The organism is Ruegeria sp. BB7, assembly GCF_056539365.1.
Genome location: NZ_JBQFUV010000001.1, coordinates 225,303 through 282,677 on the forward strand (window position 1 = coordinate 225,303; position 57,375 = coordinate 282,677).

General features: G+C 56.4%; 53 protein-coding genes and 1 tRNA gene (2 of these 54 running past the window's edge). 20 read left to right on the forward strand and 34 right to left on the reverse strand.

The window, feature by feature from the left end:
- Window positions 1–2 carry a 2-nt sliver of a TetR/AcrR family transcriptional regulator gene (locus ACR0D7_RS01165; RefSeq protein ID WP_170381323.1) on the forward strand. Its footprint begins 613 nt before the window's first position, so just 2 of its 615 coding nucleotides fall inside the window; its start codon lies off the left edge, out of view; its stop codon straddles the left edge of the window (only 2 of its three bases are visible, at window positions 1–2).
- A gap of 3 nt (window positions 3–5) precedes the next feature.
- Here ACR0D7_RS01165 and ACR0D7_RS01170 read toward each other — a convergent pair whose 3' ends face one another.
- From ACR0D7_RS01170 to ACR0D7_RS01215, 10 genes are all read right to left on the reverse strand, one after another.
- Window positions 6–1,064 carry an adenylate/guanylate cyclase domain-containing protein gene (locus ACR0D7_RS01170; RefSeq protein WP_480677384.1) on the reverse strand — a complete coding sequence of 353 codons (1,059 nt, stop codon included), beginning with the start codon at window positions 1,062–1,064 and terminating at the stop codon, window positions 6–8.
- Entirely contained in the window at window positions 1,061–1,462 is a 402-nt protein-coding gene (locus ACR0D7_RS01175; RefSeq protein ID WP_480677385.1) for a group I truncated hemoglobin, read from the reverse strand. The genes ACR0D7_RS01170 and ACR0D7_RS01175 overlap by 4 nt, the downstream gene beginning before the upstream one ends.
- Before the next feature lie 230 nt (window positions 1,463–1,692).
- Complete coding sequence (locus tag ACR0D7_RS01180; RefSeq protein WP_480677386.1) at window positions 1,693–2,913, reverse strand: aminopeptidase P family protein; 1,221 nt, start codon at window positions 2,911–2,913, stop codon at window positions 1,693–1,695.
- A gap of 161 nt (window positions 2,914–3,074) precedes the next feature.
- Window positions 3,075–4,286 carry an ABC transporter permease gene (locus ACR0D7_RS01185; RefSeq protein ID WP_480677387.1) on the reverse strand — a complete coding sequence of 404 codons (1,212 nt, stop codon included), beginning with the start codon at window positions 4,284–4,286 and terminating at the stop codon, window positions 3,075–3,077.
- Window positions 4,287–4,291: 5 nt separating this feature from the next.
- Window positions 4,292–5,566, reverse strand: a complete 1,275-nt coding sequence (locus tag ACR0D7_RS01190; protein WP_480677388.1) for an ABC transporter permease — start codon at window positions 5,564–5,566, stop codon at window positions 4,292–4,294.
- A 70-nt stretch (window positions 5,567–5,636) separates the two neighbouring features.
- Window positions 5,637–6,734, reverse strand: coding sequence for an ABC transporter substrate-binding protein (locus tag ACR0D7_RS01195; protein ID WP_480677389.1), 1,098 nt, complete (start codon window positions 6,732–6,734; stop codon window positions 5,637–5,639).
- 111 nt (window positions 6,735–6,845) lie between these two features.
- Window positions 6,846–7,937: an ABC transporter ATP-binding protein gene (locus tag ACR0D7_RS01200; RefSeq protein WP_480677390.1), complete on the reverse strand. Its 1,092-nt coding sequence runs from the start codon at window positions 7,935–7,937 to the stop codon at window positions 6,846–6,848.
- A 147-nt stretch (window positions 7,938–8,084) separates the two neighbouring features.
- Window positions 8,085–8,792 carry a maleate cis-trans isomerase family protein gene (locus ACR0D7_RS01205; protein WP_480677391.1) on the reverse strand — a complete coding sequence of 236 codons (708 nt, stop codon included), beginning with the start codon at window positions 8,790–8,792 and terminating at the stop codon, window positions 8,085–8,087.
- Entirely contained in the window at window positions 8,789–9,934 is a 1,146-nt protein-coding gene (locus ACR0D7_RS01210) for a M24 family metallopeptidase (protein ID WP_480677392.1), read from the reverse strand. Before ACR0D7_RS01210 ends, ACR0D7_RS01205 begins: the two co-directional genes overlap by 4 nt.
- Entirely contained in the window at window positions 9,931–10,974 is a 1,044-nt protein-coding gene (locus ACR0D7_RS01215; protein ID WP_480677393.1) for a pyridoxal-phosphate dependent enzyme, read from the reverse strand. The genes ACR0D7_RS01210 and ACR0D7_RS01215 overlap by 4 nt, the downstream gene beginning before the upstream one ends.
- Before the next feature lie 85 nt (window positions 10,975–11,059).
- Between ACR0D7_RS01215 and ACR0D7_RS01220 the strand changes: the two genes are divergently transcribed.
- Together ACR0D7_RS01220 and argE are read left to right on the forward strand one after the other, a co-directional pair.
- Entirely contained in the window at window positions 11,060–12,244 is a 1,185-nt protein-coding gene (locus ACR0D7_RS01220; protein WP_480677394.1) for a M24 family metallopeptidase, read from the forward strand.
- On the forward strand, window positions 12,241–13,398 hold the full coding sequence (gene argE / locus ACR0D7_RS01225) for an acetylornithine deacetylase (RefSeq protein ID WP_480677395.1): 1,158 nt from the start codon (window positions 12,241–12,243) through the stop codon (window positions 13,396–13,398). The genes ACR0D7_RS01220 and argE overlap by 4 nt, the downstream gene beginning before the upstream one ends.
- Here argE and ACR0D7_RS01230 read toward each other — a convergent pair.
- The 6 genes from ACR0D7_RS01230 to ACR0D7_RS01255 are packed head-to-tail and all read right to left on the reverse strand — an operon-like array spanning window position 13,395 to window position 19,079.
- Complete coding sequence (locus tag ACR0D7_RS01230) at window positions 13,395–14,261, reverse strand: urea carboxylase-associated family protein (RefSeq protein WP_480677396.1); 867 nt, start codon at window positions 14,259–14,261, stop codon at window positions 13,395–13,397. The genes argE and ACR0D7_RS01230 overlap by 4 nt on opposite strands.
- A 28-nt stretch (window positions 14,262–14,289) precedes the next feature.
- Window positions 14,290–15,768, reverse strand: a complete 1,479-nt coding sequence (locus tag ACR0D7_RS01235) for an aldehyde dehydrogenase (protein ID WP_480677397.1) — start codon at window positions 15,766–15,768, stop codon at window positions 14,290–14,292.
- Window positions 15,769–15,776: 8 nt separating this feature from the next.
- On the reverse strand, window positions 15,777–16,811 hold the full coding sequence (locus tag ACR0D7_RS01240) for an LLM class flavin-dependent oxidoreductase (protein WP_480677398.1): 1,035 nt from the start codon (window positions 16,809–16,811) through the stop codon (window positions 15,777–15,779).
- A gap of 12 nt (window positions 16,812–16,823) precedes the next feature.
- Window positions 16,824–17,732, reverse strand: coding sequence for a flavin reductase family protein (locus tag ACR0D7_RS01245; RefSeq protein ID WP_480677399.1), 909 nt, complete (start codon window positions 17,730–17,732; stop codon window positions 16,824–16,826).
- Complete coding sequence (locus tag ACR0D7_RS01250) at window positions 17,729–18,508, reverse strand: alpha/beta fold hydrolase (protein ID WP_480677400.1); 780 nt, start codon at window positions 18,506–18,508, stop codon at window positions 17,729–17,731. Before ACR0D7_RS01250 ends, ACR0D7_RS01245 begins: the two co-directional genes overlap by 4 nt.
- Window positions 18,480–19,079, reverse strand: a complete 600-nt coding sequence (locus ACR0D7_RS01255; RefSeq protein ID WP_480677401.1) for an amino acid synthesis family protein — start codon at window positions 19,077–19,079, stop codon at window positions 18,480–18,482. The genes ACR0D7_RS01250 and ACR0D7_RS01255 overlap by 29 nt, the downstream gene beginning before the upstream one ends.
- Window positions 19,080–19,187: 108 nt before the next feature.
- Here ACR0D7_RS01255 and ACR0D7_RS01260 point away from each other — a divergent pair, with 108 nt between their 5' ends.
- The 5 genes from ACR0D7_RS01260 (at window position 19,188) to ACR0D7_RS01280 (ending at window position 25,175) form a co-directional block, all read left to right on the forward strand.
- Entirely contained in the window at window positions 19,188–20,051 is an 864-nt protein-coding gene (locus tag ACR0D7_RS01260; protein ID WP_480677402.1) for a LysR family transcriptional regulator, read from the forward strand.
- Between the two features lie 78 nt (window positions 20,052–20,129).
- Entirely contained in the window at window positions 20,130–21,380 is a 1,251-nt protein-coding gene (locus tag ACR0D7_RS01265) for a sarcosine oxidase subunit beta family protein (RefSeq protein ID WP_480677403.1), read from the forward strand.
- 12 nt (window positions 21,381–21,392) lie between these two features.
- Window positions 21,393–21,680 (forward strand): sarcosine oxidase subunit delta, encoded by a 288-nt coding sequence (locus ACR0D7_RS01270; protein WP_480677404.1) that lies wholly within the window; start codon window positions 21,393–21,395, stop codon window positions 21,678–21,680.
- The gene (locus ACR0D7_RS01275; protein ID WP_480677405.1) at window positions 21,677–24,622 is read left to right on the forward strand and encodes a sarcosine oxidase subunit alpha family protein; all 2,946 of its coding nucleotides are present in this window, start codon (window positions 21,677–21,679) and stop codon (window positions 24,620–24,622) included. The genes ACR0D7_RS01270 and ACR0D7_RS01275 overlap by 4 nt, the downstream gene beginning before the upstream one ends.
- A complete protein-coding gene (locus ACR0D7_RS01280) occupies window positions 24,615–25,175 on the forward strand; it encodes a sarcosine oxidase subunit gamma (RefSeq protein WP_480677406.1) in 561 nt (186 codons plus the stop codon). The genes ACR0D7_RS01275 and ACR0D7_RS01280 overlap by 8 nt, the downstream gene beginning before the upstream one ends.
- Before the next feature lie 7 nt (window positions 25,176–25,182).
- Here the strand turns inward: ACR0D7_RS01280 and ACR0D7_RS01285 are convergent, their stop codons facing one another.
- Together ACR0D7_RS01285 and ACR0D7_RS01290 are read right to left on the reverse strand one after the other, a co-directional pair.
- Window positions 25,183–26,187, reverse strand: coding sequence for a GlxA family transcriptional regulator (locus tag ACR0D7_RS01285; protein ID WP_480677407.1), 1,005 nt, complete (start codon window positions 26,185–26,187; stop codon window positions 25,183–25,185).
- Window positions 26,188–26,231: 44 nt separating this feature from the next.
- Complete coding sequence (locus ACR0D7_RS01290; protein WP_480677408.1) at window positions 26,232–26,480, reverse strand: hypothetical protein; 249 nt, start codon at window positions 26,478–26,480, stop codon at window positions 26,232–26,234.
- 63 nt (window positions 26,481–26,543) lie between these two features.
- On the opposite strand from ACR0D7_RS01290, the gene ACR0D7_RS01295 reads away from it, so the two are divergent.
- Window positions 26,544–27,455 (forward strand): LysR family transcriptional regulator, encoded by a 912-nt coding sequence (locus ACR0D7_RS01295; RefSeq protein WP_480677409.1) that lies wholly within the window; start codon window positions 26,544–26,546, stop codon window positions 27,453–27,455.
- 18 nt (window positions 27,456–27,473) lie between these two features.
- On the opposite strand, the gene ACR0D7_RS01300 is transcribed toward ACR0D7_RS01295, so the two are convergent.
- Entirely contained in the window at window positions 27,474–28,070 is a 597-nt protein-coding gene (locus tag ACR0D7_RS01300) for a YrbL family protein (protein WP_480677410.1), read from the reverse strand.
- 229 nt (window positions 28,071–28,299) lie between these two features.
- Between ACR0D7_RS01300 and ACR0D7_RS01305 the strand changes: the two genes are divergently transcribed.
- On the forward strand, window positions 28,300–28,569 hold the full coding sequence (locus ACR0D7_RS01305) for an alkyl sulfatase C-terminal domain-containing protein (RefSeq protein ID WP_480677411.1): 270 nt from the start codon (window positions 28,300–28,302) through the stop codon (window positions 28,567–28,569).
- 65 nt (window positions 28,570–28,634) lie between these two features.
- Here ACR0D7_RS01305 and ACR0D7_RS01310 read toward each other — a convergent pair whose 3' ends face one another.
- Window positions 28,635–30,425: an adenylate/guanylate cyclase domain-containing protein gene (locus ACR0D7_RS01310; RefSeq protein ID WP_480677412.1), complete on the reverse strand. Its 1,791-nt coding sequence runs from the start codon at window positions 30,423–30,425 to the stop codon at window positions 28,635–28,637.
- Window positions 30,426–30,698: 273 nt separating this feature from the next.
- On the opposite strand from ACR0D7_RS01310, the gene parA reads away from it, so the two are divergent.
- Window positions 30,699–31,337: a ParA family partition ATPase gene (gene parA, locus ACR0D7_RS01315; RefSeq protein WP_480677413.1), complete on the forward strand. Its 639-nt coding sequence runs from the start codon at window positions 30,699–30,701 to the stop codon at window positions 31,335–31,337.
- Window positions 31,338–31,444: 107 nt separating this feature from the next.
- On the opposite strand, the gene ACR0D7_RS01320 is transcribed toward parA, so the two are convergent.
- The 9 genes from ACR0D7_RS01320 to pyrH form a co-directional block, all read right to left on the reverse strand.
- Window positions 31,445–31,534: transfer RNA gene (locus tag ACR0D7_RS01320), tRNA-Ser, on the reverse strand.
- A 90-nt stretch (window positions 31,535–31,624) separates the two neighbouring features.
- Window positions 31,625–34,060 carry a DUF3772 domain-containing protein gene (locus tag ACR0D7_RS01325; protein ID WP_480677414.1) on the reverse strand — a complete coding sequence of 812 codons (2,436 nt, stop codon included), beginning with the start codon at window positions 34,058–34,060 and terminating at the stop codon, window positions 31,625–31,627.
- Window positions 34,060–35,094 (reverse strand): cysteine synthase A, encoded by a 1,035-nt coding sequence (locus ACR0D7_RS01330; RefSeq protein WP_170381360.1) that lies wholly within the window; start codon window positions 35,092–35,094, stop codon window positions 34,060–34,062. Before ACR0D7_RS01330 ends, ACR0D7_RS01325 begins: the two co-directional genes overlap by 1 nt.
- Before the next feature lie 69 nt (window positions 35,095–35,163).
- Window positions 35,164–36,279, reverse strand: a complete 1,116-nt coding sequence (locus ACR0D7_RS01335) for an NUDIX domain-containing protein (protein WP_480677415.1) — start codon at window positions 36,277–36,279, stop codon at window positions 35,164–35,166.
- A gap of 30 nt (window positions 36,280–36,309) precedes the next feature.
- Window positions 36,310–36,750, reverse strand: a complete 441-nt coding sequence (locus tag ACR0D7_RS01340) for a TrgA family protein (RefSeq protein WP_170381362.1) — start codon at window positions 36,748–36,750, stop codon at window positions 36,310–36,312.
- Window positions 36,751–36,766: 16 nt separating this feature from the next.
- On the reverse strand, window positions 36,767–37,975 hold the full coding sequence (locus ACR0D7_RS01345; protein ID WP_480677416.1) for a class I SAM-dependent methyltransferase: 1,209 nt from the start codon (window positions 37,973–37,975) through the stop codon (window positions 36,767–36,769).
- Between the two features lie 69 nt (window positions 37,976–38,044).
- Window positions 38,045–39,466 carry a cryptochrome/photolyase family protein gene (locus tag ACR0D7_RS01350; protein WP_480677417.1) on the reverse strand — a complete coding sequence of 474 codons (1,422 nt, stop codon included), beginning with the start codon at window positions 39,464–39,466 and terminating at the stop codon, window positions 38,045–38,047.
- Between the two features lie 48 nt (window positions 39,467–39,514).
- Window positions 39,515–40,741, reverse strand: a complete 1,227-nt coding sequence (locus ACR0D7_RS01355; protein WP_480677418.1) for an aminotransferase class V-fold PLP-dependent enzyme — start codon at window positions 40,739–40,741, stop codon at window positions 39,515–39,517.
- 241 nt (window positions 40,742–40,982) lie between these two features.
- Window positions 40,983–41,735, reverse strand: coding sequence for a UMP kinase (pyrH, locus tag ACR0D7_RS01360; RefSeq protein WP_170381366.1), 753 nt, complete (start codon window positions 41,733–41,735; stop codon window positions 40,983–40,985).
- 96 nt (window positions 41,736–41,831) lie between these two features.
- On the opposite strand from pyrH, the gene miaA reads away from it, so the two are divergent.
- From miaA to ACR0D7_RS01385, 5 genes are all read left to right on the forward strand, one after another.
- Window positions 41,832–42,725 carry a tRNA (adenosine(37)-N6)-dimethylallyltransferase MiaA gene (gene miaA / locus ACR0D7_RS01365; protein ID WP_480677419.1) on the forward strand — a complete coding sequence of 298 codons (894 nt, stop codon included), beginning with the start codon at window positions 41,832–41,834 and terminating at the stop codon, window positions 42,723–42,725.
- Window positions 42,726–43,048: 323 nt separating this feature from the next.
- Entirely contained in the window at window positions 43,049–44,719 is a 1,671-nt protein-coding gene (locus ACR0D7_RS01370) for an ABC transporter substrate-binding protein (RefSeq protein ID WP_480677420.1), read from the forward strand.
- Window positions 44,720–44,841: 122 nt separating this feature from the next.
- Window positions 44,842–45,888 carry an ABC transporter permease gene (locus ACR0D7_RS01375; RefSeq protein WP_170569769.1) on the forward strand — a complete coding sequence of 349 codons (1,047 nt, stop codon included), beginning with the start codon at window positions 44,842–44,844 and terminating at the stop codon, window positions 45,886–45,888.
- A 13-nt stretch (window positions 45,889–45,901) separates the two neighbouring features.
- Window positions 45,902–47,365 (forward strand): ABC transporter permease, encoded by a 1,464-nt coding sequence (locus ACR0D7_RS01380; protein ID WP_480677421.1) that lies wholly within the window; start codon window positions 45,902–45,904, stop codon window positions 47,363–47,365.
- 90 nt (window positions 47,366–47,455) lie between these two features.
- Window positions 47,456–49,543, forward strand: coding sequence for a dipeptide ABC transporter ATP-binding protein (locus tag ACR0D7_RS01385; protein ID WP_480677422.1), 2,088 nt, complete (start codon window positions 47,456–47,458; stop codon window positions 49,541–49,543).
- A gap of 72 nt (window positions 49,544–49,615) precedes the next feature.
- On the opposite strand, the gene ACR0D7_RS01390 is transcribed toward ACR0D7_RS01385, so the two are convergent.
- The 3 genes from ACR0D7_RS01390 to ACR0D7_RS01400 form a co-directional block, all read right to left on the reverse strand.
- Window positions 49,616–50,602 (reverse strand): MBL fold metallo-hydrolase, encoded by a 987-nt coding sequence (locus ACR0D7_RS01390; protein WP_480677423.1) that lies wholly within the window; start codon window positions 50,600–50,602, stop codon window positions 49,616–49,618.
- Between the two features lie 129 nt (window positions 50,603–50,731).
- A complete protein-coding gene (locus tag ACR0D7_RS01395) occupies window positions 50,732–51,694 on the reverse strand; it encodes a LuxR C-terminal-related transcriptional regulator (protein WP_480677424.1) in 963 nt (320 codons plus the stop codon).
- 97 nt (window positions 51,695–51,791) lie between these two features.
- Window positions 51,792–52,370 (reverse strand): lytic transglycosylase domain-containing protein, encoded by a 579-nt coding sequence (locus ACR0D7_RS01400; protein WP_480677425.1) that lies wholly within the window; start codon window positions 52,368–52,370, stop codon window positions 51,792–51,794.
- 206 nt (window positions 52,371–52,576) lie between these two features.
- Here ACR0D7_RS01400 and ssb point away from each other — a divergent pair, with 206 nt between their 5' ends.
- Together ssb and ACR0D7_RS01410 are read left to right on the forward strand one after the other, a co-directional pair.
- The gene (ssb, locus tag ACR0D7_RS01405; protein ID WP_170569761.1) at window positions 52,577–53,080 is read left to right on the forward strand and encodes a single-stranded DNA-binding protein; all 504 of its coding nucleotides are present in this window, start codon (window positions 52,577–52,579) and stop codon (window positions 53,078–53,080) included.
- A gap of 18 nt (window positions 53,081–53,098) precedes the next feature.
- Window positions 53,099–54,169, forward strand: a complete 1,071-nt coding sequence (locus tag ACR0D7_RS01410) for a site-2 protease family protein (RefSeq protein ID WP_480677426.1) — start codon at window positions 53,099–53,101, stop codon at window positions 54,167–54,169.
- On the opposite strand, the gene aroB is transcribed toward ACR0D7_RS01410, so the two are convergent.
- A complete protein-coding gene (gene aroB, locus ACR0D7_RS01415) occupies window positions 54,170–55,282 on the reverse strand; it encodes a 3-dehydroquinate synthase (RefSeq protein ID WP_480677427.1) in 1,113 nt (370 codons plus the stop codon). It abuts the gene before it with no gap.
- A complete protein-coding gene (locus ACR0D7_RS01420) occupies window positions 55,282–55,869 on the reverse strand; it encodes a shikimate kinase (protein WP_480677428.1) in 588 nt (195 codons plus the stop codon). Before ACR0D7_RS01420 ends, aroB begins: the two co-directional genes overlap by 1 nt.
- A 79-nt stretch (window positions 55,870–55,948) precedes the next feature.
- Here ACR0D7_RS01420 and ACR0D7_RS01425 point away from each other — a divergent pair, with 79 nt between their 5' ends.
- Window positions 55,949–56,098, forward strand: coding sequence for a hypothetical protein (locus ACR0D7_RS01425; RefSeq protein ID WP_480677429.1), 150 nt, complete (start codon window positions 55,949–55,951; stop codon window positions 56,096–56,098).
- A protein-coding gene (locus tag ACR0D7_RS01430) for a hypothetical protein (RefSeq protein ID WP_480677430.1) crosses the window boundary here: on the forward strand, window positions 56,088–57,375 show its 5' portion. The gene runs 236 nt beyond the window's last position; the window shows 1,288 of its 1,524 coding nt (coding positions 1–1,288); its start codon is at window positions 56,088–56,090; the stop codon falls past the right edge of the window. Before ACR0D7_RS01425 ends, ACR0D7_RS01430 begins: the two co-directional genes overlap by 11 nt.

The window sequence follows — 57,375 nt, forward strand, 5'->3', positions numbered from 1 at the left end:
GATATTCAAAATCTGGACACGGGCTGCGGGGCGCTCAGACCCGATGTAACATTGATAAGCTCCATCTCGCCCATTCCTTTGATTTCCACACGCCCAAGATCAGAAACCTGAAATTCATCGATCAGAGCATATTTCATCTCTTCCGGTGCAACGATTTTCATTGGGTTAGCAAATACTTGCAAGCGTGAAGCGATGTTCACCGCCGGGCCAAACACATCATAAACGTATTTCTGTATTCCAACCACAGATCCAACCGCTGCTCCTGTGCCCAACCCTATCCTAGCCTGCCATTTGTGTGGATGGCTTTCGTTGCGTCGTTCCAGATACCGCAGAAAGCGAACCGCACAATGGGCAACCGCAGTCGCGTGATCCGGTGTTGGGTCAGGCATACCAGACACCGCCAAGTAGGCATCGCCAATGGTCTTGATCCGCTCGCAGCCGAATTGTTCGACAATGCGGTCAAAAGCCGTGAAGATGTCGTTCAATTCACTCAGCGTGACGGTTGGGTCGGTTTTTGCCGCAAAATCGGTGAAACCAACAAAATCCAACATCACCACCGACACTTGATCATAAAGTTGTGGCGTGACCACGCCAAAGCTTTTGAACTCTTCGTAGACGGCCCGCGGCATTAGATTCAGCAATAACCGCTCGACGCGTTCTTTTTCACGCTCCAACTCTCGCGTATTGCGCTCGACCATAGTCGAGTAGCTGTCGATCATACTTTCAAGCTCACGGATGCGGGTGATGTTCTGGCATTCAACAACCAGAACCTGTTCGGTCAATCCGTTCGCCAGCGATACCGCCGTCGCAAATATCAACGTTCTGCGTTTCGGCTTAATCTGTAACTCGACTGAGTATCTAAGCCCCGATTGCTTGACATCGTCTAATTCGCGAGCGTCCAGCGAGGGAAGAATATCCAACAACGTCTGACCTTCTGTCGGAGTACCAAACCACTCGGCAAAAGGCCCGTTGTGGAAAACGAAGGTCAGGTCCGAAGCCCGCACAACCGCCACGCCGACGCCGATCGCACGCAGCAATTGTTCATTTATCGCAAGAATACTCATGCCGCATCTCTCGTAACAATGATTGCCCTCTTTGATTCAATGGCTTGCATGGCAATTTTTATGTGGCCGTCCTCCATCCCGTGCATAGACAAGGCTTCGGCGAACAGTTCCGCCATCTCATCGAAATCAGCATGAGAGATATTCAGATGGCGGTGCACAGCTTCAATTCTTTCATCACTGAAAGACGCTGGCCCACCAACCAGAGAAGAGACAAATTTGGTCTGATGATCGATCAGGCGCGGCATATCGATGTCTTCAAAATGGCCACCGATCTGATCGGAATCCAAAGCCATTTCGTAGAAAGTCATTACGATCCGGCTTATCGTTTTGAATCCACCATATCTTTCGTAAATTGTCTGACCCACACCGCGCACCCAAGCTTTAACTACAAATAACACTGCGAGCTTATATCAAACTGACAGTTTTGTTAACGCTTATAAGTAGTTTAGCAGGACTCGGGCCACAGGAGCCCTTCCAAAGTGAAGTAAACGTACCAAAGAGTTACGTTGTAAGGGCATGGAACTAAGAACAAATGCGCCCGGCGCCAAGTGCCAGTTTGTAGTAGGCACTTCCTAACTGCCTTTCGCAGTCGCGGCAGGAGGGGTGGTCACCCCTCCTGCTGATTAGATCAGGTGCTGATCGTGTTGTGCTCAGGTCCATAGGGGAAGCCTGTAATGTTTTCTGCACCGTCTTCTTTGACTACCAGAATATCATGCTCGCGATAGCCGCCGGCGCCCTTTTGACCTTCCGGAATCCACAGCATCGGCTCGATTGAGACGACCATGCCGGGCTCCAGAACCGTATCAATATCTTCGCGCAGTTCCAGACCAGCCTCGCGCCCGTAATAGTGACTGAGAATGCCAAACGAATGACCATACCCAAACGACCGGTACTGCAGCAGCCCCTCATCCGCGAAGAAGCGGTTGATCTCTTCACAAATGCCAGAGCACGTCGTGCCAGGTTTAATCAGGTTCAAGCCTAACTCGTGTGCGGCGACGTTGGCTTTCCAAATACGAAGGCTTTCGGCGTCTGGCTCACCGAGGAACAAGGTTCGTTCCAGCGCAGTATAATAACCCGAGATCATCGGGAACGTATTCAGCGACAGGATATCGCCCTTTTGCAGCGCGCGCTTGGTGACCGGGTTATGTGCACCGTCGGTGTTTAGGCCAGACTGGAACCAGACCCACGTGTCACGGTATTCGGCGTCTGGGTAGGCGCGCGCGATCTCTGCCTCCATCGCGTCGCGACCGGCCATTGCGATATCGATCTCGGTCGCGCCTTCTCGGATCGCGGCGTGAATGGCCGCGCCACCCACATCGGCGGTCCGTGCACCCCCCTTGATCAGCTCGATCTCTTCCGCAGATTTCACCATGCGCGCGGCCATTGTGTCCGGTGCGATATCCACCAATTCCGGCCCACCCAGCATATCCAGCGCGGTGTCACGCATCGCTAGTGTCATGTGATCACCTTCGATTCCCAGCCGTCCCGCCGAGCCAATAAGGTTGGAAACCGCGCGCCAGTAATTGTTCCGTTTCCAGTCGGTGTAGATGACGTTCTCTTCGACCGAGCGCCGCCAGGGCTGACCTGCATCGATATTGGCTGAAACGGTCGTGCAGGCATCCTGCGTCACAACACACCCATACGGACGGCCAAACGAACAATACAGAAAACCCGAGTAGTAGGCGATGTTGTGCATCGACGTAAGCAACACAGCCGGAATATCCCGCGCTGCCATGGTCGCGCGCAGGCTAGACAGACGCCGGACGTATTCCGCCTTGCTGAACGGCAAAGGCGCTTTGTCACCATTGTGGCAGGTGAAGTACTCGGGGCGGTTATTTAGATCAGTCATATCGGTCTCTCCTCAATGCCGGACAGGCATCGCCCGGCCACAAGCCCCGGCGTTCAGGACAAGCGGCCTCGGGAACCGAGAGCCATGCACCCCAAGCTACGTCACGACGCCATCGTGACTGGGGTGCATAGTGAAATCGCTAAATCAGCTTTCGAGTCGCGTCAAGACGGGCTGAGCCCCCGCAGGCGTTCGGACCGACGCCGCAGCAGTTCGACCGTCGTCAGCAGCGCGATTGAGATCACAACAAGGATTGTCGCAACTGCCAGAATAGTCGGGCTGATCTGTTCCCGCAGGCCAGTGAACATCTGCCATGGCAGCGTCTTCTGGCTGGCCGAGCCAACGAACAGAACCACCACCACCTCGTCAAACGAGGTGATAAAGGCAAACAGCCCGCCCGAGATCACCCCCGGCAGGATAAGCGGCATCTGAATCTTGAAGAAGGTCCGCACTGGCCCTGCCCCCATATTCGCCGCAGCCCGCGTCAGCGACTGGTCGAACCCGACCAGCGTTGCCGTCACCGTGATGATCACAAATGGAATCCCCAGAACCGCGTGGGCAAGGACAACTTTGATATAGCCCACAAAGTTCTTGTCCATGCCCAAGGTTCCTTCAAGGAAGCGCCCGATGTCACTGTAGAAAAAGAACATACCGGTGGCGGAAATGATCAGCGGCACAATCATCGGCGAGATCAGAATGCCCATGATCGCCCGACGGCCTGGCACATGAGACTGGCTAAGCCCGATGGCGGCCAGTGTTCCCAGCGAGACTGAGATAACGGTCGCAATTGGAGCGATGATCAACGAGTTCTTGAAGCTTCGCTGCCATTCATTGTTGGTAAAGAAGTCACGGTAGTGCTTCAGCGAATAGCCTTCGGGGTCGAGACGCAGCATCTCGGGTGTAAAGGTAAAGAAGTCCTGCGCGTTGAACGAAAGCGGCAGAACCACAAGGATGGGCGTGATCAGGAACACGAAGATCGCTCCGCAAATCACTCGGAACAGATAGTGCTCAAACACCTGGCTGCCCGTCAGGTACGGCAAGAGTTTTTGGCGGTAGCGTCCTTCGTATAACCAGAAGATGAAGAACGCAAAGAACCAACCGGACAGTAAGCCCACGATCAGCCCGGTGAACCCGGCAAAGAAAAACCCGACCGCTCCCAAGCCCAGAATGGTGATCCAGCGCGCGACGCCTTCATTATCAAGCACCGTGATATAGACCCACGCCAGCGCCGCCATCAAAGCTGCACCTACCAGGATGCCAAGCAGGACACTGCCCTGACCGGCCCCTACGAACATGCCGAGGAATCCTCCCGCGGCTGCGACAGTGGGCAGAACCATCGACAACGGTTTGCGGGAAATTGGTGTAAGTGCTGCCATGATCTTTATCCCAGTTTCACGTTATCGATGCCCACGATTTTGTCGTAACACCAGTACAGAAGCATAACGACTGCCAATAGGATCGTCCCCAGCGCCGCGGCGAGCCCCCAATTCAGCGAGGACGAGATGTGGTACGCAATCCGGTTCGAGATGAAGACACCCTTTGTTCCGCCTACGATTTCAGGCGTGATGTAGTAACCAATGGCCAGAATGAACACGAGGATCGACCCCGCCCCGATACCGGGGATAGATTGCGGGAAGTAGATCCGCCAGAAGGTTGTCCAGTTGGTCGCCCCCATCGACTTGGCCGCGCGGGTATAGGACTGCGGGATCGTCTGCATCACCGAATACATCGGCAGGATCATGAATGGCAGCAGGATATGCGTCATCGCAACGATCGTACCGATCTGATTGTTGATGATCACAAGCCGGGCATCATCCGCGACCAACCCAAGCCAAACCAGCGTTTCGTTGATAACACCTTGTTGCTGCAACATCACTTTCCAAGCTGATGTTCGCACCAGAAGCGAAGTCCAGAATGGCAACAGCACCAATATCATCAACATGTTCGAAACTCGCATCGGCAATGTCGCCAACAAATAAGATACCGGATAGGCCAGCAGAATACAGGATGCGGTTATAATCAGCGACATAAACAATGTCCGGCCGAACAGCTTTACAAGAATCTGCTTTTCTTCTGGTTGCGCAGCTACACCATCAGGCGTCAGCCTCAGGTCAACTGCGGCCAGGAAATAACCGGGCGTCACGTTGCGGGAGTGGGTCTTGATCACACGCCAGTTTTCGACATCTCCCCACCCTTTATCCGCATCAATAAGTTTTTCCTTGAACGGCGCATCCGCTTCGGGGTCCCATTTCCTGATCTTGCGACCGGTTTTACGGAACAGTGACGAAATACCCGGTTCTTCGTAGTTCAACCGCGATCCCAGCCGAGTGTGCTTCTTTTCGGATACTGCAACGATCATGTCGCGGACAAAGGCGTCGTAAACGGCCTCGTCCGGCAATTCGCCGCTTTTTTCATCCCAGGTCTCCAGCGCCACGACCGTCAGAGGCAGCGTCTTTTCCACGATGCCGTTTTCCACCGAACGGAACAGCATCGACGCAATCGGAATAATGAACGAGAACAGGACGAACAGAAGAAGGGGCGCAATCAGTAACAGAGCGCGCAACTTTTGCCGTCGTAGTGAACGTGCCAGAGATTGCTTGAGCGGCGTTCCATCCGCTGCCAGCATCGGTCCTGCGTTTTGGCTTGCGTCAGTCATCAGTGCCCCTTGGTTTTATCGGGTCAAGGGGCAGCGGACCGCCCCTTGACTGGTTTTGGAACTCAAACGGTTACTGTGACAGCCAAGCCTGGAACTGTGCGTCCAGATCATCGCGGTAGTCAGCCCACCATTCGTAGTTGTTCACAAAGGTGTTCTCTGCGTTGTTCGGATCGGTCGGCATATGGGGCGCCATGTCGATACCCAATTCAGCATGCTGTCCGACCAGCGGAGCCGAGGACTTACGCGCCGGACCGTACGAGATGTACTTGGCCTGATCCGCCAGTCTCTGGGTGTCGGACGAGAACCGGATGTAGTCCAGAGCGCGGGCTTCACGCTCGGGGCTGAGGCCAGCGGGAATTGCCCAGCCGTCCAGATCGAACATCTGCCAATCCCAGGCCATGCCAACAGGCTGGTTCTGCTCGGCAATCATCGAGAACAGACGGCCATTATAGGTCGATCCCATGAAGATCTCGCCATCAGCCAGCAGTTGCACGGGTTCGGCCGCTGCCGACCACCAGATCGTCTGATCCTTGATCGTGTCCAGCTTGGCCAGAGCGCGCGCTACCCCTTCTTCAGTTTCCAGAGTGTCGTACACATCTTCATAGGCCACGCCATCGCAAAGCAGCGCCCATTCCATATTGGCAACGGGGCGCTTGTTCAGTGCGCGCTTACCCGGATACGTCTCAAGGTCGAACACATCACATGCGCCGGTCGGTGGCTCTACGCCTTCCGGAACCATATCAGTGCGATAGCCGAAGGTTGTCGAAAAGACGATAGTGGGAATGTAGCAGGGCGAGACCAGCTGATCACCAAAATCCTCAGACGCCGGTGTACCATCAGGCGCAGGGGCCAGATGCACGTCTGGGTCAATTTCAATGATCAGACCTTCGTCGCACGCACGGATATTGTCAGCCGCTTCAAGGTCAACAACGTCCCATGTGACGTTGCCCGCTTCGTTCATGGCCCGCAACTTGGCAACACCTTCGGGTGAGCTGTCGTCGTTCAGGATGGTGACGCCTGTCTTTTCAGTATAGGGCTCGTGATACGCTTTGAGCTGCGACTTGGAATATGCACCGCCCCAAGAGACGATCGTCATCTCTTCGGCCATTGCACCGCCAGCAATTGCAGCAACTGCACTGGCAAGCAGAGTGGATTTAGTCACTTTCATAGTTAACTCCCTGTTTAACCCGTTATTTTTGCATTTTGAGACCGGATCACGGGCAACCCGATCATCTGAGTGTCCCGCGTGCCCGGGCGGGCCGCACGGGAAATCTATGGCTCAGGCGTCCAGCGCCCGGCAGTCTTGGGCCAGCCAGCCGATTTCGACTTCCTGACCTGGACGCAGTTTGACCGCATCCGGCGCGTTCCGAGTTTTGATGATAAAGTCATCGTTCCCCGCCACAGACAGGCGGAAACGGAACACGTCGCCCATGTAAATGAATTCTTTTACCGTTGCCTTCAGCGTATGCGCATCAGCATGCAACCGGTCTTTGTTGAACTCCACCCGCTCTGGGCGAATAGATACCTTTGTACGTTCACCTGCGTTGTGTACGTTGACCGGCTTGGCGTCGATCTCAGACCCATCGTCCAGCGTCACAACACAGGAATCTCCATCAATTGATTTAACAACGCCTTCCAGTGTGTTGTTTTCACCGATGAATTGAGCAACAAAACTGTTTTCGGGTTCTTCGTACAGAAGATCAGGTGGTGCCAATTGCTGAATACGTCCATCATCGAACACAGCAACCCGATCAGACATTGTCAGGGCTTCGGTTTGGTCGTGGGTTACATAAACCGTGGTAATCCCCAACTCATGCGCCAGACGGGTGATTTCAAACTGCATATGTTCACGCAGTTGCTTGTCCAGCGCGCCCAACGGTTCGTCCATCAAAACAAGTTCGGGTTCAAACACTAGTGCCCGCGCCAGCGCGATCCGCTGTTGCTGGCCACCCGATAGCTGGGCCGGACGGCGGCTACCAAACGCGCCCATCTGCACCATGTCCAACGCACGCTTGACCTTCTCTTCGCGCTGATCTTTGCCCATCTTCCGCACTTCCAGCGGGAATGAGAGGTTCTCAGCCACAGTCATATGCGGAAATAGGGCGTAGTTTTGAAACACCATCCCAATTCCACGTTTATGCGGTGGGATGTTGTTGATCGGACGCCCGTCCAACATTATTTCTCCATGCGTGGCGGTTTCAAAGCCGGCCAGCATCATCAAGCAAGTTGTCTTACCGGAACCTGACGGCCCCAGCATTGTCAGAAACTCACCCTTGGGCAGTGATAGGTTTAAATCTTTTACAACGAGTACTTCGCCATCATAGGACTTTTGGACACGCTGAAACTCGACGAACGCTGCGTCATTTGACATATACCGACTTGGCTCCCTGTGGTCTTTTGTTTGTCCGGTTTATCCGGATCTAAACGACCTATTGGCACCATTTAAGGACACGCGAGGCGCAGCACGCAACCAAAATATGTCGGTTGGATGACAATTTTTGAATCAAGGGCCCGACCTTTAGGTATGGTTCAGCTTCCTCATGTGCCAAGCAAGGCTTTGATTACTTGACAGAACAGGCTTGTTCAGGCGCTTTTTTATTTCGGGGATTGCATCAAAAGTTCTTATATTAGTGCAGCTTATAAAAACAGCTTCAACCAATGGATCAGCACCAAGTTTAAGTGCTGCTTCAACGATTGAGCTTTTAGAAATACGCACAACTTTCGATTCTTCCGCCTCTCCGAACGAGCCGAAAACGTCCATCGACACTCCGTTTTCTGCAAAAGCCCGGCGTAACGGCTCGTTCACTTCCTCGATATACGGCGACAGCAGCGCAAATTTCGACACCCCCAGATGCGCGGCACAAGCGGAGGCCGCACGCAACGGGTTCGTGACCACTGCGGCTTGGCACGTCTTTTGAACCATCCGCTCAACCTGTGTTGAGCCGATAACCGAACTGGCCGAAGTACACCCGTAGCCGACAACCTTGTATGGGCGTATCTTGGGCAACAAATCCGCAGCCGCAGGCAGGGCTTTTTCCATTTCTGTCAGCGTATCCGTCGTAACCTCTGTTCCGCTTGGAATGCGCGAGACATAGATCGGGCATCTCCGGTCGGCAAAATAGGCGTTGAATTCGGGTTCAATGGTTTCGTCTGTCTGCAACACAATCAGGCCCATAGGCGACGCGGCAGGATCATCTTCGTCCAGCGTATAAGGCAGATAACTCATATCTGGGGCAACTCCGTTCCCACGCGAGGGCTGATAAAACGTGCCCCTCCTTTGGTGATGACTATGTTTTCTTCGTGAACAAGTATTTTATCTCCGACCGCGATGCCCGGCTCAAGCGTCAGAACCATTCCTTCTTCCAAAACCGTATGGTCAGTTGGGATCAACGACGGCCATTCAGTCAGCGACATCCCCAACCCATGCCCCAATCGGCCCGCACCTGTGTCTTCGCTGTTACGCGACAGGATCGTGTTCATGACGTGAAACAGGTCTGCCGCCGTCTTTCCCGAGCATGCAGCGTCAAATGCGGCGTCTGATGCTTCGATAAGAGTAGCGTAGGCGTCGCCGACCTCGGCATTGGCGGGCCCGACTGACCAATTGCGATCATAGTCACAAAAATATCCATCCCACACCAGACCAGTGTCCAGCATCAGCACATCACCCGGTTTCAACGCTGTTGCGCGGGCCGGAGAAATGACGTCTGTATAGCCGCCCTGTTCTGCACCTCCTGCAAGATAAGGCACCCAGTCGGCACCTTCCTCAAGGCACAACATCTGAAATCGGCGAAAGATCTCGTCCAGATTCGCACCTTCATTGGCAATCTCAGGGACGCGTTGAAAAGCCCTCCCGGCAATGGTGCAGGCAGTTTCGATCTTGGCGATCTCAGCTGGGGATTTGACCATCCGAAGCGTGCGGAGAATACCGTCGTCACTTCCCAACCGACGGTTTCCAAGGCGCTTTTGAAGCTGCTGAAGGTCAGACAACGGCATGCGGACATGGGTCTCGTGCCCATCAGGCAGACCAATTAACGCGTCTGAAGGACAGATTTCACACAAGGCTTCAGCCAGCAGGCTGACTCCATCGTCAGTCAGATCCGGGGCACTCCATGTACGGATGTCATCGACCCAGGTTTGAGCCATCAGCGCTGATCCGATCGAGGGAATGACTGCGATCGGTTTTCCAGTCGCCGGAACAATCAGAAACCACGGACGCGTCGGGCTTTCCCAAAACCGGGTCAGATATCCGGTAAAATAGCGAACCTCGGGTTCAGTGGTCAGCAATAGGGCGGACAGCCCCGCCTGCCCCATACGGCGTTGCGCACGGCCGAGCCGAGACTTGAACTCAGAGGCGTCGAAACCCCTCATTCCGCGACCTCGGAAAGGAAACACAGAACGCGGGATTCTGGACCGATGCCCAGAGTTTTACGTACTTCCGAATTCATAACCGCCGCGACGCCTGCCCCACCAGACGCAGTTGTGGCAATGCCTGCTGACGCCATCGCGGAAAGGTGCTCGGTCACTTGCGGATCTGTCAGGGTCAGGAAGCTGTCAGCATCTCGTGCTAGCCCATTTAAGGCAATCAGAGACGGCTCTTTGCAATCGAGCCGCCCCATGACGCTGTCGGGGCCATCGGCAAAAACACAGGCTCCAGCCTCTATGCTCGCCTGCAAGGCAGGTGCTGCGTCCGGTTCAACCACGACGATCTGTGGCTCGTCCCCCCAAATTTTGCGCACATAGGCAGCGACAGCACCAGCCAGCCCGCCGACACCGGCCTGCAACATGATATGGGTTGGCTTTTCCGGGCATTGCCGAATGGCCTCAGCGGCCATCTGCAAATACCCCTCCATCAGTGTATACGGCAGCTCATAGTACCCTTCCCACGAGCTGTCCGATAACAAAATCCATCCGTTGTCCTGCGCCGCTTTCTCGGCACCGTTCATGCTGGCTGCATAATCCGTACCGCACCGTACAACCTGCGCATTTTGTGCCCGCAATCTGTCGGCAAAGCTCTCAGGCACAGTTTCAGCAATGTAGACCACCGCGTCTGCACCGAATATCCGCGCACCTGCGGCGACGCTCATCCCATGATTGCCCGCACTGGCAGTTACATAAGTGCGCCCTGACAAAGTCGCACTGTCCGGATTTTCGGAAATATCTGCTGCATGACGTGCAATGACATAGGCTGCCCCCAGCGCCTTGAACGAGCCAAGATTCATTCGGCCACGTTCATCCTTTACCCAAAGCGCGGCGACATCTGCCAAGCCATCGACCGACAGCAATGGTGTCTCAGCCGCAGTCGGGCATTGATTTAACAGATCGGCCACACGGCCTGCATCGGTCGAAGGGTACGGCGCGGCCTCAATCAGCTTTTGGCCACCGCGATGAGGGTTGGATATTATCTTCAAGTGAGCGTCTTTCCTGAGTTACGCATTGACGTGATCGTATTCCTCAAGTTCTGTCAACAAATCTCGGTCACCACAGGAGCCAGCCATGCCTCACACCGACCCGGCCTTCAGCCGATCTGAATACGACAGGCGGCTCGCGAAGACACGCGCCGCCATGGCCGCTGCTGATTTGGACGCACTGTTTATCGAAGATCCCTCCAACATGGCATGGTTGACCGGGTATGAGGGCTGGTCGTTTTACGTTCATCAGGGTGTTTTGGTTCTACATGACCGGGACCCAATCTGGTGGGGCCGAAACCAGGATGCCAACGGTGCAAGGCGCACAGTTTGGATGTCAGATGACCGAATTCACGGTTATGCAGACCACTTCGTGCAATCTACTGTCCGCCATCCCATGCAAGACCTAGCAGCCCTGATCCGCGATTGCGGGTTGGCTTCGCGCCGGATCGGCGTTGAATTGGACAACTATTATTACTCGGCCAAAGCCCACCTGACTTTGTTGGCAGAGCTACCGCAGGCCGATTTGGTTGATGCCAATGCACTGGTGAACTGGCAGCGGGCGGTGAAATCCGATGAGGAAATCGCCCTGATGCGAAGGGCTGCCCGTATCTCAGAGCATATGATGGACGGCGCGTTGGAAAGGATTGAACCTGGCCTGCGAAAAAACGAACTGGTCGCACAGATTTACCATGACGCGATTTCAGGCTTGGGCGATGACTGGGGCGACTATGCAGCTATCGTTCCTCTGCTCCCTTCGGGGACGGATGCAGCCGCGCCGCATCTGACATGGAATGGTGCGCCTTTGAAATCCGGTGAATGCACATTCTTTGAGCTGTCCGGTTGCTACCGCCGCTATCACGCACCGTTCTGCCGGTCGGTCTTTCTGGGTCAGCCGCCCGATTATCTGCGCCGGGCCGAAGCCGCATTGGTCGAAGGGCTAGAAGCCGGACTGGACGCAGCCCGCGCGGGCAATCAGGCGCGCGACATCGCATTGGCGCTGGCTGCGCCGCTGGAGCGCGCCGGGATCGAACGCGGCGCGCGGTGCGGTTATCCGGTGGGTCTCAGCTATCCACCCGATTGGGGAGAGCGCACCATATCCCTGCGACCCGAGGATGAGACCGTTCTGGAACCCGGCATGACCTTTCATTTCATGCCCGGCCTCTGGATGGATGACTGGGGTCTCGAGATTACCGAATCGATCCTGATCACCGAAACCGGACCCGCCGATTGTTTCTGCAATCGGCCCCGCAGTTTATTCGTAAAATCATGACCCTAATCAAAACGACTGAAATCCTTGCGGACCTGATCGCCTTTGAAACAGTCTCTGCCGACAGTAACCTTGAAATCATCTGTTATCTGACCGAACGGCTTGAGGCGCTGGGCGCGCGGTGCATCGAAACGCAGGATGCGACCGGAAAAAAGGCGAATGTATTTGCAACGCTGGGGCCGGACATGCCCGGCGGCATTCTGCTGTCCGGCCACACGGATGTGGTTCCGGTGGCCGATCAGGATTGGACCACAAACCCGTTTCAAATGACTGAACGGGATGGTCGGCTGTATGGTCGCGGCACCTGCGACATGAAGGGGTTCATCGCCGCCGCGCTGGCATTTGCCGAGACACTGTATATCAGCAAGCTGACCCAACCTCTGCATTTTGCCTTTACCTATGACGAGGAAACCGGCTGCTTGGGCGCTCAGAACCTTGTAAACGATCTGTCCGAACGCGGCATCGTGCCGGACATCGCCATCATCGGCGAGCCGACCGAAATGCGGGTGATCGAAGGGCACAAGGGTTGTTTCGAATACACCACCAGTTTCGTGGGACTCGAAGGGCACAGCTCGGCCCCTGACGATGGTGTTAACGCTGCGGAATACGCGGCGCGCTATATCGGCAAGCTGCTGGAATTACGCCATATCCTGAAATCGCGCGCGCCAAAGGGCAGCCCGTTTGAGCCGCCCTGGACCACGGTCAATGTCGGGCGCATCTCGGGCGGCGTCGCCCATAATGTCATCGCCAGCAAGGCCGAAGTTGCGTGGGAAATGCGCCCGGTTCAATCGAGCGATGCTGAGCTGGTCCGAAATACCCTGTCGGATTACGTGCAACATACCTTGTTGCCCGACATGCAGGCGGTTCACCCGGAGGCCAGCATCACGCAGGAAGCGGTGGCCGAGGTCGAGGGCCTTGAACCCATGGACGAAAACGCCGCGCGCGAGCTTGTGGCTGAGTTGACCGGCGCCAATGGCACCGGCGTCGTTGCCTTCGCCACCGAAGCCGGGCTGTTCCAGCAATTGGGCATACATGCAATTGTTTGCGGGCCAGGCTCGATCACGCAGGCGCACAAGGCGGATGAATATGTCGAGATCGAACAGCTCGATCTGTGCTGCCGGATGCTGAACCGTCTAGGCCGCCGCCTGATCGCTTAGCCAGTCCCATGTGTGCGATCATAAGCCGAGCGCGGCGGTTGAACATGCGCGGCGCGCGCGTCCTCACCCGGATCATAGACCTCCATCACCAGCGGATAACAGGCGGCAACGTCCGAGGAATGCTCGGATGAACAATCCCCACCGGGACAGGCAGAAAGACCCACGGTCAGGTCGATCTCGGCATAGAATTCAAGATAGTCGCCCGGACGCACCGGGCTGGCCTTCATGAAATACTGGCCGGTGTCGCGGGTGAAACCAGTGCACATGAACACGTTCAAAACGTCATGTACCAACATCTCGGCCTCGTGCAGCGGCAGATTGCAATGGCTGGCCAACGCGCGGGTCAGGTTGGAATGGCAGCAATAGTGGTAGTCATCGCCGGACAGCAGTCGACCCGTATAGGGGTCACAGCGCGTCCCGATCACGTCGTGAACTGAACCCCCAAAGGCATCGAACCCGTACCAGTCCAGCGTATCATCGACGACGGTCGCCATGGGGCGCATGTTGGGAAAGCTCGACCACATGCGATCCCCGGTCGACAGATGGGTGCCGTGCAGAGCGCGGGTTTTGCCGGAATAAAACCGCTCGGACAGGTCGTGCTTGTTCCACATGTTCAGATCGCCGACCTGCGGACCATCCACCGACACCACCCGAACAAACGCTCCCGCAGGCACATCTATGCAAGCGGCATCCCGCGGAGCGGCCACGGCTTCGGCGGTCTTCTTCGCGCCCTGCCGCAGCTTCGCCAGCGCGCTCAGGTCTGGCTGAACCAACGTCTCGGGTGGGTAGCAGATTACCGGCGCAACAGCCTTGCGTTCGCCGGCATCCGTGGGTGACGCGAAGTTCGGATTTTCCAGTTTCATGAACGCTCTCCCCTGCTTTTACACAGGCTTAGCGCATAATGAACGGGTTCGCCATCGGCTCTTGCGCGGTGCTTATCCAGGTGGTTTTGGTACGGGTATAGTCCAGGATCGCCTCGACCCCGGCCTCACGCCCATAGCCGGACTGATTGAACCCACCGAAGGGCGCTATCGGGGAAATCGCCCGATATGTGTTCACCCAGCAAATCCCGGCCTTTATCCGTTTCGACACCCGATGCGCGCGCGCCAGGTTCTGCGTGAAGATGCCCGAGCCCAAGCCATAAGGTGTGCTGTTCGCAAGCGCGATTGCCTCGTCCTCAGTGTCAAATGGCAGCAACGACATGACCGGCCCAAACATCTCGACCTTCAGCGTTTCAGTATCGGCTGAGGTGCATTCTACCAGAGTTGGTGTCATGTAGTTGCCCGGACGATCCGCAGCCACCCCGCCAAAACGGATAACCGCACCCTGCCCTTGTGCCTTCGCCAATGTCGTCTCGATCTTGCGCACTTGGGCAGCCGTGCACAGCGGACCAACATGCGTATCCGATTGCAGAGGGTCGCCCAGACGAATTGCGCTGGCTTTCTGCTCGATACGCTCAATCAGTGGCTTCAAGATCGACCGATGCACCAAACCGCGCGTCCCCGCCACGCAGCTTTGGCCAGACGCACCAAAGTTACCTGCGATCAGGCCATTGGCTGCACCGTCCAGATCGGCGTCCTCAAACACCAGGATTGGGGACTTACCGCCAAGCTCCAGTGAGGTAACCGCAAAATTCTCGGCCGAGTTTCGCACCACATGCCGCGCGGTCTCTGGCCCTCCGGTAAAGGCGATCCGGTCGATATGCGGGTGGCGGGTCAACGGAATGGCGCAGTTCTCGGCATCCCCGGTGATGACCGAAACGACGCCGGGCGGAAACCCGGCCTGTTCGATCAGGCGTGCAAATTCCAACATCGGTGCGGGCGCGATTTCCGAGGCTTTCAGCACAACGGAACACCCAGCCGCCAACGCCGGGCCCAGCTTGGTGGCCGTCAGGAACATCTGCGCATTCCACGGCACAATGGCGGCGACGACACCGATAGGTTCGCGGGCTGTGAACACGTGCATGTCGGGTTTGTCGATGGGTAGAACCGTTCCTTCGACCTTATCCGCCAATCCGGCAAAATAGCGGTAGTAATCGGCCACATAACCTGTTTGCGCCGATGTTTCCGCAAGCAGTTTGCCGCTGTCCGTGGTTTCAAGCTCACCAAGCCGAGCAGCATGTTCAGCCACCAGATCAGCCAGACGGTACAATAGCTTACCGCGCGCAGTTTGCGTCATATCCCGCCACTCCGGGTCATCCAGCACGCGCTTGGCAGCCGCAACGGCGCGATCGACATCCCCGGCAGACGCGCAAGCAAAGGTAGCCCACCCTTGCCCGGTCGCAGGATTTTCTGACGTCATGATCTGAGCATTTGACCCCTCGGACCATTCTCCATCAATGAACAGTTGAAAATGCGGAAGGTTTCCCATGGTGATCCTCACTGAAAGGCTGGCATAACGTCGTCGATGAACCGCGCCAGTGAGGCGCGCTTGCGGTCGTTTGTCATGCCGCTGTCGACCCAAAACGAAAACTCGTCATAGCCCAGATCTTCGTAGCGTTTGATCCGGTCAATCACCTGCTGCGCCGTCCCGACAGTCAGGTCCCGGCCCAGCTTCTCGGTGGTGTACATCGGATTTGCGTCCATTTCCTCGGGCGAGATCGGTTCGATCAACCCCTGCTGAATGGGTCGCTTGTTCAGGAACCAAGCGCCGAAGTAATTGTAATAGCGCCGCAAATCTTCGACCCCCTGCGCCACATCGGCGTCGTCTTTGCCGACATAGGTGTGGTGCAGCAGCATGATCTTGGGGCGCGGCCCGGCATAGCTGGCGCAGGCATCGTTGAAGCGGCCCATCAGCGTCTCGATCTCTTCCATCCCCTGCCACAGCGGCGTGACCTGAATGTTAAAGCCGTTATGCACTCCGAATTCGTGGCTGTTGGGGTCGCGCGCCGCGATCCAGATTGGCGGGCCACCGTCCTGCAGCGGTTTCGGCGCCGAGGTCGTCGCCGGGAACGCATAAAACTCGCCTTCATGCGCACAGTCACCCTGCCAAATCTTTGGCAGCAAAGGCGTGGTTTCGCGCATCTTTTGCCCCGCTTCCCACGCGTCCATGCCCGGCGCCAAGCGCTCGTATTCAAAGGAATAGGCCCCACGTGCGATGCCCAGTTCAATCCGGCCCTTGGTAATCTGGTCCGCCGCCGCGGCTTCTCCGGCCAGCTTAATGGGATGCCAGAACGGCGCGACCACTGTCCCGGTGCCCAAACGGACATTCTTCGTGTGATGCGCCAGATCGACAAGGGACAGGAACGGGTTCGGAGCAATAGTAAACTCCATCCCGTGATGCTCACCTGTCCAGACAGCACGCATACCGCCCTCATCGACCATTTTCACCAGACCGACGAACTCATCGTAGAGCACGTCATGGGGCTGATCGGGCGTCAAACGCTCCATATGCGCAAACAGAGAAAACTCCATCAATCGGCTCCTTTAGCGAAAGTTGTGAATGTCGCCGCGCTCGGCATCGCCCAGATACAGGGCGAAATCCCCTGTCTGGGCTTCGCGCGCAAAGCGGGACATCATGTGGTGAATGCCTTTTGAGGCAAAGGTGAGATCGGGTAGGTCAGCGACGGATACCCATTCGGCTTGTTCAGGTGCCGGGTGCTGATCCGCAAGCGCAAGAAAGAACGTATAGTGCTGCTTGCTCTCGGCATCATTGAACGACGAGTAAACCTGTTCGATCCGGGCAAGAATCCCGCGTTTGACCAGCCCTTGCGCCAATCGGTTCCTTTGGCCACCGCGCTCTGCGCCGGAAATCTGGACCGGGCGGAAGGCATCGCCTTCTCGCTCAAGCAGCACCTTGTCGCCGGATGATATGATCGCGCCGCACACGGTCGGGACCTTGGCGTCCATTTCTCGCTCTAGTCCCAGGCTGAAATACGAACCGCCGACGTAGCCCAACCCGTCGCCAGCGGTGTGTGAGAACTCCAAGACACGACCGATCAGCACCGTGTGGTCGCCAGCCGGGATGGCTTGATGCGTTTCACAGCAGAACTGTGCGAGGGCTCCGTCAATCAGCGGCAGGTCATGCACGCCGATGCTATGAGCCACCTTAGCGAACCGGTTGCCCTTGTAACCGGCGAAGGTGTTCGACACTTCTTGCTGTCCTTCCGCCAGGATATTCACAGCAAAATGGCTGCATTCAGCAAAGACTTCATAGCTGGACAGAAACCTACCGGGGCATACCAGCAACATCGGGGGGTCAAGGGACACCGAAGAAAAGGAATTGGCTGTGAAACCGACAGGAGCGCCTGTCTTGTCACGGGCAGTCACGACGGTCACCCCGGTCATGAAGCTGCCAAAGGCATCGCGCAGGGCTCGTGGATCGAGTAAGGTCATGACAAACACTCCTGCAGAAAGCGCAATAGGATAGTGTTGACCTCAGCCGCGTGAGTCATCGGCATCATATGTGCTGCACCGGGGATGATCTCGGCCCGCCCCTTCGGCGTTAGCTTGGCCATGTCGCGTGACATTTGAGGGGTCGAGTTCGGCTCATCCGCACCGGTCAGGAACAAGGCCGGGCATGTGATCGCTGCCAGTTGCGCCTTAGTTGGGCCATCGCTTTCCGCAAAAACTGTATAGGCGGCCTTGTATGCGCGCGGGTCTACCTGTTGCAGCCACAGGGCGCAGGCGTCGCGTTCAGCCGACGTCTGATCTGCGAACCACCGTTGGAGCGTAACTGCGGGATCATTCGCGCGCTGTTCATCCAAGGCGTGTGCACGCGCTAAAACGGCTTGGCGCGCGGTTTCAGGTCGCTTGAAAATTCCGTTCAGGGCTGCAACGCCTTTGACATTTGGATTGCCCGACGCCGCGATGCGCAACGCAATCAGCGCGCCCATCGAATGTCCGACAAGAATGGCAGGCTCTTGCAAGCACGCGGTCACTGGTGCGGTATAGCCTTCCAGTCCATCCGGCACAAAAAACGATGCTTCGCCATGTCCGTTCATGTCCGGACACACAACACGGTATCCTCCGGACGCCAGCGCGTCGGTCTGCCCGCCCCAAGCCTCGGCCCGCAGACCGACACCGTGCAACAGAACAACCAGAGGCCCTGTGCCCGCTTCAATCGCGGTCAAACCGCCAAACTCAGACCGACGCCGGGTTGTCCACGTCATGACCCAGATCCTTCAAGTCTTGATACCGGTCCCCGATGCGATGATGAGGCCGGCCCGAAGTTGCACCGCCCAGTACTATGACCACCTCATCCGAACGCGGGGCATCGGGAATGGCGAATTGCAGCGTCAGGTAATGGGACCGGCGGCCTGCGTCGTTCTTGTCCATCAACGGCACCATGATCGGCGCGTTTGCGGAACCACGAGTGTTGGTAAAAGACAGATAGGATTTCGCCGCCACCGCCTGCCGGAAGTGATTGCCGAAATGCAGCGTGTGGATCAAGCCCGAGGCGTGCTCGACCTCGCCATCCAGCCCAACGACGGCGGCCTTGCCATAGGCTTCAATGGCATCACCGCTGCCCGCCAAAGCGATCATCCGGCGGGTAAGTTCTTCGCCCAGAATCGGGGCGAAGCTCAGAATCTCGGGCCGCAGATCTTCGACATAGCGGCCCGCCCACGGGTTCGACACCACTGCGGCCACAGCGAACATCCTCCACGGGCGCTCGGCCTTGCGAAATCCTTCGACCAGAACCTCTTCGTCATAGGTCACGATTTTCCGAATATTTGGCTCCACGAGCGCCCCCTCTTCTGTCGTTGACAAACTATCCTCGCCCAGGGGTCGCTTTGACAAACGAAAGAACTTTGGTCTTAGGTATTAGTGACTCTAATATGTAGGTTACCAATGTCGAAATCCCTGCCACCACTGACGTGGTTCAGATCGTTCGAAGCCGCAGCCCGGCGCCTGAGTTCGACCGCCGCCGCCGAGGAAATCGGGCTGACGCAATCCGCCGTCAGCCAACAAATCAGATCGTTGGAAACACGACTGGGTGTGGTGCTGTTTCACCGCCATGCGCGCGGGCTGTCCCTGACCGACGAAGGCCGCAAACTGCTGCCACAGGTTGAAGCCGCGCTTGAGATGCTGCATTCCGCCGCCTCGCCCTATCTGGCCGAGGAACGGGCGCGGCATATTACTGTTGCGGCCTCGGTCAGCGTGCTGGAATGGGTGATATCCCCGGCCTTGCCCCAATTTCAGCAGCAGAACCCCGATACCTCTGTGCGGTTCGTCAGTACAATCTGGCCCGATGAATTCGCCGCCTCTCGCGCGGATGTCGAGATTCGGTTCGGGTCTGAAAAGCAGGTTGGTCGGGATGCGACAGCACTGCGGCCCAATCACCTGATCGCAGTGAAAGCACCACAGCTTTCGGGCGGCCTGCAAGACCTGCCGCTGATCGGAACCGTTGGTACATCGGACAATTGGGGATCTTGGGCCGAAGCGACAAATCTGCCGATTGGTACCCCGGTGTTTTATGTCGACTCCTATGGGCTTGCCTTGCAACTGGCCACAACCGGCAATGGCGTTGCCTTGGTCAACGCTCTGATAGCCAATCACGCCCTGCAATCCGGTCAGGTGGTGCTTGCGTCCGATGCCTCTGCCCCGGCCAGCGAGGGGTATTTTCTGGCGGTTCAGCGCCGCTCGCCCGAGGTTGACGCATTTGTCCAGTGGTTTACCGATAATCAGCGCGAACAGACGCACAATCAAGTCTGATTCAAACAAGTCGATGTCGCATATGAGGATATTCAAACACCTCAAAATAGTGAATTCTGGTAAAAAAAGGTCCGATTCATGCGATATTCCGGCTTTCGAGTCATCAAAGAGGCGCTCACCGGCCACAAAGGGTGGAAACCGGTCTGGAGCGAGCCCGAACCCAAGGCGCATTACGACATCGTCGTGATCGGTGGCGGAGGCCATGGCCTCGCTACAGCGCACTACCTGTCCAAGGTCTACGGTCAGCGCAACGTGGCCGTGGTGGAAAAGGGCTGGATCGGCGGCGGCAATGTGGGGCGGAACACCACCATTGTGCGTTCGAACTACATGCTCGACGGGAATGAGCCGTTCTACGAGTTCTCGATGAAGCTGTGGGAAGGGCTTGAGCAAGACCTGAACTACAACGCCATGATGAGCCAGCGCGGGATCCTCAACTTGTTCCACACCGATGGTCAGCGCGATGCCTATACAAGGCGCGGCAATGCGATGATCCTGAACGGCGCGGATGCCGAGTTGCTGGATGCTGACCAGGTGCGCAAGGAGCATCCCTATCTGAACTTCGACGACGCCCGTTTTCCTATCAAGGGTGGCCTTGTGCAGCGCCGTGCAGGCACTGCCCGCCATGATGCGGTAGCCTGGGGCTTTGCCCGTTCAGCGGACATGCACGGCGTCGATATCATCCAGAACTGCGAAGTCACCGGTCTGCGGATCGAGAATGGCAAATGTCTGGGCGTCGAGACGACCAAGGGCTTCATCGGCGCGAACAAAGTGGGCTGTGCGGTTGCCGGTAGTTCCAGCCGTGTGATGGGAATGGCCGGTATGCGTCTGCCCATCGAAAGCCACGTCCTGCAGGCCTTTGTATCCGAAGGGCTGAAGCCGGTTCTGACCAGCGTCATCACCTTTGGCGCGGGTCACTTCTATGTCAGCCAGTCCGACAAGGGCGGGCTGGTCTTTGGCGGCGATATCGACGGCTACAACACCTATGCCCAACGCGGCAACCTGCCCGTGGTCGAGGATGTTTGCGAAGGCGGTGTCGCCCTGATGCCGATGATCGGGCGCGCGCGCCTGCTGCGGATTTGGGGCGGCGTGATGGACATGTCGATGGACGGCTCGCCCATTATCGACCGCACCCCGGTCGAAGGACTCTATTTCAACGGCGGCTGGTGTTACGGCGGGTTCAAGGCGACCCCGGCCTCGGGTCACTGCTTCGCGCACCTTCTGGCGAAAGACGAACCACATCCTGTCGCTACCGACTATCGCCTCGACCGGTTCAAGACGGGTCGGATGATCGACGAAAAAGGCGTGGGCAACCAGCCCAACCTGCACTGAGGGGACCGTTCCATGATTATCAACCATCCCCTTCTGGGCCCGCGCGACGCGTCAGAATTCACCTATCTGGGCGACGCATCCCTGATCGATCGTCCCGACTGGCAGGTCGAGAACGCAGCCGATGCATTCTATGAATACGGCTATCTGCGCGACAACCCCGCCGGTGTGCATCAGGAGCTTTGGTATCACGAGGCCGGTGATCGATCGTGGCTGGTCGTCACGCGCAACACGCTGACGCATGAGATTTCAAAAGTGGAACTGGCCCGCGACGTGGCCCGCGCTCGGGGGCGATCCAAATGACACAGACAAACAGGCTTGAAGGCGGTCAGATCGATCGCAACACTTCTCTGAGCTTCCGTTTCGACGGGCGCAGCTATACCGCCCACCCCGGAGATACTTTGGCTTCGGCTCTGCTGGCCAATGACGTGCGGCTGATCGGCCGGTCCTTCAAATACCACCGCCCACGCGGGTTGCTGACTGCCGGGTCCGAAGAACCCAACGGAATGGTCGAGCTGCGCACCGGCGCACGGAAGGAACCCAACACCCGTGCCACAACGATTGAGATGTTCGACGGGCTTGAGGCGAAGTCGCAGAACCGCTGGCCCAGCCTGAAAATCGACGCGCTGGCCGTGAACGACATGTTCTCGAACTTCCTGTCAGCGGGATTCTACTACAAGACGTTTATGTGGCCCGCTGCGTTTTGGGAAAAACTCTATGAGCCGATGATCCGTCGCGCTGCTGGCTTGGGGTCTCTGTCGATGGAGGCCGATCCGGACGAGTATGACAAGGGTTTCCGCCACTGCGATCTGCTGATCATCGGTGCCGGACCTGCGGGCCTGATGGCGGCACTGACCGCTGGGCGTGCTGGCGCAGATGTCATTCTGGCGGATGAGGACTTCGCCCTTGGCGGACGCCTGAACAGCGAGACCTTCGCGCTGGGCAACCACAGCGCCGCTGACTGGGCGGCGCAGGCGGTGGCGGAACTGTCATCTCTGCCCAATGTCCGGCTGATGCCGCGCACAACCGTGATCGGCGCGTTCGACCATGGCATCTACGGCGCAGTAGAACGGACCGGGGATCACCTGTCCACCCTGACCGCTGGCAAGCCGCGACAAATCCTGTGGCGCATCTACACGCAAAAGGCACTGCTTTGCGCCGGGGCCACGGAACGTCCGATTGCCTTCGAAAATAATGACCGTCCGGGCATCATGATGGCCAGTGCTTTGCGGACCTATGCCAACCGCTTTGCGGTCACGGCGTCGCAGCGTGTTGCGATTTTCACCAACAACGACGACGGCCACCGGACCGCCGCTGACCTGCACGCCAAGGGAGTCAGGATCGCCGCTGTGGTGGATGTGCGCGAGGATGCGCCCTCCAGCTATGACTACGAAGTGCTGAAAGGCGCTCAGGTCACGAACACCAAAGGCCACCACGGGCTGAGCTTCGTCGAAGTCTCCTTGCCTGATGGTTCGGCCCGGACCTTGGATTGCGGCGCGCTGGGTGTGTCCGGGGGCTGGAACCCGAATGTCCACCTGACCTGCCACCAGCGTGGTCGCCCGGTCTGGAACGAAGCGATGGCGGCCTTTGTTCCCAGCACCGACCTGCCTGTGGGCATGTCGGTCGCAGGTGCGGCGAATGGGATCTTGTCAACTCATGGTGCCCTGCAATCCGGCGCGGACAGTGCGGCCAAGGCACTGTCTCTGACCGGGGCTCTGCCCGACCTGCCCGAGGCTGAGGACGCACTGATCGCACAGAAACCCTTCTGGTACGTGCAAGGGTGCAAGCGCGCCTGGGTCGACCAGCAGAACGACGTGACCGTCAAGGATGTGAAGCTTAGCTATCAGGAGGGTTTCCGCTCGGTCGAGCACCTGAAACGCTATACCACGCTGGGTATGGCGACCGATCAGGGCAAGACCTCGAATATCACTGGACTGGCGATCATGGCCGAAGTGGCAGGCAAGTCGATCCCCGAGGTCGGCACCACGATCTTCCGCCCGCCCTATACCCCTGTTCCGATTGCAACCTTCGCGGGCCGTATGAAGGGGCAGGAGTTTCACCCGACCCGCCTGACGCCCTCGCACTATTGGGCCAAGGAACGCGGCGCGGTGTTTGTTGAGGTCGGCAACTGGCTGCGCGCGCAATGGTTCCCCCTGCCCGGTGAGACGCACTGGCGGGAATCGGTGGACCGTGAGGTGCGCCAGACCCGCGCGTCTGTCGGCGTGTGTGACTGTACGACACTGGGCAAGATCGATGTTCAAGGCACAGATGCAGCCGAATTTCTGAACCGCATCTACGCCAACGGCTTTGCCAAGCTGGCCGTGGGTAAAACCCGCTATGGATTGATGCTGCGCGAAGACGGTATGGTCATGGATGACGGCACCGCCGCGCGGATGGCCGAGGATCATTTCGTTGTCACCACCACCACGGCAAACGCCGTAAGCGTCTATCGCCACATGGAGTTTGTGCGTCAGTGCTTTTACCCGGACATGGATGTGCAACTGATCTCGACCACCGAGGCGTGGGCACAGTATGCAGTGGCCGGGCCCAACTCGCGCAATTTGTTGCAAAAAATCATCGACCCGGAATTCGACATTTCGAACGAAGCTTTCCCGTTCATGGCCTGCGGTAACGTCACCGTCTGCGGTGGGTTGCGTGCGCGGCTATTCCGGATCTCGTTCTCGGGCGAGCTTGCTTATGAAATCGCGGTGCCCTCACGCTATGGAGACGCTCTGATGCGGCGGCTGATGGCGGAGGGTAAGGAATACGACGTCATCCCCTATGGTACCGAAGCACTGGGCGTGATGCGGGTTGAAAAGGGTCATGCCGCCGGAAATGAATTAAACGGGACTACCACGGCGCTGAACCTTGGATTGGGTAAGATGGTTTCGAAGAAGAAAGACAGCATCGGCTCGGTCCTGTCCGAGCGCGAAGCCCTCGTCGCACCGGATGTCCTGCTACTTGTCGGGATCAAGCCGCTAAAACCCGAGGATAAGATCACCGCAGGCGGGCATTTGATGAACACAAATGGCCCGGTGGATGCGGCCCATGATCAGGGGTATGTCACCTCGGCGGTCTACTCGCCGATCCTGAACAGCAATATCGGTCTAGGTCTTGTGAAAAACGGAGCCGAGCGGCTGGGTGAAAAAATGCGCCTGGTCTCGCCGCTGACCGACCTGACCGTCGAGGTCGAACTTGTTTCGGCCCATTTCGTCGACCCTGAAGGAGAGCGTCTAGGTGCATGATCTTGTTGCGATAACCGCCCTGGGCGGAGCTGAGCCGCGTGTGGACACCATAGCCGGGGTCACCTGCACAGAAGTACCTCGCGTCGCGCTGGCGTCGGTCACGGCGCGTGCGGGTCAGGAAGTCAGTTGCGCCACGGCTTTGGGCGACTTCATTGAAGTACCCACACCCGAGGTGGGCCAGTGGGCTGGCGCTATGATCAGTGCGTTCTGGGCTGGCCCCGACCAATGGATGGTCGAGGCCCCGTTTGAGAGCCACGAAGACCTTCCCGGTCAGGCAAAAGCCGCCATGGGAGGTACTGCCTCTGTCACAGAGCAGACGGATGGTTGGACTCGGTTCGATCTAAGCGGGGACAATATTTCGTCTGTGTTGGAACTGCTATGCCAACTTGATCTGCGCAAAATTAGCGCGGGCAGTGCCGAACGCTGTTCGATCCATCATATCGGCTGTTTTGTGCTGTGTCGGACCCTGGAACAGTTCAGCATCTATGGCCCGCGATCATCGGCCGGATCCTTACATCATGCTATAGTAACGGCAATGCGCTCTGCGTTGTAAAGCGTACTCAGACCGACGGCAACGGCGCGTTATCTTCGACTCGGAAGCGGTTGATACGACGCCGATCTTCGCTGGGGCTCAGGCCAAACGCAGCGCGGTAATGCGTGACCAAAGGCGTAACCGAGCCGTACCCGACGGCCGACGCGATCTGAGATATCGGATCTTTGGTATAGACAACCATCTGCCGTGCCGCCTTCATGCGCATGGCGCGGTAGTAATGGCTGGGGCTTTGCCCAGTGGCCTGCTTGAACGCCCGCTCAATCTGCCGTGGGCTCACGCCCATTTGCTGCGCCACGTCGGCGATTGAGATTGGCTCGCTCATATGTGCACCGAACAAAGCAACACTTCGAGATACCAGAGGCGGCAGGCTATCTCCCGTCCCCGGCGCATTGGCGCTGGGAACCTGCTGCCGCACCCCGGCCCCGCGCATCATCGGGTGTTGGAACCAACATGCAACCTCATGCGCAACATCACCGCCCAGACGATCCTGAATCAAGTGCAGCGCCAGATCAAACCCTGCCGCCGCGCCCGAAACCGTTGTGCGACTAGTGTTTCGAACAATCACTTCGCTGCGCGCGTCCATGTCCGGAAATTCAGCTTCGAACGCGGCCTCATAGCACCAGTGAATCGAAACCGGATGGCCCTGCATGACGCCCGACCGCACCAATGGAAAAACGCCCGCACTTATCGCTCCTAGCATTGTGCCGTGGCGGCCAAGGCTGCGCAGCGCGCCGTTGCCGAAACTTGGGTTTTCAAACTCCGAGGTCGGACTGCTGAGCAGAAACAATATGTCGACATCCTTGCACGCAGCCAGAGATCGTTCAGCCTCGAACCCGACACCTGCGCTGGATTGCACTTTTTGCCCGTTCTCCGAGATCAGGACCCAGCAGAATGCCTCTTGTCCGGCAATTTCATTGGCTGCGCGCAACGGCTCGATCACCGAGGTCAGGCAAGCCATCGGAAAGCCATCAAACAGCAGAAAGCCGATCTCGATTCTGTTTTCACTGCGCATGAGGTTGTCCTAGCAGGAATCCCGCGACAGCCCTATGCGAAGTTTCAGGCCCAGCGGATCAACCCGATGATTGCCGAGGTTGCGTAGAACCCCTGCAACAGCAAGAAGGTCCATCGCCGGTCGATCATGGCCCAAGCGGCAAATAAAGCAGCGGACACGAAAAGCAGCGTAAAGCCAAGCAATTCCGCACCAATATTCGAGGCGATCAGCAAGGCGTAAGCCATTGCCAGCACTGAACCTGTCACCTCGAACACAGTGGTCAATCTGCGGCGCGGGGTTTCAACTTGGGCCATTGTTGGTCTCCGATGTTTATCTTCCCCTTTGATTAGACCAACGCTAGGATGTGACTCAAATGAATGATTGTCATTTCGCAATCTATCTTTGTCATGCGGGGGATTATGAATGAACGGCTGGAAATCGACGCTCTGCGTGCCCTGCTCGCCATTTCGGCTCATGGAGGTGTGACCCGCGCGGCAGAACATCTGGCATTGTCGCAATCAGCAGTAAGCCACAAAATACGGCGGTTGGAACAGACCCTGGACTGCACCCTGCTGGCCCGTCGCGCCGGTGGCCCTCTTTTTACAGAGGCTGGCCAGCGCTTGTGTGACTATGCCCGCCGAATTACAGAGTTGCACGACGAGGCGCTGGCAGCGTTGGGCAAGAAACCTCTGACCGGTGCCATCCGGCTGGGCATGACTGAAGATACCACCACCAGCGGAATTGCAAGGGTATTGGGTCGTTTCACGCGGCTTTACCCTGACGTCCGCGTCCGAACGCGCACCAGCCAAAGTCTGAACGTGCAAGCATGGTTAAAGGCCGGAGAGTTGGACGTGGCGGTAATGCAGATTTTCCGTAAGGACATCTTGTCCGACGACCTGATCCTGTTTGAGGACCGGTTATACTGGGTGAAATCACCCGAGTTCCAGATTGACGTCTCAGCGCCTGTACCGTTCCTGTCCTTCGACAGCCAATGCTTTTACAGGCAGTGGGGCATGGGCAATGGGACGCACAGGTTCGACAGCGTACTTGAATGCCCAAGCGCCGCCGGCATTCAGTCAGCGGTACGCTCCGGCCTCGGGGTTGCTCTGCTTAACGGGCTGCATGTTACTTCGGATATGGAGATCATTAACGATCTGTTCCCCAATCCGCCTGACATATCCTATGTCGCGCGCTCATCACTTAAACGCCGGAACCCGGCGGCGACGGCGTTGATTGAAGAGATCCGCAAAGAAGTCGCGTCCGCCGTTCCCTTGCGGGCTGCAGTCTGAGCAAGGTACCCGACTTAGTCAGTAGCTCCTGGTCATCCGTTTCCGGCGGCGTTCATTTGATTTCTGGAAGGCCCAATCGCTGAACAGGGTCAGCGGGAACAACACCCGCTCGCCCAGACCGTCAATTACGACCAGCTTCCCGCCACGTTCCTGCGCTCGTACTATATTATCAGGGCCCATATCGCCGACAATAATGCGTCCGTGTTCCAGGTCATTCAGCAATTCAATGACCTCTTCCTTCAGTTTTCTAAGCGCGTCCGAACCTTTTTCCAATGCCACCCTCTCGGATCTCAGCGTTGGAGCAAGATCACCATCCGGTCCGGTCAGCTTTTCAACCACCAAACCCGGCCCTTCAGAAGTCGGCGCATAGCCCATGAAGCGGGCCAGTCGCTCAATTTCAGGACAACCTCGATGCAGGGCAGCAAGGTATTCGTTCGCCTCGCGGTTCCACTGCCGAAGATTACCATAACGCCGCTCTGCATAGCGTGGAAAAATATGGTTTCTTACGGGTTCATCCACGCGGACTTTTAGCAATGCGCCTTCAATCTCGGGGTGTTGATATATTTTATAGTTGTTGCTGTCGCGCAAAGGAGTGTGGCCACTTAGGTCGATCATATCTGTCAGGTCCAGTTCACTAAAAGCCCGTCTCGAAAAAGGCGCGGGTGATGAATTCTGCGGCACTACTTAATGTGTTCCTAAACCTGATACAATTGACCATGAGGTCGGTCTGTCCACTGCACAGGTGCATTTTGACCTCAAGTGCAAACCGTGCCCGTGCTTTACCACCGAATTTCGAGTGGTGACGCGAAACACGCTTTATGAGTTCGAGCAGGAGGCGGAGGTCATGTTCGCTTCGCTAAAGGCCGATCTGTCGATCAGCCTGAACCGCGCTGATCGTGAAAAAATCATGACCGGTGAGCGCAAATTGACCGACATGCTGACCGATGGCACCGCACAATCCGAAGGCAATGTCGACGTGGTTGCGCAGTTGGCCTCGACCCTGGATCAGTTCGATCTGGGCTTTGAACTGATGCCCGGCACCGGTGCACAAGACCTGACACCGCCCGCCTACGCCTTTGCACAACCTACGCTGGCCGACTCTAATGGCGGCTAATCGGGCCATGCCTAAATAATGACGGCCCGAAGCCCCTGCCCGTCATTGCAATTCCGGCTTCGCGGCTAGTTAATTTTAAGCAAATAAATCTCAACCAACTCCTCTCTGCCGCGAAGTTTGTGGGCACCGATGCGTTCGAAATCCAGTGGCTTGACCAAGGCACTCCGCACAGAGCTGGACACAAGAATATTCGCATCAGCGCGAGTGTCGCCCAAAACTCTTCCGGCTTCTTCAAGACGTTGTGCGACGTTCACTGAATCTCCGACCACGGTATAGCTAAGCCGCCCTTCGCTGCCGATATTCCCAACGACCACACGACCGATATGGATCCCGATGCGCAGCCTGACCGAATAAGGCAAACCCGCCTCTACTCGTTTAAGCTGATTGTATTCGGTTACCCACTGCGCAATCTCAATCGCCGCGTTGCAAGCCAGATCAGCGGCATCATCCTGATGTTCCAAAGCCCCCCATACAGCCATCACCGAATCTCCGATGAACTTGTCGATCGTGCCACGGTTCTTCTGGATGCAGTCGGCCAACCCAGCAAAGTGGTCATTCAGGAACAATGCCGTTTGATGGGCTGTCAGATGTTCCGACAATGTCGTGAATTCCACAATGTCAGTGAACATTATGACGACATCCCTATGCGATGAATTGATTTGCTTGCCCGGGTGGTGGCGCATCAATTGGCGGACCAAACGCTTGGGCACGTAGAGTTCAAACCAGCGCAGGCCTTCGAGCATGAAATTATATGAACGCGCTGCCTCGTCCAGTTCCCTGAAAAAGGATCCTTCGATTTCAGCGATATTCGAAATATCAAGATCATGAACCCGCTTAGCGCTGTCCGACAGTCGCCGCACAGGCTTGGCAATTTTCTGACCGATCAAAGCCGCCGTTCCGGCCGAAATAACCGCCATAACCAAGCAGAAGATTATCGCCCATCTCAGTCGGGCGGCTTCGGCGATAATGTCGTGGGCTTCGAAATAAGTAGCTACGGTGAGTGTTTGAACGCCGTAGTCGGACAACTCTTCGAAGAATACAACATATTCCCAATCGGCATAGGAAACGAAACGGGTGTTCGCGCCGGTCAGAAAATACTTCGCGACGCTAAAACGATCATTCGGCAGCCACATTGCCGAAACAATTGGATCAGAAAAGCGGTCCTGCTGCGGAAGCGGCGCCGCGCGATTTAAACCTGCGTAACCAAACGCCATGAGCGGATGCGCCAATACGGCTTTTCTACCGTAAAGCATGAAGACATTTGCGCCGAATTCCATTTCCTGATCAGCCAGAAACTCAGATAATTTTACGACCGAAACCCAGGCTGAAAGGACTCCGATTATCTTGCCGTGTCGAATGACCGGTCTTTGGTAATTCAGCACGGACTGGCCGTATTCTTCGCGCCAGAGAATTTTGCCCCAACGGGCTTTCCCGGTTTCGATTGCCTCGTCAATGAGATGACGCAGGTCGACATCGTCTCCTAGTTTCAAGAATATGGGTAGCGTCTCGTCTTGAGCACGTTCTACGCCAGTCAAGATTTGCTGCCTGTCGATAAACTGTATCCGCAGAATCTGAGGGGTCGCTGAGACAGCACCAAGCAGCAAGCTGACGAACTCTTCAGAACCGTCCGGCTCAACTTCACCCGAGGCAATCCTGCCCGCGATAAAATCGATTTGATCCGAGGCTGCCATCAAGTAGCGTTCTACCTGTTGGCGCTGTGTGCCAATGATTAGTTGCGCCTTTTGCGTCAGCAATTCCGAGGTATTGCGATACCCAACGACCAACCCAACACCTAATACACCTGCAACCGAAGTCAGAACAAAAAATCCAAGACCAAGGGCCAAAGCAACAGACATGGAGGCATGCCATTCGCCACCATTACCGTGGGTCGTTTTTGATTTTATGCCCCCCATAACACGCCCCGTGAACGAGACTATCGTCCGGTGTAATTCGGCTGATTATATAAAAATTCTTGAATTTTTCAAAGATTGCTTGGCGGACGGACCAATCTGAAGAATAGGTCTGAGGGTGCACAAAGGCATTCTTGGACTGCGCCAATGAAAAGAAGTTCGCCTTTCTCTTTCACAGGCTCTATGCTGCGATGCAGAAAATCCTTGGAGGCTTGGCGTATGAGCGGTCGAATCATCTGTGTAGCGCAGCAGAAAGGCGGAGCGGGCAAGACAACTCTCGTGACCAACTTGGCAACCGCGTATTTGGCGGAAGGCAAAAGCGTTGTTCTGCTGGATACAGATCCCCAAGGCAGCCTTGGAAAATGGCTGGATATTCGCGAAGAGACGGTCGGAGAAAATGAGAAACTACAATTCTCTACCTCGACCGCCTACGGGATTTCGCGTGCACTCCGCGGTGTTGGTGGTGAAGCCGACATTATTCTGATCGATACGCCACCTAAAGCCGACAGCGATGTTCGCTGGGTCTTACGTGAATCGGATTTGGTACTGGTTCCTGTTGCTGCCAGTCAGGCTGATGTCTGGGCGACCCATGATATTTTGGACTTGGCAGACCGGGCTGGGAAACCGACAAACATTGTTCTGAACCGTACACGTGCAGGCACGCGCGTGGGCGAACACGTGGCGAAATCGGTTTCCGAGCTTGTGGCAAAGCCATTGCAATCGTCATTGGCAAACAGAGTAGTCTACGCGGAAGCCTTGGGACGAGGTTTGGGTGCGATGGAAGCCAAAAAGACCGGTTCCGCCTCGGAAGAAGTCCGCGCACTGGCTAGCGAAGTATCGGACATCCTTAAGTTGTAATAAGCAACAAGCGGCAATGTTGTGTTTGTCGAACACTTGGACCCGCGCTCGTTTTACGATCTGCCCGCGTCAACCCGAACAGTACTAACAACAATTTCCGAGATGGATGGCGGAGAGACAGGGATTCGAACCCTGGAGACGGTTTCCCGCCTACACACTTTCCAGGCGTGCGCCTTCGACCACTCGGCCACCTCTCCGTAGGCGCGATATGTGAACCATCGCCGGAGGATTTGCAAGGGGCGATTAAAGCGATTTTTCAACCTTCCTCAACCGCGCTACAAACACGGTTAATACTCATCTCCTCCCCCGTCACCCAGATCGGCCTCGGTCATATCAACAGGTTTGGAAGAAGGAGGTTTTTCTGTCTTTTCAGAAGGTTCCGGCTCTGACTTCTGTGTGGGGGCTTGTCCCTGCAATGCCTCGGGGTTTCGTAGCCAAACATCGCGCTGCGCGAACGGGATCTCAATCCCAGCGTCAGCAAACCGGTGGTTAATCTCGTGGTTCATGTCGGACTTCACCGACAGCACCCAGTTTACATCGCGCAGGATGGCGCGGATCTCAAAATCCAGCGAATCCGCACCAAAGCCCTGAAACACCACGCTGGGGGCTGGGTTGGCCAGAACCATTGGATGGGCGTTGGCAACCTCGCCCAAAATCTTTTCTACCACACGTGTATCAGTACCGTAGGCAACGCCCACTGGCACGATGACCCGCCCAATAGTGTTGCCGCGCGTATAGTTCGTCACTACACCGCTGATCAGGTCCGAATTGGGTACGATCACATCTGTCCGATCAAACGTTTCAATCCGCGTAGATCGGACCGAGATGTCGCGCACATAGCCCATCATCCCGTTCACATCGATCCAGTCACCCTTCGAGATCGGCCGCTCGACCAACAGAATGATGCCTGATACGAAGTTCGACACGATGGTTTGCAGACCAAACCCGATACCGACCGAAAGCGCACCAGCGACAATGGCCAGCGACGAAAGGTCAAACCCGGCCACCACAATGGCGACCAGCGCGGCCAAGAATATCCCTACATAACCAGTACCCGCCGCAATCGCGTTCTGCCCACCCGGATCTATGCTGGTTTTAGGTAGCAAAGAGTTCCGTAAACCGCTCTGCAGCACGCGCGTTAGGCCGTAGCCAATCAGGAATACAATCACGAAAGTGAAGAAGTTGCTGGGCGAGATCGTGACGCCCCCAATATCAAATCCCAACAAAAGCCGTGACCAGGCTTCGCGCAAGTCCGTCTCACGCGCGCCCCAGTAAAGTGCAAGGATCGGCAAGACCAATATTGCGAGGGCAAAGCCCACCAGCACAGAAAACAACGAGTCCCAGACAGCTTCACCTTGCCCGGTGATCCACCCGTAAACCTGTGTGATGAAACGTTGGAAAATCACCAAACCTGCAATTAGGACAAGCGTTTTCACAGCGGGAAATACAATTGCCTCAGCAGCATTCGTATAACCAAATAACGCCAGGGCGGGGGTCGTTAGACCCAGAATAAACAAGGCGCGGCGCAGAAACTCAACGAGTTGACTGAAACCTGCCACCCGTGTTGTACCAGTTGGATCCGGCGCGTCCTGCTGGATTTCTTTGGTTCGGATATGCCGCACCCGAAGCAGCAGTAACGCTGTGACGAGGATCACAGGGAAACTCACAACAGCGCGGGTGGAATCCGAGATGTTTTCGATTTGCTCGAACAGGATCGCCAGCTCGTGCAAAATCAGCATCAAGGCCAGAAGATCGATGTAAACGCGTAACTCTTTGATTTTGGAAGCAGACAGCCGTTTGAAGCCTTGTGCCTTGCCAATCAAATATATCTGACGTCCGATCCAATCGTAGAAAAAGATTATCGCCGCCCAATATGGGACTTGTTCCAACAGCAAAGCGCCGCGCAAACCCAGAACCCCGGTCAGACGAATAGCCGCGACTGCCGCCAAAACACCCAGCCAAGGCAGAATGATACGCAAGAGCGATATTACAAACGTCCAGACTCCAGTTCCGGTGCCCCCTAAAAGCCGAAGGTAGTCGCCGCCCTGCTCTGACCAGCGCCGTCCAAACACCAGCAAAACAGCGGAAATGACAGCCAGAACAAATATGCCCAATCCGCGATCGCGAATCCGCTCGTGGACAACATCGGTGTGTAGATTTTCCGCAACCTCATTTACCAGACTGCGAAAGGCTTCCGTCACGTCTACCCAAGCCGGTCTCCAATAGGCTGGATTGATCGGAGAGGGTCCACGTTCCATCAGCTCCCTAGTCTGGCGGTGCCGGATGATTTGGTCAATTTCACTAATAAGACCGTTGGCGCGGCTGAAAGCTTCTTCCGAAATTATACGAGGAACACGCAAGCTATTGAGCTGTTCCTCTAGATGCGTCCTGATTTTGGCAATGTCTTCCGGTTCTGTCGCATCTCCTTCGGGCTTTGGGCCAAGCGCCTTGATCTGACCTTCAAGTGTTTGAATTCGGTCAGTGTTTGCACCGCGGGCCTTACTAAAGTCCTCGCGGTAGCCGTTAATCTCGGAACGCAGGTTTTCCAACGCAGCGTTTGAGGCACGGTTCGCCTCGATAACCGCCTCGGCTCTGCTCGCCGTACTGAGCCAGCCTTGATAGTATTCGCTCTGCCTATCCGTCAACTGAGCGGCCGCAGGGCCGCCCAGCATGGCAAAACAAACCAATAAGAGCGCTAGAAACAGGCGAACCTGCCGCAGCATCACACGTCCTCGAATACGCCGGGAATGCTACGCGGGGCCTCGGTCATCCAATCCGGCACCGGCAGTTCCTTTTCGCGCAGGAATTCAGGGTTGAACAGCTTGGACTGATAGCGTGTGCCATAGTCGCACAGGATGGTGACGATGGTATGGCCCGGCCCAAGGTCCTTGGCCAGACGCACAGCGCCCGCCATGTTGATCGCGGTCGAACCGCCCATGACCAGCCCCTCTTCGCGCAGCAGATCAAAGATGTAGGGCAGCGCTTCGTTGTCGGTCATCTGATACGCGTAATCAGGCTTGAACCCTTCAAGGTTCTTGGTGATGCGCACCTGACCGATACCCTCCGCGATCGAGCTTCCCTCCATCGCGATCTCACCGGTGGTGTAGTAGGAATAAAGCCCCGCCCCCATCGGATCGACCAGTGCGATCTTTACCCCTTTGGGCTGCAAAGCGTCGGCCACACCGGCAAGTGTCCCGCCCGAACCTACGGCACTGACAAAGCCATCGACCTTGCCGCCTGTCTGCTCCCAAATCTCGGGGCCTGTAGTTTCGACATGAGCCTGACGGTTAGCCACGTTGTCAAACTGGTTCGCCCAGATCGCCCCATTGGGTTCGGTCTGCGCCAACTCCTCGGCCAGACGGCGTGAGTAATGCACGAAGTTGTTCGGGTTGCGATACGGCGCCGCAGGCACCTGCACCAGTTGAGCGCCAGCTAGGCGCAGCATGTCCTTCTTTTCTTCCGACTGGGTTTCCGGGATCACGATCACGGTTTTGAACCCCATCGACGCACCAACAAGTGCAAGGCCAATCCCCGTATTGCCAGCCGTACCCTCGACAATGGTGCCGCCGGGTTTCAGCTCGCCGCGTGCGATGGCGTCGCGGATGATGTAAAGCGCCGCGCGATCCTTGACCGATTGCCCCGGGTTCATGAACTCGGCCTTGCCGAGAATCTCGCATCCGGTCTCTTCACTGATGCGCTTTAACCGGATCAGCGGTGTTTTCCCGACTGCGTCGGCAAGGTCTCGTGCAATGCGCATGGCGCCCTCATTTCATTACGTCCCATCGAAGATTTACAGATGCCGTGCGACAACCACAAGCGGCGATCCTTAACCGCGCAAGCGATCACGGTGTCGGGCCAGCCAATTGGCCAGCAACAACAGCGGCAAATCTTTGAATTCGTTGTTGTCTGCCTTCTGCATGAAGGTGTCGAAAGGCATGATTTGGGTTCGAATATCCTCTCCCTCGGACGCCAAACCCCCATTGTCGATCGTCCCCACAAGATCACCCAGACCTACATAGAGATAGACATACTCAGTTGACGACCCGCTCGAGGAATAAGCCCCACCCGCATATTCCAGAGAGTCCAGCGTCACATGCGCCTCCTCCAGCGCTTCGCGATAGGCGGTCTGCTCGGGTGTTTCACCGGGGTCGATCATGCCTGCCACGGGTTCCCACATCCAGGGCTCAGGGTCATCAATCAGAAAAATCGGCGCACGGAACTGCTCGACCAACAACACGGCATCGCGCACAGGGTCATAAGGCAGAACGACAACAGCGGCCCCCTGCATCAACCCACTACGGTTTAGAACCGGCCCCATAGTGCCATCATGCTGACGATGCTGCACCTCAAGCTCTTCTACGCCGAAATAGTTGATATAAGCACGTTTGTGGCTTTGGATGATGACATCTTTTTCCGTGTCGCGCGGGTCATCAGTCCGGCGCTTGCGCGCGGCCAGCTTAGCCCAGGCACGGGTTCGGATCGGTGCAAAGTTTCGCACAATATCGGCAGCGTCGACCTTACCGTAATAGGCCATCTCTTCCTGAGCAGCGAGGACCACCACCTCAGCCCATTCGCGGACCCAATCCCCCAAAGACCACAGCTTATCTGGAGACCAAAGACCGGGTTCGGGGTAAAACACACGGGCCTCAGAGCGGGTGCCGTCTTCAAGCTCTACAATCTGCGGACTAAGGTCGTATTCAAATCCACCCTCATAATAGGCCAGCCGCCTCAGATCTTCGGCGCCCAAACCTTGCACCAACACGCCTTCAGCGTTGCTGCCCTTTTCCGCCACTATCATCGGAAAAGCCTCTGCCTTCACGCCATAGACCGCGTGATCAGGCAGGCTGACCCGAGAAAACTCCAAATTTGATAGAGTGCGGCCAAGCACACATTCCAGCAATGGTAAATGCCGGAGGGTGCCGTAAAAGAACAAATCGGACACTAGAGCGAAACTCGATTTAAATCAGGTGATTTACCGCCAACGGCGGTTAGCCTCTTCGGCTGCAAGCCCTGCGATAAGAGCTCCTATCGCCAAAGTCCACAGAATTTCAGATGTCAGTAGAAGTTTGCTGTATTCCACGCTGAGCTGGAAAATTGAAATAAGAGCCTCGAACGGGCCGTCATAACGGTGGCGCATGGCCAGTCGGAACATCTCATAGCAGCCTTGTGTGAACAGGCACCAGAACACGGTCGCCGCCATGCCAGTCAAACCATTATTGACCGCAGCGGTCCAACCGCGGCCAACACGCTTGCCCATAACCTTCCAGCCACATGCGAACCCTATCAACATGTTTACATAGGTGAACCAGCCATAGTCCTTCCCCTCTTCCCCGTTGTTGATAATCATGGATGAGACGAGAAACGCCACGACCAGCAGACAAATTGCAGCAACGAGACGCGGAGCAGTAGGCATACGGTATTTCCGTTTGTTAACTGGGTTTTGCTATAGTGATCTGTGTCACATCGCAGTTGCCAGTGTCAAAGGCTGCTCCGCATGCGGTCAAATAATAGTTCCACATGCGGCGGAAACGCTCATCAAAGCCCAGTTCGGAAATTTCGTCCCATTTGTCGTTGAACGTATCATACCAACGGCGCAGGGTCAGATCGTAACTTTTGCCGAATTCGCGTGATTTCACCACATTCAATCCTGCATCGGTTACCTGCTGTTTCAGGACCGAAGGCGCCGGAAGCATTCCGCCCGGAAAGATATATTTCTGAATGAAATCAACGCCATTTTTGTAGATGTCCCAACGATGATCTGCGACGGTGATAATTTGCAGCGTGGCTTGAGCACCCGGTTTCAGACGATCACGGACCGTTTCGAAATAGACAGGCCAGTACTTTTGGCCCACGGCCTCGAACATCTCAATCGAGGCAATGCCGTCATATTGACCCCTTTCGTCACGGTAATCCTGCAATTTGAACTCAACCAGTTCAGAAAGCCCCGCATTTTCAATCCTTTGCTTGGCAAAATTCAACTGCTCTTGACTGATAGTAAGACCTGTGACCCGAAGGCCACGCTCTTTCGCGGCATATTCCGCGAAGCCACCCCAGCCACAACCGATCTCAAGGATATGATCTCCGGGCTTTGCGCCCATCTCGTCCACAAGGCTCGCGTATTTAGCAGTTTGAGCCTTTTCCAGGCTTTCCTGCCCGGTCTCGAACAGAGCGCTGGAATAGGTCATCGTATCGTCCAACCACAATCCGTAGAAATCATTCCCTAAATCGTAATGATACGAGATGTTCTTCTTGGCCTGACGCCGGTGATTGCGGTGCAGCCAAAAGCGCAAACGCTCGTAGGCCTGAACCAGAAACTTGCCGGTGAAATCGTCATACACGGTCTCGGTGCCCAGATGCACCAAATCCATGAATGAGCGCAGGTCGGGCGTGCTCCACCCCCCCTCCAGATAAGAATCCGAAAAACCCAGTTCTCCCTCTCGGATCAAACGCGCAAATACGTCGGGGTCGTGAATATCAACGCGCGCCACCGGTCCCGGCTTGGCACCTTCGGATCGGAACACGCGCCCATCGGGCAAAGCGATATCCATTCGCCCCGAACCCATCCGGTTCAACATTTTGAACACTTGAGCAAAGTATCTGGGCAGGTCTTTTTGCCCTTCAGTTGTCGTCAGGATCATCCGCTCTCCCCTGTGCGGCCGCAGTTAAAAGCTAGGCCGAGTTTGTGTTTCTGGCAAGTTTTCAGTTCCTTACCCGGTTTTTCGGCCTTCATAAGCCGCCAAGGCGCACGCTCGGCCAGCGGCCAGATCGACCACTGGTGAAGGGTAATTTTCCGCCGGATCAAGCGCCCACGAATGCGGCACAGCCCCAAAATAAGCCAACGCCGTAGCCGAAGGCTTGGCCTGTTCTTCGGCGATCCAGTGTTTTAGATAAACATCATCAGGATCAAATTTTTCCTGCTGTGTCAGTGGGTTAAATATCCGAAAGAACGGTGATGCATCCGGACCGGAACCTGCCACCCACTGCCAACCCATCGCATTTGCAGCCGGGTCCCAGTCAATCAGGCACTCAGTAAACCAATCCATTCCGATTTTCCAGTGCGTCATCAGATGCTTGGTCAAGTAGCTTGCGACGATCATGCGCGCCCGGTTGTGCATACGACCGGTCACATACATTTGACGCAACCCCGCATCGACAACAGGAATACCGGTGCGGGCCTGACGCCAGGCGATCACCTCGGGCCGACTGGCATCGCTATGCCACGGGAACGCATCCCATTCCGGTTTCCAGTTCCCGCTGAGCAAACGCGGTGTGTGATACATCAAGTGGTACGCAAACTCACGCCAAACCAATTGGCGCAAATAGGCGTCTGTCCCTTGCGTACCGTTCATCGCGGCCCGCTGAACCGCATGCCAGACACTGCGGGGGCCGATTTCGCCGAGCGACAGGTATTCGGACAGATCCGAGGTACCCTTCAAATCCAGACGGTCCCGGTCGTGCGAATAGTTTGGGATTCGGTCCAGAAATTCGTGCAAAGCCTCAAAGGCGGCATTCTCTCCGGGGCGGACAAAAGGTGCGACCACGGCCGCGCCCCGGTTCATTGCCGCACCCAGGTTCCACGTCTTTAAATCTTCTGAAGATGGCCATGTTGACGGCGCCTTTATTGGCGGCTCTGGTTCGGGCGCGGGAACTTCACGCCCCTGAACCACCCTCCACATCGGAGTAAAAACCCGGAAAGGTTGGCCCGCCTTAGTGGCGACGGTCCATGGCTCGAACAGCAGGTGGCCCGAAAATGATTTGGCCTCTACCCCCTGCTCTGCCAAAGCAGACTTAATGCGTGTGTCACGGGCGATGGCATCAGGATCATACGCTCGCGTCCAATAGACGCCGCTGGCTCCGGTTTCTGCGATTAGGTTCTGCAAAACAGTCAGCGCGTCCCCGCGCCGCAGGATTAACCGGCTGCCAATGTGCGACAGAGATTGCGCGAAAGCTTCAAGTCCCAGCCCAAGTCGCCATTTCGGCGCCGCACCAAGCGCTTGAGCCAAATCGTCCAGAATGAAAACCGGCAAAATAGGACGACCCGTTTGGGCCGCAGCACTTAGCGCGGGATGGTCCGACAGGCGCAAATCCCGCCGGAACCATATGATGATCGGTGATTGGTTGTTTTCCATAACCGCCCGGTTGTTTTCTTCGCATTACGAAGCCGGGCGGAAACTGGATCACAAAACGGCGTCAAGTGCGTTCAATAACTGATCAATTTCCTGCTGAGAGGTATAGTGCGTAAAGCTGACCCGTAGAACGCCCTGTTTCAGATCAACGCCCATCGCCTGCAACGGGCGCACGGCGTAAAAATCTCCGCCTTCGGCCATAATCCCGTGTTCGACAAGATCGGCAGCTACCGCAGCGGTGCTCCGGTTCAAGGCGAGAGCCACGGTCGGCGCACGCCGCGCAGCATCCGACGTGCCGATCAGACGGACTGCGTTGCGGTCTTTGACTGCATCCAGCACAGGTTGCAGCAGAGCAATCTCTCGCCCACGCATCAGCTCATGCACAAATGCACCGCGCGCAGTCGGGTCGCCTTGGGGTCCGTTATGGTGATCCGACAGCATATCGACGTAATCCGCCATTCCAGCGCAGGCCGCGACCTGAGCGTGATCCGGTCCGGCAGGAGTGAAGCGTCTATACAGATCTTCTCCATTAAAAAAATGACCCTGGTTCGGCAGCAGCTCTCCCAAAGCCCGACGGATCACCATGCAGCCCTGATGGGGGCCGTAGGTTTTGTAGGCTGAAAACAAATAGATATCAGGTCCCAGATCACCAACATTCGGAAAGCCATGCGGCGCGTATGAAACGCCGTCGACGCAAACAAACGCCCCAGCCGCATGGGCAATGGCAGTGATTTCCGTGACGGGATTGATCTCTCCGATCACGTTCGAGCAATGAGGAAAACAGACCAGACGGACCTTCTCGTCCAACAGATTCTCAAGATCCGCCGGGTTCAGTGATCCGGTTTCCGGATCGATCTGCCATTCACGGATTTCGATGCCGTCCTCAGCCAGACGCCGCCACGGGCCGGAATTGGCTTCGTGATCCTGATTGGTAACGATGATCGCCTCGCCCGGCTGCATCCACTGCCGGAACGCTTGCGCCAGAACATAGGTGTTCTGCGTGGTCGATGGGCCAAAGCTCAGCTCATCGGTATCAACGCCTAGAATTGCGGCCATTCGGGAGCGGGCCTCGTCCATCTCTTCGCCTGCCAGACGGCTGGCATCATAGGGGGCATAGGGCTGTACTTTGCGTTGGGTGTAATAGCGCGACAGACGATCTATCACCGGCTGACAGGTATAAGACCCACCAGCGTTCTCAAAAAACGCCTGCCCTTGCAGACTGGGTTCGGAAAAAGCCGGGAACTGCGACCGAACAAAATTGATATCCAGAGTGCTCATGGCACGTGCCTCCTTGATCATGCTCGTAAATCCAAGAGGTGCCCGAGCATGATTTCGGAACCCTCAGAAATCATGGCAGGTCTTCCAGCCCAGCCGACACCTATGGGTGTCCGCAGCCCCGCGTCGCGCAGGAACGGCGCTAAATTGCCCAGAGCCCTTCGTTTCGTCAAGAACACAACCGTTCCTGACATAAAAAAAGCCGGGCTCGATAGCCCGGCGTTGCAAACTCGTGGACGTCGGCTTAGCCCTGAACCTTGGTATAGGTCCCCTCGCCCGCCAGAATGCCGCGGAAACCGCCGGGTTCGTCCAGCCCGAAGACGATTAGTGGCAGGTTGTTGTCGCGTGCCAGCGCGATGGCCGAGGCATCCATGACACGCAACCGCTTGGCCAGCACATCGTCATAGGTGACCGTGTCATAACGCACCGCGTCCGCGTGCTCTTTTGGGTCTTTGTCATAGACGCCATCCACGCCGTTCTTGCCCATAAAGATTGCCTCACACGCCATTTCATTAGCCCGCAAGGTCGCCGCGGTATCGGTCGTAAAATAAGGGTTTCCGGTCCCGGCGGCAAAAATGCAGACCCGTTTCTTTTCAAGGTGTCGCACGGCACGACGACGGATGTACGGCTCGCACACCTCATCCATACGAATGGCCGAGATGACACGGGTAAACACCCCGACTTCTTCCAGAGCTGATTGCATCCCCAGCGCGTTCATCACCGTGGCCAGCATGCCCATATAGTCGGCGGTCGTCCGTTCCATCCCCTGAGCCGAGCCACTAAGACCACGGAAGATATTGCCGCCACCAATGACCATACAGATCTCGACGCCCAGATCGTGCACCGATTTGACCTCTTGCGCGATGCGCTGAACCGTGGGTGGATGCAGGCCAAACCCCTGATCCCCCATCAACGCCTCACCCGAGATCTTCAGCATCACTCGGCTGTACTTTGTCTTGGGGGCTTCGATCGTTTCGACTGTCGGGGAAAGGCTCATGTTGCGCTCCGGGCTGGCACGGGTTTATTTTCCGGCGCAAAATGAAGCAAAAACTCCGCGGGTTCAATGCGGATGGTGAGAATTGAGGCACCCTGGATGGCTAATAACGACAGTTCGCAGATTTGGGACCGCCTGCCTCCCATCCCCGATGACAAACCAGTTTTGATTGCTGGGCCGACGGCCTCGGGCAAATCGGCGCTCGCTTTGCAAATCGCCGAGACTTTCGGCGGCGTGATCGTCAACGCCGATGCCAGTCAGGTCTATGATTGCTGGCGGATGATCTCTGCCAGGCCTTCGATCGAAGAAGAGGCACGCGCGCCGCATCTTCTTTATGGCCATATCGCCTATGATCAGGACTATTCCACCGGACACTGGCTGCGCGAAGTGACCCCCCTGTTGTCAGGTGACAAGCGCCCCATCATCGTTGGCGGCACGGGCCTGTATTTCTCGGCCCTGACCGAGGGAATGGCTGATATCCCAGCCACGCCGCCCGCAATCCGGGCCGAAGCGGATCAATTGGAACTGCCCACTCTGATCGAAGGCGTTGACGCGGAAACACTCAGCCGGATTGACATTCAAAACCGGGCCCGCGTTCAGCGCGCATGGGAGGTGCAGAAGGCCACCGGGCGCAGCTTACGCGATTGGCAGGCCGAGACGCCTCCTCCTATTTTGGATATTGCGGACGCGGTTCCAATCGTTTTTGACACGGAAAAACAATGGCTTCTGGATCGCATCACACGCCGGTTCGATCAGATGTTGGACACCGGCGCGTTGGACGAGGTTGAGGCAATGCGGGACCTCTATGACCCGTCTCTACCAGCATTCAAAGCCATCGGCGTACCCGAGTTGATGGCCTATCTAGACGGCCGCCTGTCTCTTGATGCTGCCAAGGAGCGCGCGACAATTGCCACCCGGCAATTCGCCAAACGGCAACGAACATGGTTTCGCGCACGAATGCAAAAATGGAATCGCATTGATTTCTCAGCGTGATACGTACGCCACTTTGAGTCTCTGCCAAACTGGCAAACCATCTGACGATTCCCAATCACACCCTTTTGGCCTGTTTACGACAGTATACAATGGCGAAATCAGCCCAACACACCCTATTGAAGCTTTAAGCACACCCCAAGCATGTCGCTTTTGTGCCATGAATGTCGATTTCACGCATTGACCTAACCCAGTTTCTGGGGCCGAATAGCTGTATGGGGATGATTAGCATTCAGCTCGACTTTCACGAACTTGCCGACCGGTGTCAGACGGTCTGAGCGGTTCTACCACTCTTCATAAAAAATGTGTCACAGGGAGAGACATTCATGAAACATCAAACACTCACCGGAGCACCGGTCCATTGGGCGGCAGAAATGCACGCTCAGGAATGTCGCGACGGCAAGCTCAGCCGACGCGAGTTCATCGCTCGCGCAACCGCGTTGGGTGTTGCTGTTCCGACTGCCTACAGCATGATCGGCCTGCAATCACCTGCAGCAGCACAAGAACCTCCGCGCGGCGGCACAATCCGCTATCAGATGGAGGTTCGCGCCCTCAAGGATCCGCGCACCTATGACTGGACCCAGATTGCCACATTCACGGCGGGTTGGCTGGAATATCTGGTCGAATACAACAATGACGGTTCCTTCAAGCCCATGCTGCTGGAAAGCTGGGAAGCCAACGATAACGCAACCGAGTACACACTTAACGTGCGCAAGGGCGTAAAGTGGAACAACGGCGATGATTTCACCGCCGAAGACGTTGCGCGCAACATCACCGCTTGGTGTGATGCAACGGTCGAAGGCAACTCGATGGCTGCGCGTATGGCCTCGTTGGCGGATGCGACAACGCAAAAGGCATCCGATGGCGCGATCACAGTAGTCGACAGTCACACCGTGAAGCTAAAGTGTAACGCCCCGGACATCACGATCATCCCTGGTATGGCCGATTACCCGGCAGCCATTGTACACAGCAGTTTTGATGCCAATGACATGCTGGGCAACCCGATCGGCACCGGTTTCATGATACCAGAAAGCCACGAAGTTGGAGTGAAAGGCGTACTGGTCCGCAATGAAGGCTTCGATTGGTGGGGTTACGAGGCCGGCAAAGGAGGTTACATCGACCGGATCGAGTTCATTGACTACGGCACAGATCCAGCCGCCTTCCTGGCTGCGTATGAGGCCGAAGAAATCGACATGAACTGGGAATCGGTTGGCGAATTCGTCGACATCTTTGATGGCATCGGCCTTGTCCGTTCGGAAATCCCGTCGGGCTTTACCATTGTCATCCGTCCCAACCAACTGGCCGAAGACGGCAACGGCAACAAGATCTATGGCGACAAGCGGGTCCGTCAGGCCTTGGCTATGGCTGTTGACAACGAAGTTTGTCTGGAGCTGGGTATGTCGGGCTACGGCATTCCTGCGGACAACTGCCATGTTGGCCCGATGCACCCCGAGCATGACTCGGCCGTGACACGCATCCCGTACGATCCTGCAGGCGCCAAAGCGCTGATGGACGAAGCGGGCATGGGTGACTTTGAGCACGAAGTTCAGTCGATCGATGACGACTGGCGTCGGAACACAACGGCGGCTGTGGTTGCTCAGTTGAACGACGCTGGCATCAAGGCCAGGCATACCGTACTGCCAGGATCGACTTTCTGGAATGACTGGACCAAATATGCGTTCTCGTCGACCAACTGGAACCACCGCCCATTGGGCACACAGGTTCTGGCGCTGGCCTATAAGTCAGGTGTCGCATGGAATGAATCGGGCTTTGCCAATGAAGAGTTCGACGCCCTGCTGGCCGAAGCAAACTCGATCGCCGATGTCGACAAACGCCGCGAGGTGATGGCTAAACTGCAAGCGATTATGATCGAAGAAGGCGTTACAATTCAGCCCTACTGGCGGACAGCGATGCGTCATCACCGCGAAAATATGGTGGGTGTCGAAAAGCACATCGCGGACCTGCCGCAGCTTTACAAGTTCGGCATTTTGTCCTGAGCCAACTATAACACAAGGCCGCGCCGCATTGGCGCGGCCTTTTCGTCCGGACTGCGGCGACCATAAAACAGCTATGCGTGAAGCCAAACAAAATTCACGCCAGCCTACCAACAGGGGCTAACATGGGACTATTTATCCTAAGACGCGTGGGCATCATGCTTATGACAGCATTGTGCCTTACATTTTTAGTCTTTTTCCTCACCAACCTTTATCCAAACCTCGAAAAGCTCGCGAAAACGCAGGGCAACTTTCGGATGTCGGATGAGCAGGTCGAGAGTTTTCTGGAAAAGAATGGATACTTACAGCCAACGCCGATCAAATACGGTGAATGGCTGGGGATTCTGCCTTCCTTCCGATATGAGAACGAAGATGGCACTATTCAGGGCAGATGCATTTTGCCTGGTCAATCGGCAGAAGAGGCCCCCAATTTCTGTGGCATTCTACAAGGTTATTGGGGCTACTCTACTGTTTTCAAAGAGGAAGTATCGAAGGTTGTGGGCAATCGCTTAGCCCTGACCGGCAGGCTGATGTTCTGGGTTATGTTGCTGATGGTCCCTTCAGCCCTGATACTGGGCATTCTTGCGGGGATGAAAGAAGGCTCTGCCACCGACCGAACACTGTCGACTTTTGCCATCACAACGACGGCGACACCCGAATATGTGTCCGGCGTTATCTTCATCGCAATTTTCACCTCTTCTGCTGTTGGACTAAAGTGGTTCAAGGGCACCGCGACGCAGGCGATGGAAAACCCCACATTCGAGAACTTCTTCCTGCCGGTGCTTACCATCGCGCTTTATGGCATGGGCTATATCGCCCGGATGACCCGCGCCTCGATGACCGAGGTGATGACGGCACAGTATATCCGCACCGCGCGCCTGAAGGGTGTTTCATTCCCGAACATCGTCATGAAACACGCGCTGCGAAATGCACTGATCGCGCCCTTTACCGTCATCATGCTGCAGTTCCCATGGCTGCTGAACGGCGTGGTGATCGTCGAGACCCTGTTCAACTACAAAGGCTTTGGCTGGGCACTGGTTCAGGCGGCGGGCAACAACGACATACAGCTGTTGCTGGCGATTTCGGTCGTGTCGGTCTTTGTGGTGCTGGTGACGCAGCTGATCTCGGATATCGGCTATGTCTACCTCAACCCGCGCATCCGCATTTCTTAAGGAGGGATAGATTATGGAACCACTTACCTGGACCGGCTCTATCGCCTTCCTGAACCCGCTGTTGATGGTCGCAATCGCCGCCCTTCTGGTGTCCATCGTGATCTGGATTGTCGGAAGCATCGTGCTGCCAGAGGCACCGATGAGCGTCAATCTGGATGGAACCCTCAGTTCAGGCTCAGGCCTGCGTGGACTGACGCAAAAGGCGCTTCGCTACAGCTTTACCGCAACTGTCGCCCTCGCGTTGGCCTATATCGTGCTTGGTATATTATTGGGCACTGGCGCAGGGATCATCGGTGCGATTTCGCGGCAGTTTCTGCCTGTCTTGCTCTCAATGATCATCCTGTATGCCATGTCCATCGCCTTCAAGCGGCGTCTGGGATTGTATGGCAAACTGTTCGACAGCCCCATAGGCATGATCGGCTTTGGTCTTGTCATGTTCTGGGTTTTCACAGGCGTCTTTGGTGCGCTGGACCTGATCATCACCCATGACCCGCTGTCGCAGGTGTCGGGGATGAAAAACAAGCTTCCAGGGACACCGCTGCCCAGCCCGGAAGAAGGGGAGTACACTTGGTATCTGCTGGGGGGTGATAACCTTGCGCGCGACGTGTTCAGCCGTATGGTCAAAGGCGCATGGATCGTGGTGCAGATTGCGCCACTTGCCACGTTGTTCGCCTTTATGGTCGGGATCACTCTGGGCCTGCCCGCCGGTTACTATGGCGGTCGTCTGGATACGTTCCTGTCCTTCCTTGCCAACCTGATCCTCGCTTTCCCGGTGATCCTGCTGTTCTATCTGCTGGTCACACCGGAAATCGTGGCGACTGGCGTGCCGAACTATATGGCGGCAGTGCTCTTTGTCTTTCCGATCCTGTTCATCGGCGTTTTGTTGAATTCGCGCTATTACACGCGACCGACATTTCGCACACCGCTGTTGATCGGGGTTCTGGGTGTTGCGATATGGCTGTACCTGTCGCTGATCTCGACTGGCGGCTATATCATCAATACCGATAGCTACCGCATCTGGGGTCTGCCGACCTATCTGGACCTGTTCAACATTCCAGGTGGTATTCTCGTGGTGTTCGTCTCGGTGGTTTTCGTGAATTCACCCACAGTGTTCCGCATCGTGCGGGGGCTGGCACTGGACATCAAAACCCGTGACTACGTAGCTGCCGCACAAACCCGGGGAGAAGGCCCTTGGTACATCATGCTTTGGGAAATCCTGCCCAATGCGCGCGGTCCGCTGATCGTCGATTTCTGCCTGCGGATTGGCTATACCACTATCCTTCTGGGGACATTGGGTTTCTTCGGTCTGGGCCTTCCGCCGGAAAGCCCGGACTGGGGTTCGACGATCAACGAAGGGCGCAAGCTGCTGTCGATCTACTTGCACCCTGCCCTGCCGCCAGCGTTGGCGCTGCTGTCACTGGTTCTTGGTCTGAACCTGCTGGCTGACGGTCTGCGCGAAGAAAGTCTGAAGGACTGATGTGATTGAGGCCGGGGGCTCTGCCCCCGGACCCCCGAGATATTTTTAGCCAGATGAAGGGGATCCCCCATTTGGCGAGGAGTAAGCAAGATGAGCAAAATGGCGGATTATGACGGCCCGATCCTGGAGATCGACAAGCTGTCGATTTCATTCTTCACCCGCTTGCGGGAAATTCCTGCGGTGATGGATTTTTCGGTCAGTGTGCAGCCCGGCGAAGCCGTCGGGCTTGTTGGCGAATCGGGCTGCGGCAAATCCACCGTGGCGCTAGGGGTCATGCAGGATCTCGGCAAGAATGGTCGAATCGTCGGCGGCACGATCAAGTTCAAAGGGCGCGATTTGTCCGAGATGACTTCGGACGAATTGCGCGACATTCGCGGCAACGAGATCGCGATGATTTATCAGGAGCCCATGGCCAGTCTGAACCCGGCGATGAAGATCGGAAAGCAATTGATGGAAGTGCCGATGATCCACGAGGGCGTCGGTGCTGAAGAAGCATATGCCCGCGCGTTGGAGGTGGTTACCGATGTGCGCCTGCCTGACCCCGAGCGAATGTTGAACTCTTTCCCGCATCAGTTGTCGGGCGGTCAGCAGCAGCGGATTGTGATCGCGATGGCGCTGATGTCAAAACCATCGCTGCTAATTCTCGATGAGCCTACGACCGCTCTGGACGTAACAGTTGAGGCCGCCGTGGTCGAACTGGTCAAGGATTTGGGTAAGAAATACGGCACCTCCATGCTATTTATTTCGCATAACCTTGGGCTGGTTCTTGAGACCTGCGACCGGCTGTGCGTGATGTATTCTGGTGAAGCTGTTGAACGTGGCTCGATCCACGATGTGTTCGACGAGATGCAGCATCCCTATACGCAGGCTCTGTTCCGTTCGATCCCCCTACCCGGCGCAGACAAGAACGCGCGGCCTTTGGTGGCCATTCCGGGGAACTTTCCCTTGCCGCACGAACGCCCGCCGGGATGTAACTTTGGTCCACGTTGCGACTATTTCGAAAAAGGCCGCTGCGACGCGCAGAACATTCTGATGGAGCCAGTGCCGGGCAATGACCGCCATCACACGCGCTGTCTGAAGTTCCAAGAGATCGACTGGAATGCGCCGATCACAGTGGGCGAACAGAAGGAAAAGGCCGAGATTGGCCGCACCGTTCTGAAAATGGACAACCTCAAGAAATACTATGAGGTAGCCGCAAACGCGTTGTTCGGCGGTGGTGACACGAAGGTGGTGAAGGCCAACGAAACGCTGAGTTTCGAAGCGCACGAATCCGAAACACTCGCCATTGTAGGTGAATCCGGTTGTGGCAAATCCACCTTTGCCAAGGTGCTGATGGGGCTGGAAACAGCGACCGATGGTCAGATTCTACTGGACAACCGCAATATCGAGGCCGTGCCCATCGAAGAACGCGATGCCAAGACCGTGGGTGAAGTTCAGATGGTTTTCCAGAACCCGTTCGACACGCTGAACCCCTCGATGACGGTGGGCCGTCAGATCATCCGAGCGCTAGAGATATTTGGCGTCGGCAAATCCGAGGCCGAGCGCAAGAAACGCATGCTGGAACTGCTGGACTTGGTAAAACTGCCCCGGGCCTTTGCCGACCGCATGCCAAGGCAACTGTCCGGCGGCCAGAAACAGCGTGTTGGTATAGCGCGGGCCTTTGCCGGTGATGCGAGGATCGTGGTCGCGGACGAACCGGTCTCGGCGCTGGATGTATCGGTGCAGGCGGCAGTAACCGACCTGCTGATGGAAATTCAGCGCGAACACAAAACGACGCTGTTGTTCATCAGCCATGACCTGTCCATCGTGCGCTATCTGAGTGATCGGGTGATGGTGATGTATCTGGGCCATGTGGTCGAACTGGGCACAACCGATCAGGTCTTTGCCCCGCCATATCATCCCTATACCGAAGCTCTGCTGAGCGCTGTGCCGATTGCGGACACGTCTATCGAAAAGCAGCATATCGTCCTTGAGGGAGACATCCCGTCAGCGATGAGTCCACCTCCGGGCTGCCCATTCCAGACCCGGTGCCGTTGGAAGTCCGAAGTTCCCGGCGGATTGTGTGAACGCGACGTGCCACCAGTAAAAACTCTGGCCGATGGGCACCAGGTGAAATGCCACCTTGCCGAAGACATTCTGGCCCGCATGGAACCCGTGATCAAAATCGCTGCTGAATAGAGAAACGAACTCGAAAAAGGCCGGTCTTTGACCGGCCTTTTTTTGCGCCTTGAGGTTTCGGGGTGACAAAACTTAACCCGTCAGAACATTATTCCCAAAATGCATGAACTCCTGTTTCATGCCTGCAATCTCTCCTGCTTCAAGCCGTAGGCTACCGCTGTCTAGCATCTTGTGACTGGGCTGTGCCTTCACCCATTCATCCGCTGATTGCAACGTCGTGAGGGTATAGGAAGTCACTTCGTTCAGGTAGTGCGTCGGAATAACAATCTTGGGTTTAAGCTTGGCAACGATGTCATTGCCTTGGTCATAGCTGAGGATATGTTGCGATCCATCCACCGGCAGTGTCAGAACATCCACCTGCCCGATCGCATCCCAAAACTCCGCAGGGGGATTGTGGCGGTTGTCTCCCCATATGAGCGTGCGGATCCCTCCGGTCTCTACAAGGTAGACGACCATATCCATATGCCCGACATTGTTCGGAGGACAGGCTTCAGCGCCGAATTCGGCCAGAGCGTTCGTCCAATCGTACCAGCCCGGAGCGACGCAGGCATGTTTGTCGGCAAAGCCTGTAATCTTGAGATCGGCGAATTCGAAGTTTCCGACCATCCGATCCAGTACCATGGTCGAACTGGGCCGTTCGATCGCATCGTGATCGAAATGGGCATGCGTGGACATGGTTATGTCAACCGGGATTTGCGGGAACTCATTTCTGAACCATAGCCCCCACGCCCCTGACGGATCATCGCGCCACGGGTCGAATAGAACTGTCGCCCCACCTGGCGATGTGATCTTGATCGCACAATGGCCATAGTAATCGATACCGACCGTTCCAGTGCTGGGCTGGCCAGTTGTACCCTGCAGGTCGATTACGTGATTGTTGTTGCCAGGTTGCAGCCACGCCTGCGACTGCGCCTGAACCGGTTTAGTGCCTATCAGTGAAGCCCCGGCGCAAACTCCAGCAGCGCCTGCCGCCATGAATAGTGACCGGCGCGAAAGTCCCGGTGCCAAGTCATCTCTTTCACCCTTCAGGAATGTCGGTTTAAGATCATTGCGATCCATGTTTTTTCCTCTCTGTTGGACAGCCGCGGTGATCTCCGCGCTATCTTCGACAGGATACCGAGGTCGGCCAGATTGGTTCAGATCGGAAATTTCCGGGGAAAATATGGGGGAAATCCCCATAGTTGGGCATCACGAAATCGTGAGGAGATGACTCCGCAGGTTTTGGCCGCGCCCTTCCAGGCCAAGCTTGCGCCTTATATTATTGCGGTGGAAATCTATCGTCGACGTCTCACGTGATAATGCTCGGGCAATATCTTTTGTTGTCTTACCGGACATAACCAATTGCGCAATTTCGATCTCGGTCGGAGTCATCACTGCGAAAGCGTCTGATAGCCTGTCCGACATCAATGACGTGATCTCTTGCAGGTTCTGTTCGGCCAGATCGAGGTAAACGTGCTGAGCCTTATCCGGTCCAATTTGGTCCCGTAGCTTGTCAAGATAAGGTAAAACCATACTGCGCACCCGTTCGACAATCTGGTGGTCCCGGTTTTTCCGATCATCATCCAAGCTGGACAACAAAACGCGCAGAGCGGTGTTGGTTTCCTGTAGTTCGCGTGTTCGTTCCTGCACGCGGGTTTCCAGTTGCGCTAGCGTAATGTTCAATTTTTCCTCAAGCGCCCGGCGCAGGTAAACCTCTTGTAATAAAGCCAGATCCGACTCGACCATACGGGCAAACTGGGCCAGCCCTTCGCGAAATATCAATGCACGACGATTGCGTTTCCGGTCCAGCACGCAAATTGTTCCAAAGACAGAGCCATCTGGCCATTTGAGTGGCAAGCCTATGTAGAACGACATGCCATGCTCTAAGTCTTCATTATCGGACCACGCTGGTTCGCATGCAGCGTCTTCCACCACAAGCTCTTCGTCGCGTTGCAATACCCCCTGACAATAAAGTTTGGGGTTCAGGCGAAAATTCATCCCCACTGGATATGGGTTATCAGGATGATCCGAAGTAATGAGCACAGAGTGATCAGGGGCATCTGTTTTCATAATCAGGCTGGCAGGAACATCGGCAAGCTGGGCGACCAGGTCTACAAGTCGCTGCCAATTGGCCAAGGTTTCCTTGGGTATCTGCGGGCGATCAACTGCCATCGACAAGGTTCCCTATCCCGAGCGTTACCCGAACAGGTTAAGGTGACGAACGGCCTGCAAGCAAGAACCGGGCGCGCTGCGCCGCAGCGTTGCTGTTCTAGCCGCCCCAGATCACTTTCACATAGTTCTGGGTTTCTTTGTATGGTGGAACACCGCCGTGTTTTTCGACCGCTTCTGGCCCCGCATTATAGGCCGCAAGCGCAAGGCGCCAGGATTTGAACTTTCGATATTGCCACGAAAGATACCGCGCGCCGCCTTCCAGATTTTGTTTGGGGTCATGCGGGTTCACACCCAAAAGCTGCGCTGTGCCGGGCATCAATTGCGCCAGACCCAATGCGCCCTTGTGAGATTTCGCATGCGGGTTCCAACCGCTTTCCTGCTGCACCAAACGCAGGAACAGGTCTTCTGGCACCTTATGTTTACGCGCCGCCTGACGAGCCAGTGTTATGAACTCACCGCGATACTTCCCTGTATATCGCTTGTTGAACGTGGGCTGAGCAGGTTTGGGCTTGAGCCGTTCAGAATCCCGGTACTGTGTTGCTGCGCGTGTATCCAAAACCTTGGACTGTTTAAGAAAAATGTCCTTCCGGCTTTTCGTCGACAACGTTTGCGCTGCTACCGGAACCGAAACCAGAGCAATGCAAATACCAACAAAACAACCAACCAGAAAACGCATTAAAGCCGATCTCGCTCGTTCAGGACCTTATCGAGTATAGATATCTCAGTTAAAAATGAAAGCTTGGTAAAGAGAAGCTTAGTAAATTCTTGCTCTATGTTGCAGCCATCATCTGTGTTTCAACCAAGCCGCAGGAGGTATAGGGTCGCTTGGAAACACAGCGCCAGATTCGGGCGCGCATACGTCAATTCAGAACGGGGAAATACATGGCGGGTTCAGTCAACAAGGTCATTCTGGTCGGAAATCTTGGCCGCGATCCCGAGGTCCGGACATTCCAGAACGGCGGCAAGGTTTGCAACCTGCGCATTGCCACATCCGAGACATGGAAAGACCGCAACACCGGTGAGCGCCGCGAACGCACAGAATGGCACTCGGTCGCTATTTTCAACGAGGGGCTTGTTCGCGTCGCAGAGCAATACCTGCGGAAAGGATCCAAAGTTTACCTCGAGGGCCAACTGCAGACCCGCAAATGGCAGGATCAATCCGGGCAAGACCGTTACTCGACCGAGGTGGTCCTGCAGGGCTTTGGCTCTACCCTTGTGATGCTGGATGCTCGCGGTGAAGGCGGCGGTGGTGGCTACGGTGGCGGCCAGTCCAGTGGTTATGGCGGAGGTCAGGCCGGTGGCGGTTATGGCGACCCATATGGCGGCCAATCCAGTGCCCCTGCCCCGGCATCTGGCGGAATCGACGACGACGAGATTCCGTTCTAAGCAAAACGGAGACGTATCATGACATGGTCCTTCTCACTCGGCCGGTTACTTGGGTCGGAACTGAGGATCCATGTCACCTTTTTCCTACTTTTGGCATGGGTCGCTTTCGCGGCCTATTCCAGCGGTGGCCTGCCCGCAGCCATCGAAAACCTGATCTTCGTTCTGGCACTGTTTGCCTGCGTCGTCGCGCATGAATTCGGCCACGCACTTATGGCGCGGCGTTATGGGATCAAAACCCCCGACATCACTCTTCTACCGATCGGTGGGTTGGCGCGGCTGGAACGGATGCCGGAACAACCAATGCAAGAGGTCTGGGTCGCCCTTGCCGGACCTGCCGTAAACATAGTCATCTGGATCGTACTGGTCGCGTTTGGGGCCGGAATGCCGTTGGAGACCTTGGCTCAGATCGACTCGACTGGGCCAAGTCTGTTGAACCGGTTGGCGTATGTGAACCTGCTTCTGGCTGTTTTCAATATGATCCCGGCCTTTCCGATGGATGGAGGCCGAGTGTTCAGAGCCTTGTTATGCCTGAAGATGGACCGGGTGAAGGCCACAAAAGTGGCCGCGATGGGCGGTCAATTCGTTGCCTTGGCATTTGGGTTCTGGGGCTTGAGCACAGGCAATCCCATATTGGTTCTGATCGCGGTCTTTGTATTCGTCGCGGCCAGCTCGGAAAGCCAGGATGTTGCTATGCGCTCGGTGGCGCGGCGGGTGCTGGCTCGTGATGCCATGATCACAGAATTTCACGCCCTGTCCCCGTCAGATACGCTGGCGACCGCAGCGCAAGCAGTCATTCACACCACACAGCACGAGTTTCCGGTACTTGACTCAGCTGGCGCTCTACTGGGGTTCGTGACCCGAGACCGCCTGTTCACAGCGCTGGCCGGGGACAATCCGCGCTCGGACCCGGCCACGTCCATCATGGTGACGGATATACCACAGGTGCAACTGACCAGCGGGCTCGAAATGGTTCTGGATACGCTGCACAAAGGTGCCCCTGCCATCGCGGTCTGCACTCAGGCTGGCAACATGGTTGGCTACATCACCCGCGAAAACATCGGTGAGCTGATGGTGATCCGCAGTCGTTAATCAGACGGTTGCCAAGGCATCTTCCAACACAGAAATCACCGCGTCGCGCGGGACGTCCGACGTCACAAATGCCTGGCCAATCCCCCGTGCCAGGATGAACCGCAATTGACCGTCGATGACCTTTTTGTCCTGCGCCATCAGATCGACCAAAGCCTCGGCACTTGGCAAGTCGCCCGGGATATCAGCCAGATCAGTTTTCATACCCATCGCGCGCAAATGCGCCCGCACGCGGCTAGGATCTTCCTGCGAACACATGCTTAGACGCGAGGACAATTCAAACGCCAGCGCACAACCAATAGCCACACCTTCGCCATGCAACAGACGATCCGAGTACCCGGTCGCGGCCTCAAGCGCGTGACAGAACGTATGGCCAAGGTTCAGCAGCGCGCGGTCGCCCTGCTCGGTTTCGTCCCGCGCTACGATGTCGGCTTTCATCTGCACAGAACGTGTCACGGCACGCACACGTGCGGCCATATCTCCGCCCGACACATCGGTTCCATTGGTTTCCAGCCATTCAAAGAAATCGGCGTCGCCCAGCAGGCCGTATTTAACCACTTCGCCATAGCCTGAAAGGAAATCGCGCTGTGTCATGGTGCCCAGAACCGAAGTATCGGCCAGAACAAGCGATGGTTGGTGAAACGCACCGATCAGGTTCTTGCCCTGCGGTGCATTGATCCCGGTCTTGCCACCAACAGAGCTGTCGACTTGTGCCAGCAGAGAGGTCGGGATCTGCACGAACCGCACCCCACGACGCAGAACCGCAGCGGCAAAGCCGACCAGATCGCCGATGACACCGCCACCAAAGGCGATGACCACATCGCGGCGCTCGACCTTTTCCGCCAGCAGCCATTCGACCGTGTGTTCGAAATGCGGCCAGCTTTTGGTGCTCTCACCCGCTGGCAATGTCAGTGACGTCATCTCGATCCCGACCGAGGCCAAACCTTCGCGTAGCGCATCCAGATGTAAGTCACCCACGTTTTCGTCGGTCACCACTGCCACCTTGGGTCGCCGCAGCAAAGGCGCGACCCGAGTGCCAGCCTGCGCCAGCAGGTCTGGGCCAATTTCCACATCATACGAGCGTTCGCCCAGCTCTACATGTACAGTTTGGTGCATTACTTCCGTTCCAAAACATCGGGGCGTGTCGCTAGCGCTTCCAGCACCCGGTTCACCATATTCTCGATCGAGGTTTCGCCGTCCGACTCCGCGATCAGGTCGGCCTGCGCATAAACCGGCACGCGCTGTTCGTACAAGCCACGCAACGTCGCATACGGGTCTGCCGTGCGCAGCAACGGGCGCGTGTCCTTGTGTTTGACGCGATTCCACAGAACGTCCAAATCTGCCCTCAGCCAGACCGAGACACCGCGCTCGGTAATCATCGTTCGGTTCTGTACGGCCAGAAAGGCACCGCCACCCGTCGACAGAATACCTTTTTCCTCATCCAACAGACGCCCGATAACCTGAGATTCCTTTGCGCGGAAAAACGGCTCTCCGTCACGTTCGAAGATCTCGGGGATGGTCATGTTGGCCGCCGATTCGATCTCGGCATCGCTGTCAAGGAAAGGAACCCCCAACCGCGCGGCCAATGCACGGCCCACAGCAGTCTTTCCTGCGCCCATCATGCCTACAAGAACGACTGTTTTGTGCAGTGCAAAGCCTGCATCCGTGTCCGAGCTGAGGGTGTTATGCTTAATTTCGCTCATTTCACCGTGAATGACGTGATCTTAGGAAAAATGCTAGCTATAACTATGGCAAAACAGAAAATTGAGGCAGTGTTGAACAATGGGCCGTCTGATCAAGTTCTTATTATACCTGATTTGCCTGAGTTTCATCGGGCTGGTAGCATACGCCTATCTGGGGCCGTTCTTCGGTGTAGATTTCTCAGCGCCTCAGGAAGAGATTCGAGAACCGGTAATCCTGAATGTCGAATAAGGCCGCAGTGGTCGCGCTGTTCCTGGCCGGATCGGCGCAGGCACAGCAGGAACCTCTTTCCGTCATTGATTGGCTGAGCAACCCGCCAGAAAACCTGCCGGGAACAGTTCTGTTGGAGCCGCCAGTAACACAAACTGGCGTACAGCCGGACGTCGAAGTCACCCCGCTTGAGGCCCTGTCGCCGCCACTTGGGCTGGTTTCTTCATCCGTGACCGGCCTGCCCGTTGGCCTTTGGCAGAATAGCGATCCCGACCGGCTGGCGCAGCTGATCGCCCGGGTGCCAGTCAAGTATAACCCCGCCATGCAGCGGCTACTGTTCACTCTGCTGCTGTCCGAAGCGCGCGCACCGGCTGGGCCTGATGCTCAGGAAATCCTTCTGTTGGCACGGTTGGATCGTCTGATGCAGCTGGGCGCAGCTGACCCCATGCAATCATTGGTGCAACTGGCTGGCCCCACCGACAGCCGCAAACGGTTCCAACGCTGGTTCGACGCGACATTGCTGACTGGCGACGAAGACCGCAGCTGCACCGCGCTGATTGCTCAGCCACATCTGTCGCAGAATTACGCGGCGCAAATATTCTGCAAGGCGCGGCGAGGCGACTGGGGCTCGGCCGCGCTGACGCTTGAGGCCGCCCATGCGCTGCAAGTCCTGCCGCCCGAAGATCTGGATGTGCTGGATCGGTTCCTTAGCCCCGAACTGTTCGAAGATGCAGAATATCTGCCGCAACCGGACAATCCCGATCCACTTACATTTCGTCTGTTCGAAGCGATCGGTGAGCGCCTGCCATCTGCCCCGCTGCCGCGAGCCTTTGCAAATGCCGATCTGCGCGATGTGGCCGGTTGGAAAGCGCAAATTGAAGCGGCCGAGCGTCTGACACGTATCGGTGCACTGACCCCCAACCAATTGTTGGGCCTGTATACCGAACGTAACCCAGCGGCCTCGGGTGCAGTGTGGGACCGGGTGTCCGCCATTCAGAAGTTTGAAAGTGCTTTGGAAACCGGCGAGCCAGAAGCCATCTCGCAAACTCTGCCGTCTGTCTGGGACCAAATGCGCAACGTTGGTCTTGAGGTTCCATTTGCCGAGTTGTTCGCAGGTCGACTATCGCAGTTCTCTCTGCCTGATGCTGAGAGTGAAAGCCTGCGATGGCGCATCCTGCTGCTGTCCGAACTCTATGAAACAGCTGCCCTGTCGCCACCAGACCAGTCCATCGAAACGATGTTTCTAGCCGCATTGGCGCAGGGTGATCCAGGGCGCGCGCGCACCCCGTCCCCACAAG

Excerpts from the sequence above, each read along its gene's own strand:
- ACR0D7_RS01170 (WP_480677384.1), bottom strand. The coding sequence starts at position 1,064 with ATGAGTATTCTTGCGATAAATGAACAATTGCTGCGTGCGATCGGCGTC.
- ACR0D7_RS01180 (WP_480677386.1), bottom strand. The coding sequence starts at position 2,913 with ATGACTGATCTAAATAACCGCCCCGAGTACTTCACCTGCCACAATGGT.
- ACR0D7_RS01185 (WP_480677387.1), bottom strand. The coding sequence starts at position 4,286 with ATGGCAGCACTTACACCAATTTCCCGCAAACCGTTGTCGATGGTTCTG.
- ACR0D7_RS01190 (WP_480677388.1), bottom strand. The coding sequence starts at position 5,566 with ATGACTGACGCAAGCCAAAACGCAGGACCGATGCTGGCAGCGGATGGA.
- ACR0D7_RS01195 (WP_480677389.1), bottom strand. The coding sequence starts at position 6,734 with ATGAAAGTGACTAAATCCACTCTGCTTGCCAGTGCAGTTGCTGCAATT.
- ACR0D7_RS01200 (WP_480677390.1), bottom strand. The coding sequence starts at position 7,937 with ATGTCAAATGACGCAGCGTTCGTCGAGTTTCAGCGTGTCCAAAAGTCC.
- ACR0D7_RS01205 (WP_480677391.1), bottom strand. The coding sequence starts at position 8,792 with ATGAGTTATCTGCCTTATACGCTGGACGAAGATGATCCTGCCGCGTCG.
- ACR0D7_RS01210 (WP_480677392.1), bottom strand. The coding sequence starts at position 9,934 with ATGAGGGGTTTCGACGCCTCTGAGTTCAAGTCTCGGCTCGGCCGTGCG.
- ACR0D7_RS01220 (WP_480677394.1), top strand. The coding sequence starts at position 11,060 with ATGCCTCACACCGACCCGGCCTTCAGCCGATCTGAATACGACAGGCGG.
- argE (WP_480677395.1), top strand. The coding sequence starts at position 12,241 with ATGACCCTAATCAAAACGACTGAAATCCTTGCGGACCTGATCGCCTTT.
- ACR0D7_RS01230 (WP_480677396.1), bottom strand. The coding sequence starts at position 14,261 with ATGAAACTGGAAAATCCGAACTTCGCGTCACCCACGGATGCCGGCGAA.
- ACR0D7_RS01235 (WP_480677397.1), bottom strand. The coding sequence starts at position 15,768 with ATGGGAAACCTTCCGCATTTTCAACTGTTCATTGATGGAGAATGGTCC.
- ACR0D7_RS01240 (WP_480677398.1), bottom strand. The coding sequence starts at position 16,811 with ATGGAGTTTTCTCTGTTTGCGCATATGGAGCGTTTGACGCCCGATCAG.
- ACR0D7_RS01245 (WP_480677399.1), bottom strand. The coding sequence starts at position 17,732 with ATGACCTTACTCGATCCACGAGCCCTGCGCGATGCCTTTGGCAGCTTC.
- ACR0D7_RS01250 (WP_480677400.1), bottom strand. The coding sequence starts at position 18,508 with ATGACGTGGACAACCCGGCGTCGGTCTGAGTTTGGCGGTTTGACCGCG.
- ACR0D7_RS01260 (WP_480677402.1), top strand. The coding sequence starts at position 19,188 with ATGTCGAAATCCCTGCCACCACTGACGTGGTTCAGATCGTTCGAAGCC.
- ACR0D7_RS01265 (WP_480677403.1), top strand. The coding sequence starts at position 20,130 with ATGCGATATTCCGGCTTTCGAGTCATCAAAGAGGCGCTCACCGGCCAC.
- ACR0D7_RS01270 (WP_480677404.1), top strand. The coding sequence starts at position 21,393 with ATGATTATCAACCATCCCCTTCTGGGCCCGCGCGACGCGTCAGAATTC.
- ACR0D7_RS01275 (WP_480677405.1), top strand. The coding sequence starts at position 21,677 with ATGACACAGACAAACAGGCTTGAAGGCGGTCAGATCGATCGCAACACT.
- ACR0D7_RS01285 (WP_480677407.1), bottom strand. The coding sequence starts at position 26,187 with ATGCGCAGTGAAAACAGAATCGAGATCGGCTTTCTGCTGTTTGATGGC.
- ACR0D7_RS01290 (WP_480677408.1), bottom strand. The coding sequence starts at position 26,480 with ATGGCCCAAGTTGAAACCCCGCGCCGCAGATTGACCACTGTGTTCGAG.
- ACR0D7_RS01295 (WP_480677409.1), top strand. The coding sequence starts at position 26,544 with ATGATTGTCATTTCGCAATCTATCTTTGTCATGCGGGGGATTATGAAT.
- ACR0D7_RS01300 (WP_480677410.1), bottom strand. The coding sequence starts at position 28,070 with ATGATCGACCTAAGTGGCCACACTCCTTTGCGCGACAGCAACAACTAT.
- ACR0D7_RS01305 (WP_480677411.1), top strand. The coding sequence starts at position 28,300 with ATGTTCGCTTCGCTAAAGGCCGATCTGTCGATCAGCCTGAACCGCGCT.
- ACR0D7_RS01310 (WP_480677412.1), bottom strand. The coding sequence starts at position 30,425 with ATGTCTGTTGCTTTGGCCCTTGGTCTTGGATTTTTTGTTCTGACTTCG.
- parA (WP_480677413.1), top strand. The coding sequence starts at position 30,699 with ATGAGCGGTCGAATCATCTGTGTAGCGCAGCAGAAAGGCGGAGCGGGC.
- ACR0D7_RS01325 (WP_480677414.1), bottom strand. The coding sequence starts at position 34,060 with ATGCTGCGGCAGGTTCGCCTGTTTCTAGCGCTCTTATTGGTTTGTTTT.
- ACR0D7_RS01330 (WP_170381360.1), bottom strand. The coding sequence starts at position 35,094 with ATGCGCATTGCACGAGACCTTGCCGACGCAGTCGGGAAAACACCGCTG.
- ACR0D7_RS01340 (WP_170381362.1), bottom strand. The coding sequence starts at position 36,750 with ATGCCTACTGCTCCGCGTCTCGTTGCTGCAATTTGTCTGCTGGTCGTG.
- ACR0D7_RS01345 (WP_480677416.1), bottom strand. The coding sequence starts at position 37,975 with ATGATCCTGACGACAACTGAAGGGCAAAAAGACCTGCCCAGATACTTT.
- ACR0D7_RS01350 (WP_480677417.1), bottom strand. The coding sequence starts at position 39,466 with ATGGAAAACAACCAATCACCGATCATCATATGGTTCCGGCGGGATTTG.
- ACR0D7_RS01355 (WP_480677418.1), bottom strand. The coding sequence starts at position 40,741 with ATGAGCACTCTGGATATCAATTTTGTTCGGTCGCAGTTCCCGGCTTTT.
- pyrH (WP_170381366.1), bottom strand. The coding sequence starts at position 41,735 with ATGAGCCTTTCCCCGACAGTCGAAACGATCGAAGCCCCCAAGACAAAG.
- miaA (WP_480677419.1), top strand. The coding sequence starts at position 41,832 with ATGGCTAATAACGACAGTTCGCAGATTTGGGACCGCCTGCCTCCCATC.
- ACR0D7_RS01370 (WP_480677420.1), top strand. The coding sequence starts at position 43,049 with ATGAAACATCAAACACTCACCGGAGCACCGGTCCATTGGGCGGCAGAA.
- ACR0D7_RS01375 (WP_170569769.1), top strand. The coding sequence starts at position 44,842 with ATGGGACTATTTATCCTAAGACGCGTGGGCATCATGCTTATGACAGCA.
- ACR0D7_RS01380 (WP_480677421.1), top strand. The coding sequence starts at position 45,902 with ATGGAACCACTTACCTGGACCGGCTCTATCGCCTTCCTGAACCCGCTG.
- ACR0D7_RS01385 (WP_480677422.1), top strand. The coding sequence starts at position 47,456 with ATGAGCAAAATGGCGGATTATGACGGCCCGATCCTGGAGATCGACAAG.
- ACR0D7_RS01390 (WP_480677423.1), bottom strand. The coding sequence starts at position 50,602 with ATGGATCGCAATGATCTTAAACCGACATTCCTGAAGGGTGAAAGAGAT.
- ACR0D7_RS01395 (WP_480677424.1), bottom strand. The coding sequence starts at position 51,694 with ATGGCAGTTGATCGCCCGCAGATACCCAAGGAAACCTTGGCCAATTGG.
- ACR0D7_RS01400 (WP_480677425.1), bottom strand. The coding sequence starts at position 52,370 with ATGCGTTTTCTGGTTGGTTGTTTTGTTGGTATTTGCATTGCTCTGGTT.
- ssb (WP_170569761.1), top strand. The coding sequence starts at position 52,577 with ATGGCGGGTTCAGTCAACAAGGTCATTCTGGTCGGAAATCTTGGCCGC.
- ACR0D7_RS01410 (WP_480677426.1), top strand. The coding sequence starts at position 53,099 with ATGACATGGTCCTTCTCACTCGGCCGGTTACTTGGGTCGGAACTGAGG.
- aroB (WP_480677427.1), bottom strand. The coding sequence starts at position 55,282 with ATGCACCAAACTGTACATGTAGAGCTGGGCGAACGCTCGTATGATGTG.
- ACR0D7_RS01420 (WP_480677428.1), bottom strand. The coding sequence starts at position 55,869 with ATGAGCGAAATTAAGCATAACACCCTCAGCTCGGACACGGATGCAGGC.
- ACR0D7_RS01425 (WP_480677429.1), top strand. The coding sequence starts at position 55,949 with ATGGGCCGTCTGATCAAGTTCTTATTATACCTGATTTGCCTGAGTTTC.